The sequence below is a fragment of the Kribbella sp. NPDC051770 genome, from assembly GCF_040681455.1.
In the GTDB taxonomy this organism is placed as follows: Bacteria; Actinomycetota; Actinomycetes; order Propionibacteriales; family Kribbellaceae; genus Kribbella.
This window is the reverse complement of record NZ_JBFAYT010000002.1, coordinates 956817-1002191: the sequence shown is the minus strand read 5'-3', so window position 1 is coordinate 1002191 and position 45375 is coordinate 956817. Positions and strand designations below refer to the sequence as shown.

At 70.4% G+C, this 45375-nt stretch carries 40 protein-coding genes, 1 pseudogene and 1 riboswitch (1 of these 42 cut by a window edge); of the genes and pseudogenes, 17 read left to right on the top strand and 24 right to left on the bottom strand.

Annotation, left to right across the window (positions count from 1 at the left end; all coding sequences use genetic code 11):
* Nucleotides 1-1527: ALF repeat-containing protein (locus AB0M01_RS11420; RefSeq protein ID WP_363668085.1), on the bottom strand; the 1527-nt coding region annotated here is incomplete at its 3' end.
* On the bottom strand, nt 1527-3815 hold the full coding sequence (locus AB0M01_RS11415) for a trypsin-like serine protease (protein ID WP_363668083.1): 2289 nt from the start codon (nt 3813-3815) through the stop codon (nt 1527-1529). The genes AB0M01_RS11420 and AB0M01_RS11415, both read right to left, overlap by 1 nt.
* Nucleotides 3816-3983: 168 nt before the next feature.
* Here AB0M01_RS11415 and AB0M01_RS11410 point away from each other — a divergent pair, with 168 nt between their 5' ends.
* The 5 genes from AB0M01_RS11410 (at nt 3984) to AB0M01_RS11390 (ending at nt 9078) form a co-directional block, all read left to right on the top strand.
* Entirely contained in the window at nt 3984-4964 is a 981-nt protein-coding gene (locus tag AB0M01_RS11410; protein ID WP_363668081.1) for a hypothetical protein, read from the top strand.
* Between the two features lie 37 nt (nt 4965-5001).
* Nucleotides 5002-5191, top strand: a riboswitch (cobalamin riboswitch).
* 23 nt (nt 5192-5214) lie between these two features.
* Nucleotides 5215-6243: an ABC transporter substrate-binding protein gene (locus tag AB0M01_RS11405; RefSeq protein WP_363668079.1), complete on the top strand. Its 1029-nt coding sequence runs from the start codon at nt 5215-5217 to the stop codon at nt 6241-6243.
* A complete protein-coding gene (locus AB0M01_RS11400) occupies nt 6240-7247 on the top strand; it encodes an iron chelate uptake ABC transporter family permease subunit (RefSeq protein WP_363668077.1) in 1008 nt (335 codons plus the stop codon). The genes AB0M01_RS11405 and AB0M01_RS11400 overlap by 4 nt, the downstream gene beginning before the upstream one ends.
* Entirely contained in the window at nt 7244-8281 is a 1038-nt protein-coding gene (locus AB0M01_RS11395; RefSeq protein WP_363668075.1) for an iron chelate uptake ABC transporter family permease subunit, read from the top strand. Before AB0M01_RS11400 ends, AB0M01_RS11395 begins: the two co-directional genes overlap by 4 nt.
* A gap of 2 nt (nt 8282-8283) precedes the next feature.
* A complete protein-coding gene (locus AB0M01_RS11390) occupies nt 8284-9078 on the top strand; it encodes an ABC transporter ATP-binding protein (RefSeq protein ID WP_363668073.1) in 795 nt (264 codons plus the stop codon).
* A gap of 15 nt (nt 9079-9093) precedes the next feature.
* On the opposite strand, the gene AB0M01_RS11385 is transcribed toward AB0M01_RS11390, so the two are convergent.
* Nucleotides 9094-10572, bottom strand: coding sequence for a PLP-dependent aminotransferase family protein (locus tag AB0M01_RS11385; RefSeq protein WP_363668071.1), 1479 nt, complete (start codon nt 10570-10572; stop codon nt 9094-9096).
* Between the two features lie 28 nt (nt 10573-10600).
* On the opposite strand from AB0M01_RS11385, the gene AB0M01_RS11380 reads away from it, so the two are divergent.
* Genes AB0M01_RS11380 through AB0M01_RS11370 form a run of 3 tightly spaced genes read left to right on the top strand, consistent with a single transcriptional unit; the run spans nt 10601 to nt 13161 of the window.
* A complete protein-coding gene (locus AB0M01_RS11380) occupies nt 10601-11401 on the top strand; it encodes a methyltransferase (RefSeq protein ID WP_363668069.1) in 801 nt (266 codons plus the stop codon).
* Nucleotides 11398-11583, top strand: a complete 186-nt coding sequence (locus tag AB0M01_RS11375) for a hypothetical protein (protein ID WP_363668067.1) — start codon at nt 11398-11400, stop codon at nt 11581-11583. Before AB0M01_RS11380 ends, AB0M01_RS11375 begins: the two co-directional genes overlap by 4 nt.
* Before the next feature lie 9 nt (nt 11584-11592).
* Nucleotides 11593-13161 carry a CYTH and CHAD domain-containing protein gene (locus AB0M01_RS11370; protein ID WP_363668065.1) on the top strand — a complete coding sequence of 523 codons (1569 nt, stop codon included), beginning with the start codon at nt 11593-11595 and terminating at the stop codon, nt 13159-13161.
* Between the two features lie 6 nt (nt 13162-13167).
* Here AB0M01_RS11370 and AB0M01_RS11365 read toward each other — a convergent pair whose 3' ends face one another.
* Nucleotides 13168-13518: a cupin domain-containing protein gene (locus AB0M01_RS11365; protein WP_363668110.1), complete on the bottom strand. Its 351-nt coding sequence runs from the start codon at nt 13516-13518 to the stop codon at nt 13168-13170.
* Nucleotides 13519-13593: 75 nt separating this feature from the next.
* Between AB0M01_RS11365 and AB0M01_RS11360 the strand changes: the two genes are divergently transcribed.
* Complete coding sequence (locus AB0M01_RS11360) at nt 13594-14058, top strand: MarR family transcriptional regulator (RefSeq protein ID WP_363668063.1); 465 nt, start codon at nt 13594-13596, stop codon at nt 14056-14058.
* A 276-nt stretch (nt 14059-14334) separates the two neighbouring features.
* Here the strand turns inward: AB0M01_RS11360 and AB0M01_RS11355 are convergent.
* The 10 genes and pseudogenes from AB0M01_RS11355 to AB0M01_RS11310 all read right to left on the bottom strand — a co-directional run.
* Nucleotides 14335-14589, bottom strand: a pseudogene (locus tag AB0M01_RS11355) (flavoprotein); the annotation flags it as partial.
* Between the two features lie 166 nt (nt 14590-14755).
* A complete protein-coding gene (locus AB0M01_RS11350; protein WP_363668106.1) occupies nt 14756-16375 on the bottom strand; it encodes a cation acetate symporter in 1620 nt (539 codons plus the stop codon).
* 20 nt (nt 16376-16395) lie between these two features.
* The gene (locus AB0M01_RS11345; RefSeq protein WP_363668061.1) at nt 16396-16737 is read right to left on the bottom strand and encodes a DUF485 domain-containing protein; all 342 of its coding nucleotides are present in this window, start codon (nt 16735-16737) and stop codon (nt 16396-16398) included.
* 187 nt (nt 16738-16924) lie between these two features.
* On the bottom strand, nt 16925-18460 hold the full coding sequence (locus AB0M01_RS11340; RefSeq protein ID WP_363668059.1) for a cation acetate symporter: 1536 nt from the start codon (nt 18458-18460) through the stop codon (nt 16925-16927).
* A 12-nt stretch (nt 18461-18472) separates the two neighbouring features.
* Complete coding sequence (locus AB0M01_RS11335; RefSeq protein ID WP_363668057.1) at nt 18473-18892, bottom strand: hypothetical protein; 420 nt, start codon at nt 18890-18892, stop codon at nt 18473-18475.
* A 1-nt stretch (nt 18893) separates the two neighbouring features.
* Nucleotides 18894-19640, bottom strand: coding sequence for a LytTR family DNA-binding domain-containing protein (locus tag AB0M01_RS11330; protein ID WP_363668055.1), 747 nt, complete (start codon nt 19638-19640; stop codon nt 18894-18896).
* A gap of 9 nt (nt 19641-19649) precedes the next feature.
* On the bottom strand, nt 19650-20780 hold the full coding sequence (locus AB0M01_RS11325) for a histidine kinase (RefSeq protein ID WP_363668053.1): 1131 nt from the start codon (nt 20778-20780) through the stop codon (nt 19650-19652).
* 17 nt (nt 20781-20797) lie between these two features.
* Entirely contained in the window at nt 20798-21532 is a 735-nt protein-coding gene (locus tag AB0M01_RS11320; protein ID WP_363668051.1) for a metallophosphoesterase family protein, read from the bottom strand.
* A gap of 56 nt (nt 21533-21588) precedes the next feature.
* Nucleotides 21589-22689: a hypothetical protein gene (locus AB0M01_RS11315; protein ID WP_363668049.1), complete on the bottom strand. Its 1101-nt coding sequence runs from the start codon at nt 22687-22689 to the stop codon at nt 21589-21591.
* Nucleotides 22690-22718: 29 nt separating this feature from the next.
* Entirely contained in the window at nt 22719-23891 is a 1173-nt protein-coding gene (locus AB0M01_RS11310; RefSeq protein ID WP_363668047.1) for a hypothetical protein, read from the bottom strand.
* A 171-nt stretch (nt 23892-24062) separates the two neighbouring features.
* Between AB0M01_RS11310 and AB0M01_RS11305 the strand changes: the two genes are divergently transcribed.
* Nucleotides 24063-25529: a serine/threonine-protein kinase gene (locus AB0M01_RS11305; RefSeq protein WP_363668045.1), complete on the top strand. Its 1467-nt coding sequence runs from the start codon at nt 24063-24065 to the stop codon at nt 25527-25529.
* A gap of 12 nt (nt 25530-25541) precedes the next feature.
* On the opposite strand, the gene AB0M01_RS11300 is transcribed toward AB0M01_RS11305, so the two are convergent.
* Nucleotides 25542-26489, bottom strand: a complete 948-nt coding sequence (locus AB0M01_RS11300; protein ID WP_363668043.1) for a hypothetical protein — start codon at nt 26487-26489, stop codon at nt 25542-25544.
* 82 nt (nt 26490-26571) lie between these two features.
* Here AB0M01_RS11300 and AB0M01_RS11295 point away from each other — a divergent pair, with 82 nt between their 5' ends.
* Genes AB0M01_RS11295 through AB0M01_RS11280 form a run of 4 tightly spaced genes read left to right on the top strand, consistent with a single transcriptional unit; the run spans nt 26572 to nt 30743 of the window.
* Nucleotides 26572-27900 carry a dipeptidase gene (locus tag AB0M01_RS11295; RefSeq protein ID WP_363668041.1) on the top strand — a complete coding sequence of 443 codons (1329 nt, stop codon included), beginning with the start codon at nt 26572-26574 and terminating at the stop codon, nt 27898-27900.
* Nucleotides 27901-27949: 49 nt separating this feature from the next.
* Entirely contained in the window at nt 27950-29071 is a 1122-nt protein-coding gene (locus AB0M01_RS11290; protein WP_363668039.1) for an NAD(P) transhydrogenase subunit alpha, read from the top strand.
* Nucleotides 29071-29376: an NAD(P) transhydrogenase subunit alpha gene (locus AB0M01_RS11285; protein ID WP_363668037.1), complete on the top strand. Its 306-nt coding sequence runs from the start codon at nt 29071-29073 to the stop codon at nt 29374-29376. Before AB0M01_RS11290 ends, AB0M01_RS11285 begins: the two co-directional genes overlap by 1 nt.
* Nucleotides 29373-30743 (top strand): NAD(P)(+) transhydrogenase (Re/Si-specific) subunit beta, encoded by a 1371-nt coding sequence (locus tag AB0M01_RS11280; protein WP_363668035.1) that lies wholly within the window; start codon nt 29373-29375, stop codon nt 30741-30743. The genes AB0M01_RS11285 and AB0M01_RS11280 overlap by 4 nt, the downstream gene beginning before the upstream one ends.
* Here the strand turns inward: AB0M01_RS11280 and AB0M01_RS11275 are convergent.
* From AB0M01_RS11275 to AB0M01_RS11255, 5 genes are read right to left on the bottom strand one after another with little or no spacing between them, the layout of a single operon-like run.
* On the bottom strand, nt 30662-32542 hold the full coding sequence (locus AB0M01_RS11275) for an ABC transporter ATP-binding protein (RefSeq protein ID WP_363668034.1): 1881 nt from the start codon (nt 32540-32542) through the stop codon (nt 30662-30664). The two genes, AB0M01_RS11280 and AB0M01_RS11275, sit on opposite strands and share 82 nt — an antisense overlap.
* A gap of 1 nt (nt 32543) precedes the next feature.
* Nucleotides 32544-33428 carry an ABC transporter permease gene (locus tag AB0M01_RS11270; protein WP_363668032.1) on the bottom strand — a complete coding sequence of 295 codons (885 nt, stop codon included), beginning with the start codon at nt 33426-33428 and terminating at the stop codon, nt 32544-32546.
* Nucleotides 33425-34420, bottom strand: a complete 996-nt coding sequence (locus AB0M01_RS11265) for an ABC transporter permease (RefSeq protein WP_363668030.1) — start codon at nt 34418-34420, stop codon at nt 33425-33427. The genes AB0M01_RS11270 and AB0M01_RS11265 overlap by 4 nt, the downstream gene beginning before the upstream one ends.
* A gap of 1 nt (nt 34421) precedes the next feature.
* On the bottom strand, nt 34422-36101 hold the full coding sequence (locus tag AB0M01_RS11260) for an ABC transporter substrate-binding protein (protein WP_363668028.1): 1680 nt from the start codon (nt 36099-36101) through the stop codon (nt 34422-34424).
* A 43-nt stretch (nt 36102-36144) separates the two neighbouring features.
* Nucleotides 36145-37137, bottom strand: a complete 993-nt coding sequence (locus tag AB0M01_RS11255) for a LacI family DNA-binding transcriptional regulator (protein ID WP_363668026.1) — start codon at nt 37135-37137, stop codon at nt 36145-36147.
* Nucleotides 37138-37278: 141 nt separating this feature from the next.
* On the opposite strand from AB0M01_RS11255, the gene AB0M01_RS11250 reads away from it, so the two are divergent.
* Entirely contained in the window at nt 37279-39366 is a 2088-nt protein-coding gene (locus AB0M01_RS11250) for a beta-galactosidase (protein ID WP_363668024.1), read from the top strand.
* Between the two features lie 258 nt (nt 39367-39624).
* On the opposite strand, the gene AB0M01_RS11245 is transcribed toward AB0M01_RS11250, so the two are convergent.
* On the bottom strand, nt 39625-40608 hold the full coding sequence (locus AB0M01_RS11245) for a LuxR C-terminal-related transcriptional regulator (RefSeq protein WP_363668022.1): 984 nt from the start codon (nt 40606-40608) through the stop codon (nt 39625-39627).
* Between the two features lie 258 nt (nt 40609-40866).
* Here AB0M01_RS11245 and purF point away from each other — a divergent pair, with 258 nt between their 5' ends.
* Together purF and purM are read left to right on the top strand one after the other, a co-directional pair.
* The gene (gene purF, locus AB0M01_RS11240) at nt 40867-42429 is read left to right on the top strand and encodes an amidophosphoribosyltransferase (protein ID WP_363668020.1); all 1563 of its coding nucleotides are present in this window, start codon (nt 40867-40869) and stop codon (nt 42427-42429) included.
* Between the two features lie 113 nt (nt 42430-42542).
* Nucleotides 42543-43613 carry a phosphoribosylformylglycinamidine cyclo-ligase gene (gene purM / locus AB0M01_RS11235; RefSeq protein WP_363668019.1) on the top strand — a complete coding sequence of 357 codons (1071 nt, stop codon included), beginning with the start codon at nt 42543-42545 and terminating at the stop codon, nt 43611-43613.
* A gap of 215 nt (nt 43614-43828) precedes the next feature.
* On the opposite strand, the gene AB0M01_RS11230 is transcribed toward purM, so the two are convergent.
* The 3 genes from AB0M01_RS11230 to AB0M01_RS11220 all read right to left on the bottom strand — a co-directional run.
* Nucleotides 43829-44020, bottom strand: a complete 192-nt coding sequence (locus AB0M01_RS11230; protein WP_363668017.1) for a DUF3073 domain-containing protein — start codon at nt 44018-44020, stop codon at nt 43829-43831.
* Between the two features lie 217 nt (nt 44021-44237).
* Nucleotides 44238-45053 (bottom strand): ABC transporter permease, encoded by an 816-nt coding sequence (locus tag AB0M01_RS11225; RefSeq protein ID WP_363668015.1) that lies wholly within the window; start codon nt 45051-45053, stop codon nt 44238-44240.
* A 26-nt stretch (nt 45054-45079) separates the two neighbouring features.
* A protein-coding gene (locus AB0M01_RS11220) for an ABC transporter ATP-binding protein (protein ID WP_363668013.1) crosses the window boundary here: on the bottom strand, nt 45080-45375 show its 3' portion. 592 nt of this gene lie beyond the right edge of the window; the window shows 296 of its 888 coding nt (coding positions 593-888); its start codon lies off the right edge, out of view — the gene reads right to left on this strand; the stop codon is at nt 45080-45082.

Below are 45375 nucleotides of genomic sequence, written 5' to 3'. Positions count from 1 at the left end.
CAAAACCATCTGCTGAGCGCGCTTAATCGACGCACCCTGTATATGGTCGGTTCCAAACGGGCGTTGGAAGGGTGTGGAAAGTGCTGGAACCGCGGTGTCGGCGTACGCGATCGCGGCCGCGGCGGCTCGCGCGGCGCGCAGACTGGCGTTGCGGGCGCGCTGTGCGGCTGCCTCGACCTGGGATGCGTCGGCTCCCGCCTTCTTGGCCGCGGCAGCCGCCTCCCGCGCGGCAGTCTCGGCCGCGGTGGCGTTCGTCCCCGCCGAGCTCGCGGCACTGGCCGCCGCCCGGACCTGGTTCAATGCCTCGACAGCCCCCTGGATCGCCGCGCTCGCGGTGTTCGCGCCCTCGGCGGCGACCCGGGCGGCCCGCGCGGCGTCTCGCGCGGCGCCCGCGGCGTTCTTGTCCAGGCGGGCCGCTGCCGCGGCCTTCGATGCCTCGGCGGCCTTGTTCTGGGCGAGGGACGCTGCCAGCGCCACGCGGACCGCGGCCCGGGACGCCTCGCGCGCCGCCGCCGCGGCCGCGTTCGCTGCCCCGACTGCCTGTTGCGCGGCAGCAGCCGCTTGTTGGGCGGCGCGAGCCGCGTTGCCCGCCGCGATCTCGGCATCCCGCTGGTTACCGGCCGCAGCGTTCGCCGCGTCGCGGGCCGTGATCGCCGCCCGCCGGGCGGCATCTGCCTCGGCCACCGCGCGGTCGGCCTGTTCCTTGGCCGCCAGCGTCTCCGCTTTGGCCTCGGCGCCGGCTTCCTTGGCCGCCCTCAGCAAGTCGGTCAGGCTGTCTCGCTCGTGGTCCCGGGCCGCGGCCACACCCCAGTCCACGTCGATGAACCTGTTCAATGCCTGGACAGTTCCCGCGTCGAGCGCACGCTGCGCTCCCTGCTTCACCAAGGGGCCACCGGTGGCGTGGATCTGATTGACCCGCATCTCCAGATCCGCGTGGTGCGGGTCCTCCCAGCCGGACTCGAGGAACTGTCGCAGGACCTCGACGGAACCCGAATCGATCGCCCGGGTGGCGGCCGCCCGCAACTGCGGACCACCGGTCTGGACCATCTGGTTGATGCGGATCTCCTGATCCGCGTGCCACGGGTCGCGCCAGCCCGACTCGAGGAACGTGCGCAGGACCTCTGGGTCGTTCGCGTCCAGCGCCTGCGTCACCGCGGCCTTGGTCGACGGCCCGCCGTCGGCGTGCATCTGGTTCGCGAGGATGCTGCGGTCCGCGTCCTCCAGCTCGGCCCAACGCTCGTTCACGAAGGCGCAGACCGCGGCTTCGTCGCCGAGCAGAGCGGTTCGGGCCGCTGCCTTGACCTGAGGCCCGCCGGACTCCCACGCCGCGACGACCGCGGCTCGAACACACTCACGCGGTTCGGCCGTGGTGCTCGCCGCCGCGGGTTGCGTGGGCGACACCAGGTACGACGCGCTCAGCGCGCCGATCACCGCCGCCGCGATCGCCCTCCGCACCCGGTGGCTGCGCGGCCGCCACGCCCCGGCCCGCCGGCTCTCACCGGAGGCCTTCCTGCTCCACCGGGCCATCAGGGCACCCGGATCTGCAGCAGTGTGGTGGGCTCCGACTCGGGGTCAGCACCGATACCCACCGGGTTGTACGTGTCCGACTCGCCCTCGATCTCCACCACAGGGCCGGTCGGCGTGTCGATGCGGGCGACGAAGTCGTGGCCGGTGTTCGACTCGTACCCGTCGCCGCGGATCGAGTAGACGTTCGGAATCATCAGGTCGATGTGCCCGGTGTCCCCGAGAACGGTCAGGCACAGCGTGCGGCGTCCACCGGACTCGATCGTGTACATGACCCGCATGGAGCCGACGCCGGTCTCGTCGGGTTGGACCAGGCAGCCCTCGTCGAGAACGATGTGCCCGTCTCCCGAGATCAACTTGACTCCCAGCTGATCGAGAATCCGCGCGGCGCCCGGGTACGCGAACTCCTCCACCAGCGACTGCTCGCCCCGGGGCCGCAGCACCCACGCCGTACTCGGCAGCGCCGGGTCGAGCCGATCCATAACCCACGCGATGCCGGAGCCGGGGCGGTGGGTCAACAGGTTCTTGCGGCTGCCGGTGTGTTCGGCGTCGAAGGCGAGGATGCGGTCTGTGCTGCCGCGGAGGTCGTAGCCGCCGATACCGCCGGTTGTGAGTGGCACCTTGTCCTCGAAGGCCGCGCCTGGGCCCTTGGAGATGATCGAGTACTGGCCGGTCTCGCCGTAGCGGTAGGCCAGGATGTCGTCGGAGCGGCCGTCGTGGTCGTAGTCGTAGGCGATGGCGTCGGTGTTCTTCCCGAGGATCGGCCAGGAGGTGCTGTGGGCCTTGGTGAAGGTGTTGCCGGTGCCGCGGGTGTAGATCGTCAGCGTCGACGCTCCGACGCGCTGGACGAACAGGTCGTCGGCCTTGCCGGTGTGGTCGTAGTCGAAGGCCACGAGGCGGTCGGCGGCGGTCAGCGTGTAGCCGGGCAGGGCGCCTGAGGTGATCGGCAGCTTGTCGGTGAAAGCGGCGCCGGTGCCCTTCGTGATCACCGAGACCTGGTTGGAGCCGACCCGGTAGGCCATCAGGTCGTCGGACTTGCCGTCGCGGTCGTAGTCGTAGGCCAGGAGCCGGGCGTCGGCGCTCAGGATCGACCAGGGAGTGGAGTACGCCGTACTGAACGACGACCCCTGGCCGTGCGTGATCACCGTCAGCTGCGCGCCGCCCGGCCGGTAGACGGCCAGCTCGTCGAGCTGGCCGTCGTGGTCGTAGTCGAACGGGACGATCCGGTCCGCGGTGTTGGTCAGCGCGGTTCCGCCGATGCCGGTCGTGCTCACGAACACGGCCACGTACTTGTCGTCCGCGGGGTCCAGCGGGTTCTTGAAGTCCAGCTTCGAGATGATGACGATGTTGCTGCCGGGCCGGTACATCAGCAGGTGGTCCTCGCGGCCCGAGTGGTCGAAGTCGAACGCCACCACCTGGTCCTGGGCGACGTGGAAGTCGAACCCGCCGATTCCTCCTTGTTTCCCGGGAACCGTGGGGCTGGCCGCACTCAGGTACGTCGCGTGGAACCCGCTCCGGAATCCGGGAGTGTTGGTGCCGATCCAGTCCCGCAGCGCGTCCAGCCGGATCACCGTGGCACCGGTGCCCGCCGCGGAGGGTTCCTCCAGGCAGCCGTCGTGGGCCGAGCCGATCAGCAGGCCGACGACCTCCGGCTGCCCACCTGAGGCTCCCGCTCGGGTGACGGGCCCGCCGGCATCGCCCTGGCAGGCAGCCACCGGTGGCTCGTCCGCCGGGGTCGCCGGGTCCTCGTACCCGAGTACGCCGAACGTCGTGCTCGCGACGGTGCCGACCTCGACCTTGGCGGCCTCCACCTCGTTCGGCACCCAGGTGTCATCCGTACGGCCGTAGCCGCTGACCGCCAGGAGCTCGCCGGCCGACGGCGCCGTCGCGCTCACCGAGATCGGCGTACCGGTCGTCGCCACCAGCGCCAGCCGCAGCAGCGCGACGTCCTGGCTCGGATGGGGCACGATTCGGTCGACCGGCAGCACCTGTCCGGCCGCGGCCGTGAGGTTCGGACGCCCGACGGTCGCCGTCGTCGGACTGGCCGGACGGCCCGGTTTGACCACGCCCCCGGCGTCGGCGAAGCAGCTCGCGGCCGTCACCACCCACTGCCGGTCGACCAGCGCGCCCGTACAGGCCCGCGGGTGGTCGCCCCCGATGTCGATCTTGACCAGGAACCCGACCCAGCTCGGGTTCACCGGGCCACCACCTGAGATCGCCTGCGCCGGAACCACCGACGCCGCGGCGCCGATCACCCCCACCAGCAACGCGACCAGAACTCTCCGCACCATGCGTCCCCTCCGACGATCGTTCGCACCCCTGATTTGCGGACGAGTATGGGACGGCCGCCCGACCGGCCAGAAGGAGTTTCGGCCGGTGCCGAATGCCCGGCGGCGACGTCGATCTCGCCCTGATCGAAAGGGTGTCGCCGGGTGGGCTCGGCTAGAGTCGGGGTCACCATGCGTACCCGCCCAGTGACTTCGATCGCCGCCGTTGCCGGTCTGTTGGTGCTGACTGCTTGCGGTGGTGGGTCCAACGAGACGGCGCCGGACGTGCCGCCGCTGGTTTCGGTGAGTACGACGCCGACCGAGACGCCTTCGGAGACTCCCTCGGAGACGCCGGGCGTGCCGCCGACGGCGAAGGTCGCGGACACGTTGTGCGTGCGGATGGACCAGGCGCTGGTTCAGGCCACGCTGGCGGTACCGGTGGTGACGATCGAGCCGAAGGCGGTGCCGGCGGAGATCGGGCTGCCGAGCTACGACATCTGTCAGCTCGCGTTGAGTGCTGCCCCGAGCGGCCCGGCGCTGCGGCTGGGCGTGTCGGTGCTGACGGCGACGAAGTCGGACCTGGCCGCGGCGCAGGCGGCGTACGCGGCGACCAAGGGCGAGCCGGCGCGGCCGATCGCGGTCGGGCAGGGCGGGTTCGGGACGAGCAAGCTCGCGGTGTTCCTGCTCGGGAACCGGTTGTTCAAGGTCGAGGGACCGGCGGCGACGCCGACCAAGTACGTCGTACTGGCGCAGGAGGCCGCGCGGCAGGCGGCCGGGCTGCCGGAGACCGCGCTGCTGATCGCCCGCGAGGAGTGCGAGCGGGGGACGAAGGCGGCCGAGAAGGTGCTGGGGGCCACCGCGATGGCGCGCCGGGACAGCACGACGGCGGCGGGCGACATCGTCTGCGGCTGGATCAACCCGAGCGCCGCCGTCTACGCGACCGCCCGCCGGGTCCCGGACGCGGTGGCTGCGATGGCGTCGGTGCGCAAGGCACCGACCTCGCAGTCGGTGCCGCTCGGCGACGAGGGGTACGTCGACACCGCGACCGGGCGGGGCACGATCCGGGTCGGCACGGACAAGATCGCCGACCTGGTGCCGGTCCCCGGGAACAAGGTGAAGACCGACGACATGGTGGCCTTCGCGCTGGCGATCTCGCCGCTCTACACGCGCTGACGGTGGACCTGGAGCTGCGACCCGGTCGCAGCGTGGGTTACCGTGTGGCCGTCGTGGTGTTCGGGAAGCCGGTGCGGTACCGGCGCGGCCCTCGCCACTGTGATCGGGATTGTCCGTCGCGCGTTCACCTGGTGTGAGACCACTGGCCCGGAGGGGCTGGGAAGGTCAGCGCGGCGGATGCGGTCGTCCCGTCAGCCAGGAGACCGGCCACGACGCGTCCCGTCCACGAGGTGTTGGAGGAACGGTCGCCATGGCCGTCGTACCCAAGGCAGTGCTTGCTGCCGTTTTCCTGTCCCTGGTCGCCGGCTGCGGAAGCGCCGGCGCGAGCGAAGGTCCGAGCGCGAGCGCGACGACCGTCAAGAACTGCGGGCTCGACGTCACCGTCGACGGCCCGCCGCAGCGGATCTTCGCGGCGTACCAGCCGGCCATCGAGCTGGCGCACGCGCTGGGCGTCTCCGACCGGCTGGTCGGGACCGCGTTCCTGGACTCCGAACCGCTGCCCGAGTACGCCGCGGCACAGAAGGATCGCAAGTACTACAAGAACATGCCGAGCCGCGAGGAGCTGCTCAGCCTGAACCCGGACTTCGTGCTGTCCGGCTTCAACGACATCTTCAACGCCGCCGGGAGCGACGGCAGCTTCGGCAGCCGTAAGTCGCTGTCCGACCTCGGCGTCCAGACCTGGATCTTCAGCCCGCTCTGCCCGACCGCCGACGGCAAGGGCGACGAGGCGATCGACCCGTCGACGGTCTCGATGACCAACGTGTACGCCGATCTGCACGACCTGGGCAAGCTGTTCGGCGCGAGCGACAAGGCCGAGCAGGTGATCGCCGACCAGCAGAGGCGGATCGCCGCGGTCGAGAGCGCGGTGAAGGACGCCGACCGGCCTACGGTCGCGATCGTGCGGCCCGGGCTCGAAGGCGGCGGGATGACGGTCTCCGGCGGGCCGGACTTCGGCACGGTGCTGATCAAGCAGGCCGGTGGGGTGAACGCGTTCGCCAGGCTGACCGCGAAGCGGAACGTGAAGATCAGCGTCGAGGAGTTCATCAAGGCCGACCCGGACTACGTGCTGATCAGCGCCTGCTGCGACGCGACGCTGACCGAGGCGCAGGGGCAGCCGGATGTCGACAAGCTGATGAAGAATCCCGCGTTCGCGAATCTGAAGGCGGTGAAGAACAAGCGGGTGATCCCGTGGCTGTTCGCGCATCATTCCGCTGGGGTGCGTGGGGCGAACTCGACGGAGCTGATCGCGAAGATCATCCATCCTGACCTGGTGAAGTGATCCTCCGTGGTGGGTTGACGAAGGCCGGTGGGCTCGCCATCGCCTTCGTCGTACTGCTGGGTGCTGTTCTGCTCTCTCTGCTCGCCGGCACCCAGTGGTTCGGGCCGCGGGACGTCTATCTCGCGGCCGCCGACTTCACCGGCTCGGACACCGATCGGGTCATCCGGTACCTCCGGCTGCCCCGTACGGCGACCGGCCTGATGGCGGGAGCGGCACTCGGGATGGCCGGCGCCCTGATGCAGGGCGTCACGCGCAACGCGCTCGCCGACCCCGGGATCCTCGGCGTGAACGCAGGCGCCGCGGTCGCGGTCGTCGGGGCGATCGGGGTCTTCGGCGTGACGAGCCTGACCGGGTACGTGTGGTTCGCGATGGGCGGCGCGCTGGTGGCGACCGTCGTGGTCTACGTCGTCGGCACGCTCGGTCGCGGTGGGGCGACGCCGGTCAAGCTCGCGCTGGCCGGTGCCGCGTTGTCCGCGATGCTCGGGTCCGTCACCTCGGCGGCAACGCTGCTCGATCTCTCGACGCTGAACGAGTTCCGCTTCTGGGTGGTCGGTTCGCTCACGATGGCGACCGGCCCGATCGTCGGGCAGGCGCTGCCATTCATTGCCGTCGGCATCGTTCTGTCGCTGGTGCTGGGGCGGTCGCTCAACCAGCTCGCGCTGGGGGAGGAGCTGGCGACGACGCTCGGCACGCGGGTCGCTGTGGTGCGCATCCTCGCCGGTCTGGCGATCATGCTCCTGGCCGGTACGGCGACCGCGATGGCCGGCCCGATCGGGTTCGTCGGGCTCGCCGTACCGCACGTCGCGCGAGCTCTCGTCGGCGCGGACTACCGCTGGATCCTGCCGTACTCGCTCGTCCTCGCCCCGACGCTGCTGCTGCTCGCCGACGTGCTCGGCCGCTTGGTCGTCCGCCCCGACGAACTCCAGGTCGGCATCATCACCGCCCTGGTCGGAGCGCCGCTCTTCATCGCCCTCGTACGCCGCCAACGCCTGGCGGAGCTGTGAAGCGCACGGCGGCGTACCGGGTGGGGCCGGTCTCCGGCCGGATCGACCTCGGCAGCGTGCTCGTCACCATCGCCGGGCTGCTCACTGCCGTTGCCGTCGGCGCCTACTCGCTGACGATCGGCGACTACGAGATCCCGCTCGCCCAGGTCCTCAACACCCTGGCCGGCAACGGTTCCCTGATCCTCACCGACATCGTCGTCGACAACCGCCTCCCGCGCGTCCTGGTCGGTCTCGGCGTCGGGTTCGCGTTCGCCGTGTCCGGCGCGATCTTCCAGCGCCTGGCCCGCAACCCGCTGGTCAGCCCCGACCTGATCGGGATCAACGCCGGAGCCGCCCTCGCGGCCGTCGTGGTGATCACGATCATCGGCGCGAGCCCGTTCTGGCTGCCGGCCGGCGCCCTCGGCGGGTCGTTGCTGACGGCAATCACCATCTACCTGTTCGCCTTCAAGCGCGGCGTCGCCGGCTATCGGCTGGTGCTGGTCGGGATCGGCGTCACCGCGATCATCGGCTCGCTCACGGCGTACCTGTTGACGCTGGCCGACATCTACACCGCGAAGAGCGCGCTGATGTGGCTGTCCGGCAGCCTCGCCGGGCGGTCCTGGGCGGAGGTGTGGATGATCGGGCTCACGCTGCTCGTCCTGCTCCCCGCCGCGGTGATCGCCTCCCGGCAGCTCCGCCTCCTGGAGCTCGGCGACGACCTCGCCCGGACGCTCGCCGGCCGGGTCGAACTCGCCCGCGGTCTGCTGATCGCGATCGGCGTCGCCCTCGCCGCCCTGGCGACCGCGGCCGCCGGGCCGATCGGTTTCGTCGCACTGGTCGCGCCGCAGATCACCCGCCGCCTGCTCGCCGAACGCGCCGCCGGTCTGCTCGCCTCCGGTGCGGTCGGCGCGTTGCTGGTCGTCGCGGCCGACCTCGTCGCGCGCCAGCTGTTCGCCCCCGTCCCACTGCCCGTCGGCGTCGTCACGGCGTTCCTCGGCGCACCGTACCTGCTGCTGCTGATGGCCCGAGCCAACCGCGTCGGCCGAGGAGGATGACCATGCTGCGTTCGGAGAACCTCACCCTCGCGTACGACGGGACGCCGGTCGTGCACGACCTCTCGGTCGAGATCCCGCCCGGGAAGATCACCGTGATCGTCGGCGCCAACGCCTGCGGCAAGTCGACGCTGCTGCGCGGGCTCGCCCGGTTGCTGGTGCCGCGGGGCGGCGCGGTCTACCTCGACGACGTCGACGTACGCCGCGTTCCCGGCGGCGAGCTCGCCACGAAGCTCGGCCTGCTCCCGCAGCAACCGGTCGCCCCCGAGGGCATCACCGTCGCCGACCTGGTCGGCCGCGGGCGGCACCCGCACCAGCGCTGGTTCCGCCAGTGGACGCCGGAGGACGAACAGGTCGTCACCGAGGCGCTGGCCGCCACCGGCACCGCGGATCTCGCGAACCGTTGCCTCGACCAACTGTCCGGTGGCCAGCGGCAACGGGTCTGGATCGCGCTGGCCCTCGCCCAGGACGCCCACACGATGCTCCTCGACGAGCCGACGACGTTCCTCGATCTCGCCCACCAGCTGGAGATCCTCGACCTCGTCCAGGACCTGAACCACCAGCACCACAAGACGATCGTCCTCGTCCTGCACGACCTCAACCTGGCCAGCCGCTACGCCGACCACCTGATCGCACTGAAGTCCGGCCGGATCGTCGCAACGGGCCCGCCTGCTGAGGTGATCACCTCGGAGACCGTCGAGGAGGTCTTCGGCCTGTCCTGCGAGGTCATCCCGGACCCACTGACCGGCACGCCGCTGGTCCTGCCTCGCCCTCGCCGGCCAGTCGCGCAAGCCACCTGACGGGAGGAGGGGGAGTCAGCTGCCGGCGACGAGGCTGCCCAGGATCTCCACCGCTTCTGTCAGCGCCGTCGGGGTGCGGGCCGCGTAGCCGAGGACCAGGCCGGGTGGGTGTTCGGTCTGGGTGTGCCAGCTCAGCGGGTGGGTCTTCACGCCCTCGGCGAGTGCTCTCGTGGCCAGGTTCACATCGTCCAGGGCGCCGTCCGGGAAGGTGATCGTGAGGTGCAGCCCGGCGGCGGCGCCGTGGACGGTCGCCGTGGGGAGGTGGTTGCTGATGGCATCGATCATGGTGTCGCGGCGGCGCCGGTGCCGGCGGCGGGCGTATCGGAGCTGGCGTTCGAGGTCACCTGAGTCCATCAGGTGCGCCAGCACGAGCTGGGGGAGCGCCGCGTTGCCGAGGTCGGCGAGGCGCTTCGCGGCGATCAGGCGGTCCCGGTATGCCGGGGGCGGGACCATCCAGCCGATCCGGAGCGCCGGGGCGAGGAGTTTGGAGACGCTGCCGGCGTAGATCACGTGATCGGCGAGCATCGCGCGCAGCGCGGGGACGGGCGGACGGTCGTAGCGGTGCTCGGCGTCGTAGTCGTCCTCGACGATCAGGCCGCCGGTCTCGGTCGCCCACTGGATCAGTTCGCGGCGGCGCTCGCCGTCCAGCACGACGCCGGTCGGGAACTGGTGCGCGGGAGTCAGCAGTACGGCGCGGGCGCCGCTGCTGTGGAGTTCGTCGACCCGTACGCCGTCGGCATCGACGGGAATGGGCGGAGTGCGCAGCCCGAGGCTCTCCAGGTGCTGGCGGGAGCCGAGCGATCCGGGGTCCTCGACGGCGAGCGTGTCGATGCCGTCGGCGTGGAGGAGCTGGGTGATCAGGCTGAGCGCTTGGGCGACGCCCGCGACGATGATCACCTCGCTGGGGTCGACCTGGACGCCGCGGTAGCGGGCCAGCCAGCGCGCTACTGCCAGCCGCAGCTCGGGAGTCCCCGCTGGGTCGCCGTAGCCGAAGGACGACGCGGACAGGCGGTCGAGGACGGCGCGCTCGGCCTTCAACCACGCGGCGCGGGGAAAGGCGGTCAGATCAGGCACGCCTGGCGTGAGATCGATTCGAGCCGGCGCTGCGCGCAGCAGGTCGAAGACGTCGACACCAGGCTCTTCTACAACCAAAGGAGGAACGGTCACCGAAGAAACTGAGGTGTTCGTTGTGAACGGCGCCGCGACGACCGTCGTACCTGCTCTGCCGCGAGCTTTGGTGTGCCCGTCCTCGGTCAGCCGCTGGTACGCCTCCGTGACCACACCCCGCGACACCTGCAGCTCACCCGCCAGCACCCGCGTCGGCGGCAGCCGCGTACCGACCGGTAACCGCCCGTCCGCGATCGCACCGCGCAGCTGATCAGCCAGCCACGTCGACAACCCGCCCGCGGGCACGTCCGCCGTACTGAGCTGGAGGAAGTCGGACCCCGCGGCAGTTATGGACCTGCCAATCTCGCCCGGATTGGATCTACTCACCGGACCATTGTCGCCGCACCGTGGAGTCATGGGAACCGACTACGTCCACGGCTACACCGACTCCGAGACCCGCCGCCTCGGCGACCAGGCGGGCACGCTCGCCGACCTCCTGCACGGCGGTACGCAGTACGCGCCCGGCAGCCGCGTCCTCGAGGTCGGCTGCGGCGTCGGCGCGCAGACCGTCCAGCTGCTCACCCGCAGCCCCGGCATCGACCTGACCGCGATCGACATCTCCGAAGCCTCGCTCGCCCAGGCCAAACAACGCGTCGCCACCACAGCGCCGTACGCCGAAGTGCGCTGGCGCCACGGCGACCTGCACGACCTCCCGGCGGGCGAGTACGACCACCTGTTCGTCTGCTTCGTCCTCGAACACCTTCCGGACCCGGTCGAAGCCCTCCGCACCCTGCGCGGCCAGCTTCGCCCCGGCGGCACGATCACGGTCGTCGAAGGTGACCACGGCACGGCCGTCTACCACCCGCGCAGCGCCGCCGCGCAGGCCGTCATCGAGTGCCTCAACCGCAGCCAGGCCGACGCCGGCGGCGACGCGCTGATCGGCCGACGTGTGCAGCCGCTGCTCGCCGACGCGGGCTTCCTGGACGTCCGCACCGAGCCGCGGACCGTGTACGCCGACCAGACGCTGCCGCACCTCGTCGACGGTTTCACCCGCCGCACGTTCATCGCGATGGTCGGCTCGGTCCGCGACCGCTCGATCGCCGCCGGGCTCAGTACGCCGGACGCCTGGGCGCGCGGCATCCGCGACCTGGAACGCACCGCCGAGCCCGGCGGGACGTTCCACTACACGTTCTTCAAGGGGGTCGGGGTGCGATGATCGCGCTGCTCGTCCTGGTCGCGATGGTGCTCGCCGGGCTGGAGCTGAATCGCCGCCGGCAGGCTGACCCCGGTGGGTTCGACTCGTCTGGCGACAGGCGGTCCGGCGTCCCTGATCGAGATCGTGCTCGCCTGCTGGACGATCTCCGCGCAGCCGCCGCGAGGGCTTGCGCGGACTGGTAAAACTTGGGGATGACGCCGACCGAGCAGCTCGAGATCGAGACCAAGTACGACGTCGACGAGCACGCCATCCTGCCGGCGCTGCACGAGCTGCCCGGGGTGGACCGGGTCGAGCAACCGGTCGAGCTCGCGCTCGAGGCGGTCTACTTCGACACCGCCGAGCTGCACCTCGCCCGCAACAAGGTGACCTTGCGCCGGCGTACCGGTGGCGAGGACGACGGCTGGCACATCAAGCTCCCGGCCGCCCGCGGCCGGATGGAGATCCAGCACCCGCTCGGTCGCGCGGTCCGCAAGGTCCCGATCCAGGTCGTCCGGGCGGTTCGCGTGCACGTCCGCGACCACGAGCTGCTCCCGGTGGTGACGCTGGCGACGCGCCGGATCGTGCACCGTCTGGTCGACGCCGAGGGCGAGGTGCTCGCCGAGGTCGCCGACGACCACGTGACCGCGACCATTCACGCGCCCTCGGCCGCCGCTGCTCCCGCGGCCGCCGCCACCCCCGATGGTGCTGCAGCGGCGGACGCTTCCGACGCAGCGGGCGGGGTCTCGTCGGTGAGCTGGCGCGAGTGGGAGGTCGAGCTCGTCAACGGGCCGCCCGAGCTGCTCGAGGCCGCCGAGCCGGTACTGCGGGAGGCCGGCGCCAAGCCGGCGTCCGGGCCGAGCAAGCTGGCTCGCGCGCTGGGCGACCGGGTGCCGAAGCAGGAGACCTGGGAGCTGCCGGCCAAGCCGACGACCGCGGACCTGTTCCGCGCGTACGCCTCGGCCCAGGTCGAGGCGATTCACCTGCGCGACCCGGAGGTCCGGCGCGACCTGCCGGACTCGGTGCACAAGATGCGGGTGGCGACCCGCAGGCTGCGGTCGGCGCTGGCGACGTACCGGCCGGTGGTGGATCGCGAGGTCGGCGACGCGATCCGCGACGAGCTGAAGTGGTTCGCCGGTGAGCTCGGCGGCGCGCGGGACGCGGAGGTGCTGCGCGAGCACTTCCTGGTCGCCGTGTCGGAGCAGCCGCAGGAGCTGGTGATGGGCCGCGTCGCGGGGTACATCGACGACCACCTGCGCGGCGTCTACAAGCAGGCCCGCCTGCAGGCGCTGGAGGCGCTGGAGAGCGAGCGGTACTTCCGGCTGCTCGACACCCTCGACCAGCTGGTCGCCGCGCCGCCGCTGCTGGACGCGGAGACGAAGGCGAAGAAGCAGGCGCCGAGCCTGCTGAAGAGCGACCTGAAGCGGATGAGCAAGTGCGTCAAACGCGCCGAGAAGGCCGAGACGCTCGCCGAGCAGGACCACGAGCTGCACGAGACCCGCAAGGCCTCCAAGCGACTCCGGTACGCCGCCGAGTCGGCGGTGCCGGTGCTCGGTCAGGCGGCGACGGACCTGGCGACTCGTGCCGAGCAGGTGCAGGAGGTCCTCGGCGACCACCAGGACAGCGTCGTCGCGCGAGACCTCCTGCGTCAGCTCGCGGTGCAGCAGCACCTGGATGGCGGGAATCCGTTCACGCTTGGCCGGCTGCACGCCGCGGAGGAGTACCGCGGTGCGCGCTCGCGCGAGGCGTTCCTGGAGCTGTGGCCGACGATCGACTTCAGCTGAGGTCGATCAGCTCATCCACGGCGGAGTGCCGCGGTCAGCGTCCTCTCCAGGGACGCTGACCTTGGCGTGCCCGTACCCACTGACGATCGCCGTGAAGTCGCCCGTCGCCGTCACCTGACGCTCGACCCCCTCGGGCACCACCACCGCCGTACCCTCCAGCAACTCCCGCTCCACCCCACCGACGCTGATCGTCGCCCGCCCGCTCAGCCCGGTCCACACCTGCTCACTGTCGACGACATGCACCGGCCCCTGCGCAGTCGCCTTCATCTCCACCCGCCACACACTCAGCCGCGCACTCCCCAGCGTCGGCGACGCGTACGTCGTCATCACAGCGTTCGGCGTCTCGGTCACTCGCATCCGCACTCCTCCATCTTCGTCAACCTGGTTGTCCAAAACAGTACACCGGGTTGTCGATCTGGAACAATGCCTTTCATGGACCGCCACGGCTACGAACTCCCCCTCCAACTCGCCGCAGCCTTCCGCCGCATCATCGACGAGCTCCACCACCGCCTCGCCGCCGAAGGGCACCCGAACCTGCGCCCGGCGTACGGCTTCGCCCTCCAGGCGGTAGGCAACGACGGCTGCACGGTCTCCGACCTCGGCCGCCGCCTGGGCGTCTCCAAACAGGCCGCCACCAAAACCGCCACCAAACTCGCCGACCTGAACTACGTCACCCGAACCCCGTCCCCCACCGACGCCCGAGCCGTCCTCCTCACCCTCACCCCCCACGGCCACAACGCCCTCACCCGCTCCGCCCAGATCTTCGAAACCCTCCATGCGGAATGGAAGACAGCCCTGGGCCCCACCCGCCTGGCCGCCCTCGAAGACGCCCTCCCCAAACTCACCCCCAGCAGCCGCCCCACCCCGCTGTCCGACCTCCCCGGCTGGTTCCACTAGCCAACGGCTTCCCGAATCGCTGCCCAAGGCAACGAGCGCGACTCGGCGCGCGGCTCGACCAGCGGCCAGACGTCCTCGCCGTACACGAGCTGTACGCCGGCCCGCCGCAACGCGGCGAGATGCCCTTCCCAGGCGGGATGTCGAGCATGCCCCGCGTTCACCCGCGGGAAAACCCACCGTCGGCACCGACCCGAGGCCCTCGGACAACGTGCTCAAGGCCTGGCTGTCTCCGATGCCCACCGCCAGCTTCGCGACGCTGCTCGCCGAGGCCGGTGCCAGCACGTGCTGATCCGCGCGTGGGTGCGGCCGAGGCTCGCCCGGCAGACGAGGCGCCGAGCGGACGGGCAGACCGGTGATTGCCTCCAGCAAGGAGATCTCGCCGAGCGGCGCCAGCCAGCTCGCGGCGGTGGGAGTGAGGGTGACCGCCACGGTGTGCCCGGCGGCGACCCACGGCTCGACAAGTTCCGCGCGGACGTGCTCCAGACCTCCGGCGGCGCTGCAGAACAAGGCGATCGTGCGAGGCGTCGTCATCCCCCGAGTATCCCGGCATGCAGCGAGGGGCCCAGCTGGGTGCTGGGCCCCTCGGGGCGGGTGGGGCTGTCAGGCAGGTTCGCGACGGGTCAGCAGGACCTGCCTGACAGGGTTGGCGGGCGAGGGCGCCGGGCTGTCACCCGTGATGGGACCGGCGCCCTCGCGGTCAGTGGTGGACGGCTTTCTCGGCGCCGGCGCCGGTCAGGGAGCGGACCTCCATCTCGGCGAAGCGGTCGACGTCGGTGGCTTCCTTGCTGGTCAGGGTGCCGACGATGCCGAGCACGAAGGCCAGCGGGATCGACACGATGCCGGGGTTGTCCAGCGGGAACCAGTGGAAGTCGATGCCGGTGTCGGTGATCATCGACAGGCTGGCGCCGGTCTTGGCGTCGACCTTGCCGGAGACGACCGGGCTGAAGACGATCAGGATGATCGCCGAGCCGAGACCGCCGTAGATGCTCCACAGGGCGCCGCGGGTGTTGAACCGCCGCCAGAACAGCGAGTACAGGATCGTCGGCAGGTTCGCCGACGCGGCGATGGCGAAGGCCAGCGCGACCAGGAACGCGATGTTCTGGCCGTTGGCGAAGATGCCGCCGACGATCGCGACCGCGCCGATCACCAGCACGGTGATCCGGGCGATCCGTACTTCGCCGTCGCCGCTGACCTGGCCCTTCTTGATCACCTGGCCGTAGATGTCGTGCGCGAACGACGCGCTGGCGGTGATCGTCAGCCCCGCCACCACGGCGAGGATCGTCGCGAACGCGACCGCCGAGATCACGCCCAGCAGGATCTCCCCACCCAGTTCGTACGCCAGCAGCGGCGCGGCCGAGTTCGCCTTGCCGGGTGCGGCCCGGATCGCGTCCGGCCCGACCAGCGCGGCAGCGCCGTACCCGAGGACCAGGGTGAACAGGTAGAAGATGCCGATGATCCAGATCGCCCAGCTGACGCTGCGGCGCGCCTCACGCGAGTTCGGCACCGTGTAGAAGCGCATCAGCACGTGCGGCAGGCCCGCCGTACCGAGCACCAGGGCCAGGCCGAGCGAGATGAAGTCGAGCTTGCTGATCCCCGTTGCGCCGTACTGCAGGCCGGGGTTGAGCAGTTTCTCCCCGGCGGCAGGGCTGTTCTCGACAGCGGCGCCCAGCAGGCCGGACAGGTTGAAGGTGTACTTCGCGAGCACCCACAGCGTCATGATCCCGGCGCCGATCACCAGCAGCACGGCCTTGACGATCTGCACCCAGGTGGTGCCCTTCATGCCACCGACGAGCACGTAGGTGATCATGATCGCGCCGACCACGGCGATGACGATGTTCTGGCCGGCCTTGCCGTCGATGCCGAGCAGCAGCGCGACCAGGCCGCCCGCGCCGGCCATCTGGGCGAGCAGGTAGAAGAAGCAGACGCCGAGGGTCGAGATGGCCGCGGCCATCCGGACCGGGCGCTGCTTGAGCCGGAACGACAGTACGTCGGCCATGGTGAAGCGCCCGGTGTTGCGGAGCAGCTCGGCGACCAGCAGCAGCGCGACCAGCCAGGCGACCAGGAAGCCGATCGAGTACAGGAAGCCGTCGTACCCGTTCAGCGCGATCGCTCCGGCGATCCCGAGGAACGACGCGGCGGACAGGTAGTCGCCCGCGATCGCGACGCCGTTCTGCGGGCCGGTGAAGGAGCGGCCGCCGGCGTAGAAGTCGGCCGCGCTCTTGTTGTTGCGCGAGGCCTTGATCACGATCGCCAGGGTGGCCACCACGAACAGCGCGAAGATCGCGATGTTCACCTTCGGGTCGCCAACGGTTGCCATCGGCAACATCAACGGTGCGGTCACGAGTGGTCTCCCTCGATCTGGTCGCGCAGGTGCTTGGCGTCGGGGTCGAACTTCCGGTCGGCCCAGCGGACGTAGAGCAGCGTGATCGCGAACGTGGAGACGAACTGGCCCAGCCCGAACAGCAGCCCGACGGTGATGTTCCCGCCGACCTTCTGGGACATGAAGTCGTGCGCGTAGTCGGCGAGCAGGACGTAGAGGAAGTACCAGGCCAGGAACAGGCCGGTCATCGGGAACACGAAACGCCGGAACCGGCGACGCAGCTCGGAGAAGTCCGGTGACAGCTGGACGTCTCGGTACGTCGTGAGCTCCGGATCGCCCGCACGACGCGTTTCACTCATCGCGGGACCTCCAGACGTGATCGGGCCGGGCGGAGTCCGGCGTACGGGTTGCTGCTCCGTACTGTGGTCCAGCTCACCCGCCCGAGACAGCACCGCGAGGCGTCGAGCGCTCAGCGGCGCACACCTCTCGACCGGCGGGGAACGGCAGTGCGACGAGCGGTCGCATCCGTACGACGAACGGCGCGGGTCAGCCGCCGGTGAAGCCGCGGTCGACGTCGACGGCTTCGGGGGTGTGCAGGCGGACCATGCTGCGCGCCGTGCCGGCCGGGATGCGGGTCGGGGTGAGGCGAGAGACGACGACCACCGTGGCGAAGGCGAGCGGCATCGTCCAGGCGGCGGGCTGGGCGATCAGGGCGCCGAGCCAGCCGCCTTGCGGCGGTCCGATCACGTTCACCAGGACGGCGGAGATCGCGGCGATGCCGCCGACCAGCAGCCCGGCCGCGGCGCCGACGGTCGACATGCGGCGCCACCAGATGCCGAGCACGAGCAGCGGGCAGAACGTCGAGGCGGCGACGGCGAAGGCCAGGCCGACGGTGTCGGCGAGGCTGAGGGAGCCGGTGAAGTTCCAGGCCAGGTAGGGGACGGCGATTGCCAGAACGGCGGCGATGCGGAAGCTGTTGACGGCCAGGTAGTCGCCGCCGGTCAAGCGGTGCAGGCGGTTGCGGAGCAGGTCCTGGTCGATCACGCCGGCGATCGCGACGGTCAGGCCGGACGACGTGGACAGGAAGGCAGCAAAGGCGCCTGCGGCAACCAACGCGCCGAGCAGGTCGCCGACCGTGCCGGGGAAGATCCGACCGGGTAGCTCGAGGACGACGGTGTCCGCGGCGGTCGCGACCAGGTCGGGGGCGAAGGTTCGCCCGAGTACGGCGTACACGGGCGGGAAGAGGTAGAACGCACCGAGCAGCGCGAGCACCACGACCGTCGTACGGCGCGCCGCCCGTCCGTCCGGGTTGGTGTAGAAGCGGACCAGCACGTGCGGAAGGCCCATCGTCCCGAAACAAAGGGCCAGGAGCAACGAGTACGTCGCGTACAGCGGATGGTCGCGGCCGCCGGCGCGCGACAGCGGCTCGGCCCACTCCGACCCGGCGCCCTGCAGCGAGTCGAGGACGCCGACCGGGTGGTCCATCGAGCGCCAGGCGATCAGGATCACGAACACCGGCGCGGCCAGCGCGGTCAGCTTCAGCCAGTACTGGAAGGCCTGCACGAACGTGATCGAGCGCATCCCACCGGCCGCGACGTTGATCACCACGATGATCGCGACCAGCGCGGCCCCGACCGCGGGCGGTGCGCCGGTCACGGTCTGGACCGTCAGCCCGGCGCCGCGCAGCTGCGGGAGCAGGTAGAGGGTGCCGATCCCGGCCACCAGGAACGAGCAGATCCGGCGTACGACGGCCGACTCGAAGCGGGTCTCGGCGAAGTCGGGCAGCGTGTAGGCGCCGGAGCGGCGCAGCGGGGCGGCGATCAGGACGAGCAGCATCAGGTACCCGACGGTGTAGCCGACGGAGAACCAGAGCATGTCCGCGCCGTTGACCACGACCAGACCGGCGACGCCGAGGAAAGATGCCGCCGACAAGTACTCGCCGCTGATCGCGGAGGCGTTCCAGCGCGGGGTGACCGCGCGGCTGGCGACGTAGAAGTCGCTGGTCGTTCGGGAGATCCGCAGGCCGAACAGCCCGATCCCGATCGTCGCCACGATCACCAGGGCGATCGCGGTCAGACTCATCGCCGGTGACATCTACTGCCGCCCGACGAACTCGGTGAACTCGGCCTCGATCCGTTCGGCGTTGCGGACGTAGATCCGGGCGGCGACGTAGACGACCGGGTAGACGACGACGCCGAGCAGCAGCCAGGGCAGCGGGATGCCGAAGACGCCGAGGGTGCGGGTCGCGGGGACGAGGAAGAACAGCAGCGGGAGGCTGCCGAGGACGACCGCCGTCCCGGCGATCACCAGCAGGGCGAGCCGCAGCTGCGACTGGATGAGCGATTGCATGTAGACCTCGCCGACGCGGGTCTGTTCGTCGATCTCCCGCGTCCCGGTGTGTCCGGTCGTCCGCCGGGCAGCGCTCGCGCGCGGACTGGTCACGCGCACCCGCCGGGGCGCGACCTCGGCGGAGCCGCGGCGCGGTCCGTCCGGGGACTCGTCCGGCGTGTTCATCTCACCCGCGCAGCGACGTCGAGCGGACCAGCAGGTCGCGGAGCTCCCGGGTGTGCCGCCGGCTCACCGGCAGCCAGTCGTCACCGACCCGTACGGCGCACCGCCCGCCGTCGACGCGCATCTCGTCGACGTGCGCCAGCGCGACCAGTGTGCTGCGGTGGATCCGCGTGAACCCGGCGTCGCGCCAGCGCTCCTCGAGCGTGCTCAGCGGGACCCGGACGAGATGCGAGTTCTGCCCGGTGTGCAGCCGCGCGTAGTCGCCCTGCGCCTCGACGTACCGGACCGTGGAGCGCTGCACGAAGCGGGTGACCCCGGCGAGCTCGACCGGGATCGTCTCGTCGTCGGTCTCCTCCGGCGACTGCACGACCGTCGGTGCGCCGGCGCTGACCACCCGCCGGATCGCCTCGGCCAGCCGCTCGGCCCGGACCGGCTTCATCACGTAGTCGGTGGCGTCCAGGTCGAAGGCGTCCACGGCGTGCTCGTCGTACGCCGTGACGAAGACGATCCGCGGCGGCTTGGCGAACTTCGACAGGACGCGGGCCAGGTCGATCCCGTCCAGGCCCGGCATCTTGATGTCGCAGAACACCACGTCGATGTCGGCACCCTGCAGCAGTTTGAGGGCCTCGGGCCCGTTCGACGCGGTGCGGATCGGCCCGATCCGCTCGTCGCGCTGCAGCAGGTAGACCAGCTCGGCCAGCGCCGGCTCCTCGTCGTCGGCGACCAGCGCACGCAGGGGAGTGTCGGCCATAGCCACACACTAAGCGGACGCGTGCACTCCTGAGGAGTATTTGGGCACCCGGAAGCTGACCTTGGTCCCGGCGTCGACGGCGGTCTCGACGACCAGGCCGTAGGCGTCGCCGTACACCTGCCGCAGCCGGGCGTCGACGTTGCCGAGACCGATCGAGTCGCTGCCGGACTGGCCGGACAGGGCGGCCCGGATCACCTCGGGCTCGCTGCCGGAGCCGTCGTCCTCGACGCTGATCTCCGCCTCCGAGCCGCGGTCCATCGCCCGGATGGTGATCTGCCCGACCCCGGTCGTGCCCTCCAGGCCGTGCCGGACGGCGTTCTCGACCAGCGGCTGCACGACCAGGAACGGGATCGCCACCGACAGCACCTCGGGCGCGATCAGCAGCGACACCGTGAGCCGCTCACCGAAGCGGGCCTGCTCCAGGACGAGGTACCGCTCGACGTTGCGCAGCTCGTCCGACAGCGTCGTGAACTCGCCACCGCGGCGCAGCGCGTACCGCGAGAAGTCCGCGAACTCGAGCAGCAGCTCGCGCGCCCGCTCCGGGTCGGTCCGCACGAACGACGCGATCGCCGCCAGCGCGTTGTAGATGAAGTGCGGGCTGATCTGCGCCCGCAGCGCCCGCAGCTCGGCCTCCATCGCCCGCGTCCGCTCCTTGTTGAGCTCGGCCAGCTCGACCTGGCCCGACACCCAGCGCGCGACCTCCTCGGTCGCCCGCACCAGCGCGGCCGACGACCGCGGGCTGTACGCGACCAGTACGGCGACCACCCGGTCCTCGGTGACGATCGGCGCGACCACCGCCGTCCGCAGCGGGCACTGCGGGTCCGAGCACGCCACGTCGTGCGCCCCCAGGACGGCGGTCCGCCCGCTGCGCAGGGTCATCGCCGCGATCGCCTTCGCGTCGACCCGATGGTTGCTCTCGTATGGCCCGCCGACCCCGTCCCAGGCCAGTACGCCGGAGGAGTCGCAGATCGCGATCGCCGCTGTCCCGAGCAGGTCGCGCAGGTGCTTGCTGGCCCGCCCGGCCGCGACCGGCGTCAGCCCCTCGCGCAGGTGCGGCGAGGCCAGCGAGGCGGTATGCAGCGTCGCATACGTCGCCTTGTCAGCCGGAGTCCCGAAATGCTTCCGCCGCCGCGCGAACATGTCCTGACGGTAGCCGGTCAGTCCTTCGCGCGGGGTGAGAACGCGGCCAGGGCCTCGGTGTCGGAGTAGTTGGTGCGCAGGTACTCGTCGGCCCAGGCCGCTGCGTCGGGGTAGCTGGACTCGGCCGTCACGCGGTCGGCCAGAGCGGCCAGGTCGAGGGTGGTGCGGCGCAGCTGGACGTCAGGGCCGGTCAGCAGCGCCCAGCTCGGCAGCGGTGCGCCGTACGGCATGCCGACGCTGCCGGCGTTCACCACGAGCCGCCGGTCGACCTGCCGGGCGAACGGCATGTGGGTGTGGCCGCAGACGACCGTGCGGACCTCCTCCGGTACGCCGCTGAGGACCGAGGCCCAGCGGGTCAGCGGGCTGTCGACCAGCACCATCTCCTCGTCGTCCCGGGGAGTCGCGTGGCAGAACAAGGCATCGCCGATCGTCACACTGGTCGGCAGCGTGGCCAGCAGCTCAACCTGGTCGGGTCGGAGCTGTGCAGCGGCCCACGGGCTCACCTGGTCCGGCGGGTCGAGCTGCTCACCGCCTGCCATCGCCACCAGCTCCCGGTCGGCGTTGCCGCGCACCCAGACCGCCCGAGATCCCAACGACAGCAGGAGATCCAGCGTCTCCACCGGCTGCGGCCCGGACGCCAGGTCACCAGCCAGCACGACGGCGTCGGCGCTGAGCACGTCCGGCTCGGCCAGCACGGCCTCCAGCGCGGGGAGCACCCCGTGGATGTCAGCAAGCACCGCGATGCGTTCCATGCCGACCAGTCTGGCCCCGCAGTACGCCGTACAGCCGCAACTCTGCTGACGGCAGACTAGTTGCCCAGCCCGATCCGGATCGGGCCCAGCGGGATCGCGTTCTCGCAACCGCCGTTGACGATGTTGCAGCGCAGCACACCGCGCGGCATCGACTCGCGGTCGTCGATCAGCAGCAGCACGTGCTGGTCGTCCTCGGCGACGCTGCTGACGAAGAACGCTCCGGTCCACTGGCGCAGCAGCGTCCCGTCCCTGGCGTCGAGCGCGGTTGCGGACGCCGCTGCCCAGCCGTCGTCGTACGGCGGTGTGGCGATCGCGGTCCGGCCGTCGGGGGTGAAGCTCTGGACCTCGAATTCGCAGGTCCGCCACAGGCTGCGGCCGGTGGCCAGCTCGTTCACGGTCGAGCAGGCGCGGTGCTCGCCGGGCGCCGTCCGCAGCGCGACCAGCTTGCCGTCGCGGCTGATCGCGGTCGCCGAGCCGGGCGTCGGGACCACCTTGGCGGTGGGCTCCCCGGGCTTCCAGGCGTACAGCTTCCAGCTCACCGCTTCGTCGGTCGGGCTGGCCCGGTAGTACACGAGCCCGTTGACGTAGGCGAGCACCCGGACGCTCCACAGATCGCGGACGACGAGCTTGTCGACCTTGCCACTGGAGTCCTCGGAGTAGACCGTCGAGCCGGCCGCGTTCAGCTCGTCCTTGCCCCGCGGCTGGGTCGAGTAAGCGACCGCCGACTGGTCGTCGGTCCCCCGGACGGTGATCACGTCCGGCACCTGCTCCCGGGTGCCGTCGATCTTCAGCTTCAGCAGCACGCTGGTGCTCTGGTCCGTCGACATCACCGCGAACGCCTCTTCACCCATCCGGGTGAACTCCAGCACCGACGCGCTCCCCGGGACCCGCACCGGCCCGCCCGCGCCACCACGGATCTCGCGCCCGACGCTGTACGGCACCTGCGGTTCGCGGGCCGCCTTCAGCTGCGCCAACGGCACCTTGATCTTCACCGGCCCGCTGTACGTCGGCTCGGCGGTCGGACCGGTCGACGCCGATCCGGTTCGAACCGCCAATGGCGAAGCCGTCCCGGGATCGTCCTCGGTGTCCGGGCCTTGCCGGGTCGCGACCACGCCGCCGATCGCGACGGCGGCCACGGCAACGGTCGTGACGAGCACGACCAGTCGCGTGTTGCCGCCGCCGGGCATCAGCTACCGAGCCCGAACTGGTCGCCGGGGGTGATCGGCGTGGCCCGCTCGCACTCGCCGGTGGTGATGGCGCAGCGGATGATCGCGCCCTTGGTGTCGGGCCCGTCGTCGACCTCCATCAGCAGGTGCTGGTCGTCCTCGGCGCGGACGTGGCGGAAGGACAGGCCGGTCCACTCGCGCAGCAAGTTGCCATTCCTGCCGTCCAGCAACCACGAGCTCTGCGGTGCGTAGCCGTCTCCGTACGCCGGCGTGGCGATCACGGCCGACTTGTCCGGGGTGAACCCCGCCACCATGTACTCGCAAGTGCGCCAGAGCTTCTTTCCGGTGGCGAGCTCGGTGACGTTCGAACAGCTGCCCGCGCCGCCGATGGTCTCGGCCCAGGCCACCAGTTCACCGTCGGAGGACACCGCGGTCGGCGAGGTGATGCCCTTCACGGCCGTGGCCGAGGACCGGCCGGGCACCCAGCTGTAGAGCTTGGGCACACCGGACTCCGTCGGGGTGGCCGCATAGAACACCTTGCCACCGGCGACGGCGATCACCTGGATGTTCCAGGACTCCGGCAAGGTGAGTTTGTCGCGCTGGTAACTGCCGGCCTCGGCGTACACCGTGCTGCCGGCGAGCTGTTCGCCGGTCGACTTCTGCTTCTGGCTGGCGAACGCCGCGTAACTCCCGTCGATCGCGCCGACCAGGCTCGTCACGTCGGAGACCTCGCTGCTCTCGCCGCTGTTGCTGGTGCGAACCAGGACCAGGTCGGGCTCCCTGGCCTCCAGCACGTACGTCGTCTCCTGGGACTGGGCCGCCGCGATGATCCGGTCCTTGCCGGGCGCCGTGAAGGCCTGGTCGGCACCTCCACTGATCTTGCGGCCCAGTGAGTGGATCAACTGCGGAGCGCGGCCTTCCGACAGTTTGGCCAGGCTGATCGCGATCGTCTTGGGTCCGGTGACCCCCGGCTTGCTCACGCTCGGCTTCGTCGGTGTCGCGCTCGGTGTCTTCGTCGGCGTCCCCGAAGGCTTCGGCGTCGGGGTCGGAGTGGTCGGTTGTCCACCAAGTGGACTCGCTCCGGCGGTGCTCGTCTGCGGGCCCTGCCGGTACGCGAACACCCCACCACCGGCCACCGCGGCGACCGCGACGGCTGCGACCACGACGGTCAGCCGGGCGTTCAGCTGCCTCATGAGCAGGCTCCTTCACAAACAGTCGTGGATCTCAGCAGTGTGCTGCATCTCGCACCGGACGGCCGGGCGGGGCGGCCGACCGGGGTGGTCGATCCCCGGTGTGACGTCACAACTGAGTGTTTTGTTCGCTCCGGCGACGCGGTCGCAGGAGGGATCGAGCATAATGCGGGCATGGACCAGCCACCCCGGATCGGCCGGTACTCCCTGGTCCGCCGGGTGGGTGCCGGTGGTTTCGCCACGGTCTGGCTGGCCCGGGACGAGCAGCTGGACGCCGAGGTCGCGGTCAAGATCCTGTCCGACAACTGGATCGACGAGGACGACGTCCGGCGCCGTTTTCTGGCCGAGGGCCGGTTCCTGCGCCGGGTCGACTCCCCGCACGTGGTCGGTGTGCACGACGTCGGCGAGACCGACGACGGCCGCCCGTACCTGGTCCTGACCTACGCCGACGGCGGTTCGCTGGCCGACCGGATCAAGGCCGGCCCGCTGCCGGTCGCCGGCGTGGTCGACGTGGTGACGCAGGTCGGCAGCGGCCTCAAGCAGCTGCACGCGCGGGGTGTTCTGCACCGCGACGTGAAGCCCGCGAACGTGCTGTTCCGCAGCGACCCGTCCGGCGACCGCGCGATGCTCGGCGACCTCGGTCTGGGCAAGTCGCTGGAGACCGTGTCCCAGTTGACGATGCCGGGCGGTACGCCGGCCTACGTCGCGCCGGAGCAGGTGATGGGCGACCGGCTCGACCACCGCGCCGACCTGTACTCGCTGGGCGCGGTCGCGTACGCCGCCTTCACCGGCCAGGCGCCGCACGGGGTGATCAGCCTCGGCGCGGTGATGCGGATCGACGCGCCGCCGCCGTCGATGAGCACGCTGCGCGAGGACGTCCCGGACGCGATCGACGCCGTCGTACGGCGGGCGCTGGAGCCCGACCGCGAGAAGCGCTGGCCCGATCTGGACAGCTTCCTGAACGCGCTGGACGAGGCGCACCGGACCGGCAGGATCCCGGCCGGGCTCGTCCCGGCCGACGAGCTGCCGGTCCCGGCGGGACCGGGTGGTCTCGACCAGGAGACCCAGCTGGCGGCGGCCCCGGCCGACGCGAAGACCGAGGGCGGCCCGGACGCCGAGGCGACGGTCGCGACCCCGGCCGCGCCACGCAGGAACCGGCGGGCGGGCTGGATCGCTGCCCTGCTGGCGATCGTGCTGGCCGGAGGCGGCGGGTACGCGGGCTACGAGCTGGTGATGAGCCGGCCGGTCGACGTCGCGGAGAACCCGGTGTCGGTCGAGGTACCGCGCAGCTGGGACGAGAAGTCGGCGCAGAAGAGCCCGCTGGCGTTGCTGGTCAGCGAGAACACAGCAAACTGGCAGACCGACCCGAACACCGAAGGCGTGTTCATCGGGGTGCTCGCCCAGAACGCGCTGCCGACGACCGGTACGCCGCCCAGCGGGTGCAAGCAGACCGGCTCGGACACACCGACCGCCGAGCAGCCGCGGGTGACGTTCCGCTACGCGTGCGACTCCGGCGCCGACGTCTACGAGCAGTACCGCAAGCTCCCCGGCGACAACCAGCTGCTGCGGATCCAGGTCCGTGGGGACGACCCGCAGCAGCTGACCGACGTACTGAACTCCGTGACCTACAACGGTTCCTAGTTAGGGCGTGCCCTAGCTGACCAGCGAGGTCAGCGACGAGACCGTCGCCTTGTGCATCCTCGGGATGACGTTGAGGGTGGCCGAGTCGCCGCTGTAGAGGTGGCTGCCCGACTCGTAGACCAGGTACGCCGTGCCGTTGTACTCGGTGACGCCCTCGGTCATGCTCGGCGCGCGGAAGCAGCTCAGCGGGGCCGCGTCGAGGTCCTTGTTGCCCCGCTTGACGACGTACAGGTTGCTGCGGTTCCCACGCCCGTACGACGTGCTGTAGACGAAGTGGTTGGCGGTGATCATCAGGCCCTGGGTCTTGGTCGGGACCTCCCAGGCGCCCGCGACGGTGGTCAGCGTGCCGTCGTCGGCGATCTTGTACTCGTACATCGTGCCGCGGCCGGTCTCGTTGAAGCTGCCGGAGAACAGCGAGTCGCCGTAGCTGCTCAGGAACGACGCCCCGGCGACGTCCCGGGCGGTGCCGACCTGTGTCAGGTACGGCGTACCGGCGGCCTTCATCGCGGTGCGCAGCTCGGTCAGCCGGTACTTGCGGATCGAGCTGCCGGCGCCGGAGACGAACGCCCAGCCCTTGCTGGTGGTGATGCCGCCGACGTGCGACTCGGCGATCGCGACCACGCCGACGGTCGACCCGGTCGCCGGGTCGATGCCGTAGATCTGCGAGTCGGCGCCGGACCGGTACGACGCGACCAGCAGCAGGTTCTTGCCGGCGCCGTCCCAGTTGTACCAAGTGCCGGCGCCTTGAGGCGTGTGCGTGCTGAGGTTGGGGATGCCGAGGCTGTTGCTGAACCGGGCGTCGTACTTCTTCGACGCCGACGGTCCGTCGTAGAAGGTGCTGCCGCCGGTGGTGGCGGTGTCGCAGCTGATCGCGGCGGTCGCGATCGTCGGTGCCTCGACGGCGGTCAGGGCGGCCGCGGTGGTGAACACGGCGGCCAGAATGGCGACGGGGCGGGCCATGGTGATCCTCTCGGGTTGGGCGATAACCTTCGATCCACAGACAGTAGCCCGTGAAAATGTGACCCGCAGTACCGTAGGGCGCATGACCGACCTGCCCGCGGCGATCGACCGCGTTCTGCCCTCCGTCCGTGCCGACCTCGAGGACCTCATCCGGATTCCCTCGGTCAGCGCGGACCCGGCCCGTGCGGCCGACGTCCAGCGGTCCGCCGAGGCGACTGCCGCGCTCTTCGAGGCCGAGGGTTTCGAGGTGAAGATCGTCCGCGCCGGCGAGGGTGCGCCCGCGGTGATCGCCAAGAAGCCGGCGCCGGAGGGCAAGCCGACCGTGCTGCTGTACGCGCACCACGACGTCCAGCCGACCGGCAACGTCGAGGAGTGGACCTCGGAGCCGTTCGAGCCGACCGAGCGCGGCGACCGGCTGTACGCGCGCGGCGCGGCCGACGACAAGGCCGGCATCGCCGCGCACCTGGCCGCCGTACGGGCCTTTGGCAACGATCTGCCGGTCGGTGTGACGGTCTTCGTCGAGGGCGAGGAGGAGATCGGCTCGCCGACCCTGCTACAGCTGCTCGACGAGTACGCCGACGAGCTCACCTCGGACGCGATCGTGATCGCCGACTCCGGCAACTGGGCGATCGGCCAGCCGGCGTTGACGGTCTCGCTGCGCGGCCTGGTCGACTGCTACGTCGAGGTCCGGACGCTGAACCACGCCGTCCACTCGGGTCTGTTCGGTGGCGCTGTCCCGGACGCGCTGACCGCGCTCTGCCGGCTGCTGTCGACGCTGCACGACGACAACGGCGACGTCGCCGTCGACGGGCTGCACGCGAGCCGCGCGGCCGACCTGGAGTACCCGGAGGACCGGTTCCGCGCCGAGTCCAGCGTGCTCGACCAGGTGAAGCTGATCGGCTCCGGCACGCTGGTCGACCGGCTGTGGACCCGGCCGGCGATCGCCGTCCTGGCCATCGACGCGCCGCGGGTCGCCGACGCCAGCAACACCCTCGTCCCGGTCGCACGGGCCAAGGTCAGCCTGCGGGTCGCTCCCGGTGACGACGCGAACAAGGCGATGCAGGCCCTGCGCAACCATCTGGAGCAGAACGCGCCGTGGGGTGCGCAGGTGACGGTGACCGACGGCGACATCGGCCAGCCCTGCTCGATCAACGCCCGCGGTGCGGCGTACGACGCGGCCCGCTCGGCGTTCGCCACGGCGTGGGGAGTCGAGCCCGTCGACACCGGCATGGGCGGCTCGATCCCGTTCATCGCGGAGTTCCAGCAGACCTTCCCCAACGCGGCCGTTCTGGTCACCGGGGTTGAGGATCCGGACACCCGGGCCCACGGCATCGACGAGGGTCTGCACCTCGAGGAGTTCGCGAAGGTGTGTCTCGCTGAGGCAACACTTCTTCAGAACTTGGCCTCGTAGGTAGGACCGGGCTTTCCGGCGACCCAGAGTTTGGCATAGGTTTCGGCGAGTGAAGATCGCAGTCGTGCGAGAGACCCGTCCGGCCGAGCGCCGGGTGGCGCTGGTGCCCGAACAAGTCGTCAAGCTCGTCCAGCTCGGGTACCAGGTCGCGGTCGAACCCGCGGCCGGCGAGCGGGCGCTGTTCTCCGACGACGCCTACCGCGAGGCCGGTGCGGAGGTCGCCTGGGGAGCCGACCACGCCGCGACGGTGGTGGCCTCGGTCCAGCCGCTGGAGCGCGAACGCCTGCAGCGGCTGCACGCCGGGACGGCGCTGATGTCGTTCCTGCCGACCAACCCGCCGGACGTGGTCCGGGCCGCGACCCGGGCCAAGCTGACCGCGTTCGCGATGGAACTGGTGCCGCGGATCTCCCGGGCGCAGGCGATGGACGCGCTGTCCTCGCAGGCGCTGGTCGCCGGGTACCGGGCCGCGATCGTCGCGGCCGAGCGGCTGCCCCGGTTCTTCCCGCTGAACATGACCGCCGCCGGGACGGTGCCGCCGGCCCAGGTGCTCGTCCTGGGCGCCGGCGTCGCCGGCCTGCAGGCGATCGCGACCGCGAAGCGCCTCGGTGCGGTGGTCAAGGCGTACGACGTCCGGACCGCCGCGGCCGAGGAGATCGCCTCGATGGGCGCCCAGCCGATCGAGCTCGAGCTCGGCACCCTGGACGGCCCGGGCGGGTACGCCCGCGAGATGACCGAGGAGCGCGCCCAGCTGCAGCGCGAGCTGCTGGCGCCGTACGTGGCCGGCGCGGACGCGCTGATCACGACGGCCGCCGTACCGGGCCGGACCGCGCCGATGCTGGTCACCCGCGAGATGGTCGAGCAGATGAAACCCGGCTCGGTCGTCGTCGACCTGGCCTCCGAGCAGGGCGGCAACGTCGAGGGCTCGGTGGCCGGCACCGAACTGACCATCGGCAACGCGCTGGTCTGGGGCGGCTCGAACGTGCCCAGCCAGATGGCCGGCCCGGCCAGCCGCCTGTACGGGCAGAACGTGGCCAACCTGATCACGCTGATGACCCGCAACGCCGCCTTCGACCCGGACTTCAGCGACGAGATCGTGGCCGGCTGCTGCGTCACCCACGACGGCGAAGTGCTGCACGAGCCGACCCGCGAGCTCCTGGAAGGACAGGGCTGATGACCGAGTCCATTGCGTTGCTGACGATCTTCGTGCTCGCGGCGTTCGTCGGGGTCGAGGTGATCAGCAAGGTGTCGGCGACGCTGCACACGCCGCTGATGTCCGGTGCGAACGCGATCCACGGCGTCATCCTGGTCGGCGCGATCATCGTCACCGGGCAGGCCGAGTCGGTGCCGGTGGTGATCGTCGGGCTGCTGGCCGTCGTGCTGGCCACCGTCAACATGGTCGGCGGGTTCGTGGTCACCGACCGGATGCTGGAGATGTTCCGCGGTCCGGCCGGGCGCAAGAAGGAGCTGCACAAGTGATCCCCACCTGGGCCCAGATCGGCTACCTGGTCGCGGCCGTCTGCTTCATCGTCGCGCTGAAGGCGCTGTCCTCGCCGAAGACCGCGCGGACCGGTAACGCGCTCGGCGCGGCCGGCGCCGTGCTCGCCGTGATCATCACCTTCGCGGCGTACAAGCCGGACAACCTGGTGCCGATCCTGATCGCGCTGGCGATCGGCACCGTCGGCGGTGTGGTCGGATCGCGGCGGGTGCAGATGACGCACATGCCGCAGCTGGTCGCGCTGTTCAACGGCGTCGGCGGTGGCGCCGCCTCGCTGGTCGCGCTGATGGAGCTCGGCGAGGTGCACGACGGCGAGACCGTCGCCGCGATCGCCACCGCGTTCACGATCCTGGTCGGAGCGATCTCGTTCTCCGGCTCGATCGTCACCTTCGCGAAGCTGCAGGAGCTGATGACCACCCGCCCGGTCACCTTCCCGGGCCTGCCGGTGCTGTTCGTCGCCGGGCTGCTCGGCGGCATCGCGGTGTCGGTCTGGCTGGTCTCCGAGCCGCGCGTGCTGGTCGGCGTGCTGCTGTGCCTGCTCGGTCTGGCCGTCGGCGTGATGCTGGTGCTGCCGGTCGGCGGTGCCGACGTACCGATCGTCATCTCGCTGCTGAACGCGTTCACGGGTCTGACCGTCGCGGCCGGTGGGTACGTGCTCGGCAACACGCTGCTGCTCGTCGCCGGAACGCTCGTCGGTGCCGCCGGTACGTTGCTGACCAAGCTGATGGCCGACGCGATGGGCCGGTCGGTCTTCAACATCCTCTTCGGCGCGGTGAAGGGCGGATCGACGCTCGGCGGCGGCGAGGCGTCCGAGCGCCCGGTGATCTCCGGCAGCGCCGAGGACGTCGCGATCCTGCTCGGCTACGCGCAGCGCGTGATCATCGTCCCCGGCTACGGCCTGGCCGTCGCGCAGGCCCAGCACACGCTGCGCGACCTGGTCGAGGAGCTGCAGGGCCGCGGCGTCAAGGTCGACTACGCGATCCACCCGGTCGCGGGCCGGATGCCCGGCCACATGAACGTCCTGCTCGCCGAGGCCCAGGTCCCGTACGAGCAGCTCCGCGAGATGGACGAGATCAACGGCGACTTCAAGCAGGCCGACGTGGTCCTGGTCGTCGGCGCCAACGACGTCGTCAACCCCGCCGCCCGGACGACGCCGAGCGCCCCGATCTACGGCATGCCGATCCTCAACGCCGACGAGGCCCAGCGCGTCATCTTCCTGAAGCGCTCGATGCGCCCCGGCTTCGCCGGCATCGAGAACGAGCTCCTCTACGACCCCCGCACGACGCTGCTGTTCGGCGACGCGAGGGAGTCGCTCGGCAAGCTGTTGGCGTCGGTCAAGACGGTCTGACCGGGCGTGGGGATCGCGTCCAGCAGGAGTTGGGTGTAGGGGTCCTGGGCGTACTGGATGACGTCCAGGGTCCGGCCGGACTCGACGACCTTGCCCTCGTTGAGGACCAGTACGTCGTCAGCCAGGAGGCGGGCGCTGAGCAGGTCGTGGGTGATGTAGAGCATCGCGATGCTCCGGTCCTTCACCAGCCGGTCGAGCAGGGCGAGGATCTCGGCCCGGATGGAGACGTCGAGCATCGAGATCGGCTCGTCGGCGACCAGGATGGTGGGCTCGGGGGCGAGGGCTCTCGCGATCACCACGCGTTGGCGTTGGCCGCCGGAGAGCTGGTGGGGGAGTTTGTCGAGGTACTGCGCGGCTGGGGAGAGGCCTACGGTTTCCAGAAGCTCGGAGGCTCTCGTGCGGGCTTCGGCCTTCGAGAGTTTCAGGTGGTTACGGAGGGGACGCGAGAGGGCGTAGGCGACCGTGCGGGTGGGGTTGAGGGCGGCGAAGGGGTCTTGGAAGACGAGCTGGGTGTGGCAGCGGTAGAACCGAAGCCTCCGGCCCCGGAGCTTGCCGACGTCTACCGCCTCTTCTCCCGCTCCGCCCCGCGCTTCCGCGCGGGAGCGCGGAGCGGCGAAGGTGATGGCGCCTGACGTTGGGCGCTCCACGCCTGTGACCAGGCGGGCGAGAGTGGTTTTGCCGGACCCGCTTTGGCCGACCAACGCAGTGACTTGGCCTGGTTTGAGGTCGAAGGAGACGTTGTCGACGGCTCGGGTGTTCTTGTACTGCTTCACCGCTTCGCGAACAGTGAGGACCGGGTCCGCGGCGACGCTGGTGCGTTCGGCGACGAAGGTTCGGGCCCGGCGGGCGTCGACCTCGGTCCCGGACTCGACCAGCAGGCAGCGGGCCGTGCCCTCGCCCGCCGGGAGGAGCGCGGGGTGTTGCGTCGCGCAGGACTCGACGGCGACCGGGCAGCGCGGAGTGAAGCGGCAGCCGGTCTGGGGCTCCGCGAGGTTCGGTGGGCGACCGGGGATGAAGTCGACCGAGATCTGGCGAGCGCGCGGATCGGCGTACGAGCCGAGCAGGCCTTGCGTGTACGGATGCAACTGGTGCCGCATCATCGCCGCGGCCGGCTGGTCCTCGACGAGCTCGCCGGCGTACATGACCATGACCCGGTCGGCCATCTCCATCACTGTGCCGAGGTCGTGGCTGATGAACAGGACGGCGAAGCCGAGCTCCTTCTGCAGCTCCCGGAGCCGGTCGAGGATGTTGCGCTGGACAACGACATCGAGACCGGTGGTCGGCTCGTCGAGCAGCACGAAGCGCGGTTCCAGGGCGAGTGCGAGGGCCAGGGCGACACGTTGCTTCATCCCGCCCGACAACTCGTGCGGATAGCGCTGCAGCACGTCGGCGTCGAGCGACACCAGCTCCAGCAGGTGCCGGGCATCGCCTTCGCGCCCGTGCGCGGCGAACGTGTCGGCGAACTGGGCGCCGACCGTGATCACCGGGTTCAGCGAGTTCATGCTGCTCTGGAAGACCGTCGAGATCTTGGCCCAGCGCAACGGGCGCAGCGACTCTTCGGAGGCGCCGCTCACCGTCGTACCGTCGAAGACCACCGATCCGCCGCTCACGGCGGCAGGCTTGTCGAGCAGCGCCAGGATCGCGTTGCCGAGCGTCGACTTTCCGCTGCCGGACTCGCCGAGCAGCCCGACGAACTCGCCGTCGGCGACGTCGAACGAGACGCCGTCGACCGCGCGGACCGGCGTACTGTCGCGCGGGCTGTAGGTGACCGACAGGTCGCGGACCTCGAGCAGGGCCATCTCAGTCCTCCCTCAGGTGCGGGTTGCTTAGGGCGTCGACCCCGAAGTTGATCAGCGTCAGCGCGGTCATCAGCCCGGCGAACGCAAGTCCGGGCGCGACCAGCCAGGCCCACTGGCCGGTCAGCATCGCGCCGCCGGTGTTGGCCTGGTTGAGCATCGTGCCCCAGCTGGTGGTGGTCGGGTCGCCGAGGCCGAGGAACGCCAGCCCGGCCTCGCCGCCGATCGCGCCCAGGCAGGCGCCCATGAAGCCGACGACGACCAGCGACGTCATGTTCGGCAGGATCTCCCGGACGATGATCCGCGCCGTCGAGTCGCCCGCGAACTTCGCCGCGGTGATGTAGTCGCGGGTCCGCAGCGTGATGATCTGCGAGCGCTTCAGCCGCGCGCCGTACGCCCAGCCGGTGATGCTGATCACGAACACGATCAGCCACAACCCCTTCACCGGCGCGTACGCCGCCAGCGTGATCATCAGCGGCAGCACCGGGACGACCAGCGCCAAGTTGATGAAGAACGACAGCACCTCGTCGACCGTGCCGCGCAGGTAGCCCGCGGTCAGCCCGACCGCGAGCCCGATCGCCGTCGACAGCGTGCCGGCGGCGAGGCCGACGATCAGCGACGTGCGCGCGCCGTACACGAGCTGGCTGAACACGTCCTCGCCTTGCGCGGTGGTGCCGAGCCAGTTGCTGCCGGACGGGCCGATCGACGGGGTGAACGTGTTCGCGCGCGGTTCGTACGGCGCGATCAGCGGCGCGAGCACCGCGACCAGCACGAACGCGGCGAGCATCAGCAGCCCGATCCGGCACTTGCGGTTGCGCCACAGGATGACGAGCCAGCCGGGGACCCGGGAGCCGCGCGAGGCCTCGACTGCTTGCGCTTCGAGCGTCATACCGCCTCCTCCCGCCGGACGCGCGGATCCAGTACGCCGTACAGCAGGTCGGCGAGGAAGTTCGCGATCAGGACGCCGATCGTGATGAACAGGAACAGCGCCTGCATCAGTGGGTAGTCGCGGTTCGAGACGGCCTCGAGCATCATCCGGCCGAGCCCGGGGTAGTTGAAGATCGACTCCACCAGCACGGTGCCGCCGAGGATGCCGCCGAGGGCGATCGCGAACCCGGTGACGTTCGGCAGCACCGCGATCCGGGCGCCGTAGGTGAGCGCGATCCGCCGCCGGGACAGGCCCTTGGCCCGGGCCAGCCGGGCGTAGTCCTCGCCGAGGGTCTGGACCATGTTGTTGCGCATGCCGATGATCCAGCCGATCGGGCCGACGATCAGCAGCGACACCGCCGGCAGCACGCTGTGCTGGAAGGCGTCGGAGAAGAACAGCCAGGTCCAGCTCGGGTTGCTGCCGCCGCCGTACCCGCCGCCGCTGGGGAACCAGTTCAGCGTGATCGCGAAGACGTAGATCAGCACCAGCGCGAGCCAGAAGAACGGCAGCGTGCCGACGAACGTCGAACCGAGCGTGATCACCGAGTCGACCCGGCTGTTCCTCCGGTACGCCGCCCAGGCGCCGAGCAGGGTGCCGACCACGAACGACACGATCTGGGTGACGCCGACCAGGATCAGCGTCCAGGGCAGTCCCTGGGCGATCATGTGCGTCACCGTGTACGGGAAGTACGTGTACGAGATGCCGAAGTCGCCGCGCAGGACGGCGCCGAGGTAGTCGCCGTACTGGGTGAGCAGGTTGCCGTCCGGGGTGCCGAGCATCTTGCGGACCGCCTCGACCTGGGCCGGGTCGATCGCCTGGCTCTGCCCGCCCAGCCGGGACACGATCGCCTCGGCCGGGTCGCCCGGTTGCAGCCGGGGGATCAGGAAGTTCAAGGTGATCGCGGCCCAGAGCGTGGCCAGGAAGAAGCCGGCGCGACGCAGGAAGTAGCGCATGTCAGCTGCCGGCGGGCTTGAGGTTGGTCAGGACGAGCACGTTGTCGCCGGGGGCGGCGTACGGGTTCTTCTCGTCGGGCCAGCCGACCGCCTTGTCGGTCTGGTACTGGAACCACTTGGCGCCGTACCAGAGCGGGATCATCGGGACCTGGTCGGTCATGATCTTGGCCAGCCCCGCGACGGCCTGCTTCTGCTTCGCCTCGTCGGTGGCCAGCCGGAGCTCGTCGAGCAGCTTGTCGGTCGCCGGGTCGTTCCAGCGGACGAAGTTGCTCGCGGCCTTCTTGCCGATCGGCGCGGACTGGTCGCTGCCCAGCGGCTCGGAGAAGTTGCGGAACATGTTGCAGGACCCGCCGTGGACGCCGAACAGCATGTCGTACCGGCCGACCGCGCGGTCGCTCTCGTACGTCGGTGGGTTGGGCGTCTCCAGCGCGACGTCGAAGCCGAGCGCCTTCAGGTTCTGCACGATGATCTGCGCGGCCGAGACCCAGTCGGTGTAGCTGCCCGGGACCTTGAAGGTGAACTTGACCTGCTTCCCGTCCTTGCCCATTCGCTTGCCCTGGGCATCCTTCGGGTAACCGGCCGCGGTCAGCGCGCTGTCGGTCTTCGCGGCGTCGAAGCCGATCCGGCCCTGGTCGGTGAGCCCCTCGGGCAACCACTTGTCCTGGCCGGGCACGACCAGCCCGGTCTGGCTCGCGGCCTTCACGTAGCCCAGCTGCGCCTTGGCGATGATCTGGTCGCGGTCGAAGGCGGTGGTCAGCGCCTTGCGGAAGGCGAGGTCGCTGAACGGCGCCTCGGTCAGATTCATGTACGCCGAGATCGAGCCGCCCGGCGGGTACCAGTAGTGGTTGGTGTCCGGGGCGCGGTCGACGAACGCCTTCTTGATGTCCGGGACGAACATCGCGTTGGTGTCGTACTCGCCTCGGCTCAGCTTCAGCTGCTCGACCGCGCCGCCGGCGTCGGCCTTGTGGAAGCGGATCTCCTGCACCTTGACCTTGTCGGCCTGCCAGTAGTCGGCGTTCCGCTCGATGGTGAGCTGCTGGGGGTTGAACGACTTCACCTTCATCGGGCCGGTGCCGACCGGGTTCTGCGCGTTGACGAACTTCACCGGGTCGGACTGCTGCGACCAGACGTGCTCGGGCACGATGTAGATCTCGGTGAGCAGCGTGAACGTCGAGGCGCCGGGGTCCTTGAACTTGATCCTGACCGTCTTGGCGTCCGGCATCTCGACCGCGGCCAGGTAGCGCCAGATGCCCTTGACGTCGAGCGCCTGGTGTTTCTTCAGCAGGTCGAAGGTGAAGCCGACATCCTTGCTGGAGAAGGGCTTTCCGTCGTTCCACTTGACGCCGTCGCGCAGCGTGAAGGTCAGCGTCTTCGGGTCGTCCCACTTGAACGCGGTGGCCAGCCACGGCTTCGGCGTACAGGAGAAGCTGTCGTAGACCATCAGCTTCTCGAAGACGTAGTCGACGGCGCCGAGGCGGATGGCCTCGAGGTACGGGTTGTAGTTGGCCTGCGGTGCGGTGCCGCCGCCGAAGTCGCCGTAGTCGAGGAAGTCGACCAAGCCGTTCGCGGCCGTCCCGCTGCCGCCGCTGCCGTTGGTGCCGCTGGTGCCGGTGCAACCGACCAGGGCGAGGGTGGTCGCGACGGCGACTGCCGCCGTACGGAGGAATGTCGGGCGGTTCATCTGCCTGCTCCTGTCGATCGGGGCGGCCTCCTGGGCGGAGGGACTACGGGCAGCCGCAGCTGCCCCGCAGTACGAGCTCGGTGGTGAGGACGGTGTCCATCACCGCGCCCGGACCGCCGACGCCGGCGATCAGCAGACGCGCGGTGACGGCTCCGAGCTCACGGACGGGCTGCCGGATCGTGGTCAGCCCGGGTCGGACCAGCGAGGACATCGCGACGTCGTCGAAGCCGGTGATGGCGACGTCCTCGGGGACCTTGAGGCCGCGGCCGAGGGCGCCGATCAGGACGCCGAGCGCGGTCTCGTCGTTGGCGCAGACGATCGCGCCGGGCGGTCGGCGTCCGGTCAGCAGCTCACCGGCGGCGATCACGCCGTCGGACTGCTGCATGCCGACCTTGAGCGGGCTCTTCGGCGCGGCGACCTTGGCCTCGCGATGCCCTTGTTTGAAGGCCTCCCAGCGCTCGGTGACGTCGGGAGAGCCGTCGGGGTTGCCGACGAACGCGAGCCGCCGGTACCCGTGGTCGAGCAGCAGGTGCCTGGTCAGCTCCGCCACTCTGGAGTTGTCGGCCCGGACGGCGGGGATGCCGTCGAGCGGCCGCCCGGCCAGTACGACGACCGGTACCTCGGCCGCCAGCCGGTGCAACGTGCGGTCCTGGATCGTGCCGCCGTGCACGGCGATGCCGTCGACCCGGCCGGAGATCGCCAGTACGTCGTCGTCGGCGGCCGCACGGTGGTGCGTCCCGACGATGTGCACGCTGGCGCCGGCCTCCATCGCCTCGTACTCGAAGCCCTGGATCAGCTCGGAGAAGTACGGGCCGGACAACCCGGGGAAGACCATCGCGACCGCGCCGTGCTTGCGCTCGGCCAGGGCCTTGCCGAGCTGGCTCGGGCGGTAGCCGTGCTCCTCGATCACCTGCTCGACGCGGGCCCGCATCTCCGGGCTGACCTGGCCGATCCCGCGCGACACCCGGGACACGGTGGCGATCGAAACCCCTGCCAGCTCGGCGATCTCGCGCACCGTCAGCCGCTGGTTGCCCATCCGCGACCTCCCGCCGTAACGTTGCAGTAACCGGTTTCAGCGACCATAGGTGAGGAATCGGACCCGCGGCAAGAGGTGGCGCGTCGCCGGCCCGGTGGAGAGGTCACGATGAGGACAGTCCAGCTCAGCAGGCGCCGTCTGATGATCGACGGGGAACCGACCCTGATGCTGTCGGGGGAGGTGCACTACTTCCGGCTCGCCCGGGACGACTGGGCGTCGCGGCTGGATCTCCTGGTCGCGGCGGGGTGCGACACGGTGGCGACGTACATCCCGTGGTTGGTGCACGAGCTGCCGGACGGGTCGTTCGACCTGGACGGACGGACTTCGCCTTACCGGGATCTGGCCGGGTTCCTGGAGCTGGCGGCCTCGAAGGGATTGTCGGTGATCGCCCGGCCCGGGCCGTTCGTGATGGCGGAGCTGAAGAACGAGGGGTTGCCGTACTCGGTCTACACGCCGGGTGTCGCGTCGATCGGGTGGGACTCGACGCCGGCTCCGACGCGGGATGTCGACTACCTGTCGGCCGACTACCTGGAGGCTGTACGGCGCTGGTACGGCGCAGTGATGCCCTTGCTGGCTGGGCAGCTGGCGCCGGTCGGTGGTCCGGTCGTCGCGGTGCAGCTGGACAACGAGGTCGGGATGTTGTCGTGGGTGACGAACACGCCGGATCTCAACGACGTGGACTCCTTCCTCGCCTGGGCGGGGTCGCGCGTCGAGGTGGCCGACGTACGGTCTCCTGAGGCTGGTGCGTTGGGGCTGCATCACGAGCTGTCGGTGTTCCAGCGCGAGCGGTACGCGCGGTACTTCGGGTTCCTGCGTGCGGAGGCTGAGTCGCACGGCGTGCGCGGCGTACCGTTCCTGATCAACCTGCACGGCACCGGCGAGGGCCGCGGCCGGACGTACCCGATCGGCATCAGCCAGCTGTACGAGAGCTACGCCGGGCAGCCCGGCATGACCTCGGGCTCCGACCACTACCTCGGCGACCTCACGGTCGAGAACGTCGCCGACCTGTACGTCATGAACGCGTTCATGGCCGCGGTCCACTCGGCTGACCAGCCGCTCACGTCGCTGGAGTTCGAAGCCGGCCTGGGCGACTACGGCGAGGACCTGAGTCGCCAGGTCCCGCCCTCCGCCGTCGCACTGAAGACCCGGCTCTGTGTTGCCCAGGGCAATCGTCTCCTGAACTACTACCTGTTCGCCGGCGGCCACAACCCACCGCTCGACGTACCGGTCGGTGACGGCAACGACCGGATCGCCTTCACCGGCGAACGCCACGGTTTCACGGCACCCGTCGGCCCGGAGGGACAGCTCAACCCGTCGTACTCCGCCCTCGCGGACGTCGTCGCCGAGCTCCGCCGCTTCCCCGCGCTCGCCGACAGCGACGAGGAGTACGACGACGTCGTGCTCGGCTTCGTCCCCGACCACTACCTCACCGAGTACTGCCACCCCGGCGACCACGTCCGCCGCGCTCAGATCGCCGAGCTGGAGCGCTTCCGGGGCATGGGGACCCGCGACATCCTCGCCCGTGCACTGCTGCTGGCGGGCTTCTCGTTCCCGGCGGTCAACCTCCAGGCCCACTTCTCCACCTCGCGCGTCCTCTGCCTGGCCTCCACCCCATGGCTCTCCGCCGACGTCCAGCAACGCCTCGCCGACTTCGTCCACGGCGGCGGTCGCCTCCTCCTCACCGGCGCGCTCCCCACCCGCACCTACGACGGCACCCCCTGCACCGTCCTCGCCGACGCCCTGGGGCTGACCCCCGGCGAGCTGGTCAACGGCACTCCGCACTACTTCCCGTCGGTTCGCGCGGCCGGCGCCCCGGCTGAGGTCCGAGTGGGCGTTCTCCAGCCGTTGAGCCCCACCTCCACCCACCAACCCTTCGCCACCGACGTCGCCACAGGCTCTGTGGTTGGCACCGAGGTCCGCCCGGGCGGCGGCCGGGCGATCGTCCTCACCTGCGACTACCCGGCCCACCTCCCGTTCTGGACCACCCTGCTAGCGACCCTCGGCGCCACTCCGCGTCACACTCACAACGCCACGACTCCCGGCATCGTCCTGACCTCGACCGTCACTCCCGACGGGACGCGCCTGCTCCACGCGCTGAATGTCAGTCCGGTGGACCAGTCTTTGGTCATCTCCCACCGGAGTACGCCGTTGTTCAATGGCGCGGAAGTCGCGCTGCCCGCGCGGAGCGGCGCAATCCTTCCGATTACCGGTCCAGACCAATTGCATTAACGGTACTCGGAGCGCTCACTCCGCCCGATAGACCCATTTCCGGGCCGAGCGCAAGTCATTGGCACAAAGACGCCACGGCCTGGTCGTCTGACCTCGCCGGGGCGTCCGGCCCTGCAGGTGGGCGCGATCCGCGATCCGCGAGCATCACTGGACGTGCGTCCAGTCAACCCAGAACAATTGCCCTCACGGCGTCCGCTGAAATGCACAGACCGAACTGCCGACGTAGCCGATCAATTCACGCGAGAAACTATCGGTGAATTAGACCCAACCGCGTTTCGCCGCGGCTACTCCCAGTTCGAAACGGGAAGTGGCATCCAGACGGTCGGAGAGGTTTGCCGTGATCCGGCGGGCGGTGCGCAACGAGATACCCAGCAGGCGGGCGACCTGCTCGTCCTTGGCGCCGCCGGCCAGCAGACGCAGGACCTCGGCCTCGTGCGGCGTGAGTGGTGACTCGTTGTCGCGGTCCTCGGGGGCGAAGAGGTCGGTGGCCCGCGACCAGTACGAGTCGAAGAGGGCCAGCGCGACCGCCAGTACGGCGGGGCTGCGGTGGATCACGGCGCCGGCGCTCTCGACCGCCGGGTCCAGCGGCATGATCGCGATCTCCTGGTCGATGATCAGCAGCCGCAGCGGCAGGGTCGGGGTGGCGCGGACCTCGTTACCGCGCTTGTGCATGTACGCGGCGTACTCGAGGCCGAGCTTGGAGACCGTCATGCTCTGCAGGTAGACGCTGCGCATCTTGATCCCGCGCTCCAGCAGCGGCAGGTCCGGCGACTCCTCCGGCGGGGCGACGATGTCGTCCACGTGCGCGGGGATCAGGCCCCAGAAGGTGTCCCGGGTCTTCGCGCCAAGCTCCTCGATCCGGCGCGACGCGTTCGCGCGGCCCTTCAGGACCTCGACGTCGCCGCTGGTCCGGGAGGTGAGCAGCTCGTTGTACTGCTCGGCCATCACCTCGGCCTTGGACGACGCCTCGTTCAGCTCGCCGAGCATCCGGTTCAGCTCGCTGCGGCGGCGCTCGACCAGCCCGGCCAGGCCGACCCGCGGGTGGACGGCGTGCTCGACGTCCGGGTTGGTCCAGGTCGGGACCAGCAGGTCGAGTTTGCGCAGCTCGTCCATTAGCTGGAGAACCTCGGGCAATGGCTTATTCACTCGCGCGGCAATCTGCTCCGGCGTACTGTCCGGAGCGCGGAGGAGGGCGTGGTAGACCGCCGAGGTCGCCTCGTCCAGACCCAGCGGTTCCAGCACTTTCCACACCCTTCCAACGCCCGTTTGGAACCGACCATATACAGGGTGCGTCGATTAAGCGCGCTCAGCAGATGGTTTTGGATTATTTCGGAGGGGACTCACTGTGATCAAGAGGTTTCTGGTGGTGGCCGTATCGGTCGGCCTGGTGGGGGCGGCGGCGTGGTTGACGTCGGTCGGAGGGGACGGCTCTCCGGCGGCGAGCGACCCAGGGAACGTGTGCGCGGTTTGCTGGTGACAGCCGTCCCGTAGACTGCTGCCGTGGCTCGTGGCGATGGTCGGCTCACTCATGATCTCGACCCGCAGGATCTGGGTCCGCAGGACGCCTGTGGCGTCTTCGGAGTCTGGGCTCCTGGGGAAGAGGTCGCCAAACTCTCCTATTTCGGGCTCTACGCTCTGCAGCACAGAGGGCAGGAGTCGGCCGGGATCGCGGTCGGCAACGGGAGCCAGATCCTGGTCTACAAGGACATGGGCCTGGTCAGCCAGGTCTTCGACGAGGCGACCCTCGCGTCACTGCGCGGGCACATCGCCGTCGGGCACTGCCGGTACTCGACCACCGGGTCGAGCGTCTGGGCGAACGCGCAGCCGACCTTCCGGTCCACCGCGACCGGGTCGGTGGCGCTCGCGCACAACGGCAACCTGACCAACACCGGTGACCTCGCGGCGACGCTGGACGGCAGCGACGACCTCGACCTCGGGCTGGACCTGGAGGTCGAGCACGCGAAGGCGAACGCCAAGCACGGCGCGTCCTCCGACACCGACATCCTGACCTCGATGCTGGCGGCGTACCCCGACCTGACCATCGAGCAGGCCGCCGCGCGCGTCCTGCCGAAGGTCAAGGGTGCGTTCAGCCTCGTCTTCATGGACGAGTCCACCCTGTACGCCGCCCGCGACCCGCAGGGCATCCGCCCGCTGGTGCTCGGCCGGCTCGAGCGCGGCTGGGTGGTCGCCAGCGAGACCGCGGCGCTGGACATCGTCGGCGCCAGCTTCGTCCGCGAGATCGACCCGGGCGAGATCGTGGCGATCGACGAGAACGGGCTGCGCTCGACCAAGTTCGCCGAGCCGGACCCGAAGGGCTGCCTGTTCGAGTTCGTCTACCTGGCCCGCCCGGACACCCAGATCTCCGGCCAGCGGATCCACTCGACCCGCGTCGAGATCGGCCGCCGGCTGGCCCGCGAGCACCCGGCCGACGCCGACCTGGTGATCGCGACGCCGGAGTCCGGCGTACCGGGGGCGATCGGGTACGCCGAGGAGTCCGGGATCCCGTACGGCGCCGGCCTGGTCAAGAACGCCTACGTCGGCCGGACCTTCATCCAGCCCAGCCAGACCATCCGCCAGCTCGGCATCCGGCTCAAGCTGAACCCGCTGCGCGAGGTGATCGAGGGCAAGCGGCTGGTCGTCGTCGACGACACCATCGTCCGCGGCAACACCCAGCGCGCGGTGATCAAGATGCTCCGCGAGGCGGGCGCCAAGGAGATCCACGTCCGGATCACCGCGCCGCCGGTGAAGTGGCCGTGCTTCTACGGCATCGACTTCGCCAGCCGGGCCGAGCTGATCGCCAACGGGCTGAACACCGAGGAGATCTGCCGCTCGCTCGGCGCCGACTCGCTCGGCTACATCGACCTGGACACGCTGGTCGAGGCGACCACGCTGCCGAAGGACAAGCTCTGCCGGGCCTGCTTCGACGGGGTCTACCCGGTCGAGCTGCCGAAGCCGGAGCACCTCGGCAAGCACCTGCTGGAGATCCCGGTCAGCACCGACGCCGACGGCCTGGCCACCGTTTCCGGTGGTGCCGGCGCCGCGGACGCCCTGTCCCGCCCGTAAGGCAGTCCGATGACCCAGCACCCGACCGACGCTCCCGCGAGGACCGGCCGGGCGCTGGCGACTGCCGTACGACGTACTTCCGGGACGCCGTCCCGCCGACGAAGGAGAACACCGTGAGCCAGGGCGCGAGCTACGCCGCCGCCGGGGTCGACATCGAGGCCGGGGACCGGGCCGTCGAGCTGATGAAGGAATGGGTGTCCAAGGCGACCCGGCCCGAGGTGGTCGGGGGGCTCGGCGGGTTCGCCGGGCTGTTCGACGCGTCCGCGCTGACGGCGTACCGGCGGCCGCTGCTGGCCACGTCGACCGACGGCGTCGGGACCAAGGTCGCGATCGCGCAGAAGCTGGACCGGCACGACACGATCGGGTTCGACCTGGTCGGCATGGTCGTCGACGACCTGGTGGTCTGCGGTGCCGAGCCGCTGTTCATGACCGACTACATCTGCACCGGCAAGGTGGTCCCGGAGACGATCGCGCAGATCGTGAAGGGCATCGCCGAGGCGTGCGTCGAGGCCGGTACGGCGCTGGTCGGCGGCGAGACCGCCGAGCACCCGGGCCTGCTGAAGGCCGACGAGTACGACGTGGCCGGCGCCTCCACGGGCGTCGTCGAGGCCGACGAGCTGCTCGGCGCCGAGCGGGTCGAGGCCGGTGACGTGGTCGTCGCGATGGCGTCGTCCGGGCTGCACTCGAACGGGTACTCCCTGGTCCGGCACGTGTTCTTCGACCGGGCCGGCTGGGCCCTCGACCGCGAGGTGCCGGAACTCGGTGGCACGCTCGGTGACACTCTGATCACGCCGACCCGGGTCTACGCCAAGCACTGCCTGGAGCTGATCCGGGCGCTGAACGCCGACGGCGACCGCCCGCTGCACGCGATGTCGCACATCACTGGCGGCGGGTTCGCGGCGAACCTGGCCCGGGTGATCCCGGACGAGCTCGCGGTCCGGATCGACCGCTCGACCTGGACGCCGGCGCCGGTCTTCGGCCTGGTCGGTCAGCTCGGCGACGTCCCGCAGTTGGAGCTGGAGAAGACGCTGAACATGGGCGTCGGCATGGTCGCGGTCCTGGACCCGGCCGCCGCGGACCGCGCGATCGCCGTCCTGGCCGAGCGTGACATCCCCGCCTGGGTCTGCGGCGAGGTCAGCACCGGCAGCACCGGCGTCGAGCTCCAAGGCGACTACGCGAACTGATTCCGTCGGGGGTCGTTGAAGCGCCCCCGGTGCAGGAACAGCTCAGGTGGCGTTCACCGTGCGGTGAACGCCACCTCGAGAAGCACAGCTCACACCGAAAAACGGCAGGCCGACATCACCTGCGGTGCTGGTGTGGACGAACTCCGTCGGTCGAGCACAGCTGACTGGTCCAGGCGCCTCAGACGCGTGGACCAGTCAACGGAGCTGCTGTCGCTTTACCGACGGGGGTGGTAGTCGTCGGCGTCATCGCCGGCGTCTGCGTCGTAGTCACCGTTCGCAGAACCGGTACCGCCCTCGTTCCCGCCGGCCAGCTCTCGTTTGAGCTGGTCCAGGTCGGTGTCCCAGGTGCGGTACTTCAGGTCGCGAGCGACCTTCGTCTGCTTGGCCTTTGCACGGCCGCGCCCCATAGCGTCGACCCCCTCGCACAAGTCAACCGGGTACGCAGCGTGGCGTCCACGGATCAGTCGTCAGTAATCGTGGTTCTAGGTTACCCGGAGCCGGGGATCGACACACGCACCGCCCCCTGCTCGGACGCTCCCAGACCTCCGATGACAGTCCGGTGGGCCTGCCCGGTCCCCTCAAACCGGTCAGGCCCACCGCGTCTTTTGCGCTCAGTCGCGCTGGTTACTTCACCTCACGACGTGAGCTTGACCACAGTCCGACCACGGTCGGCAGCAGGACCCAGACCGCGACGGCGGTGAGCGTCTCGGGCAGCATCCCGTGCAGGTCACGCTCCGCGATCCGGCCGAAGGCGCCGAACACGTCCAGCCAGTTCGCGTTGTCCTTGAACAGCGCCGGCCCGGCCAGCGCCCAGGCGGTCGGGGCGACGAAGAAGACCAGCACGGCCGCCGCGGTCTGCGCGATCACGGCCCCGAAGGCGGCGCCCATCACGACGTTCAGCGCGGTGCTCAGGTAGGCACCGGCCAGCGCGCCACCCATCCCGGCGTACGTCGTACCGTTGCCGCTGATCGCGCCGCCGATCGCGGTCGCGGCCAGCGCCATCGCCGCCGTGACCGTCAGGACGACGGCGCTCAGCAGCACCGCGGAGACGAACTTGGCCAGCTGGACCCGGATCCGGCGCGGCGACAGCGTGAACGTGGTCAGCGCGGTCCGCTGGGTCCACTCGCTCGTCATCGCCATCACGCCGATCACCGGCAGGATCAGCAGCACACCGGTCGACGCGGCGCCGAGGAACCCGTCGAAGCGGGCCGGCCCGTTGCCGAGGTGGGTGAGCTCCCAGACCAGCGCCGCGACGGCGAGGGCCAGGATGGCCAGGATCAGGACCCGGCCGCTGCGGGTGTTCACGGACTTGCGCAGCTCGATGCCGGTCAGCTTGGCGAACGACTGGCGGCGCGCGGGCGGCAGGCTGGTGGAGACCGCCTCGGCCCGGTGCTTACCGGTGGCCGCCGGGGCCGGGGTGGTCATTTCGGTGACAGTCATGTCAGAAGCTCCTGTGGAAGACGTGGTCAGGCCGCGGCGGCGGTCGGGGTGGTCAGCTGGAAGAACAGCTCCTCGAGACCGGCGCTGTCGCTCTCGCGCAGCTCGATCAGGATCTGGCCCGCGGCGGCGGCCGCACGGCCGACCTGCTCGGCGGTGGCGTCGACGCGCAGGGCGCCGTCCTGCAGCGGCTCCAGGCTCAGCCCGGCCGCGGTGAGGGCCTGGTTCAGTCCGATCGGGTCCAGGCCGCGGACCAGCGTGCCGCTGCCGGCCAGCAGTTCGTCGAGCGAGCCGTCGGCGACGATCCGGCCGCCACCGATGACGA

What these genes read in the sequence shown, in the direction of transcription:
- AB0M01_RS11325 (WP_363668053.1), bottom strand. Translation starts at nt 20,780, where the DNA reads ATGTTCGCGCGGCGGCGGAAGCATTTCGGGACTCCGGCTGACAAGGCG.
- AB0M01_RS11375 (WP_363668067.1), top strand. Translation starts at nt 11,398, where the DNA reads ATGATCGCGCTGCTCGTCCTGGTCGCGATGGTGCTCGCCGGGCTGGAG.
- AB0M01_RS11305 (WP_363668045.1), top strand. Translation starts at nt 24,063, where the DNA reads ATGGACCAGCCACCCCGGATCGGCCGGTACTCCCTGGTCCGCCGGGTG.
- AB0M01_RS11380 (WP_363668069.1), top strand. Translation starts at nt 10,601, where the DNA reads ATGGGAACCGACTACGTCCACGGCTACACCGACTCCGAGACCCGCCGC.
- AB0M01_RS11310 (WP_363668047.1), bottom strand. Translation starts at nt 23,891, where the DNA reads ATGAGGCAGCTGAACGCCCGGCTGACCGTCGTGGTCGCAGCCGTCGCG.
- AB0M01_RS11300 (WP_363668043.1), bottom strand. Translation starts at nt 26,489, where the DNA reads ATGGCCCGCCCCGTCGCCATTCTGGCCGCCGTGTTCACCACCGCGGCC.
- AB0M01_RS11295 (WP_363668041.1), top strand. Translation starts at nt 26,572, where the DNA reads ATGACCGACCTGCCCGCGGCGATCGACCGCGTTCTGCCCTCCGTCCGT.
- AB0M01_RS11270 (WP_363668032.1), bottom strand. Translation starts at nt 33,428, where the DNA reads ATGACGCTCGAAGCGCAAGCAGTCGAGGCCTCGCGCGGCTCCCGGGTC.
- AB0M01_RS11250 (WP_363668024.1), top strand. Translation starts at nt 37,279, where the DNA reads ATGATCGACGGGGAACCGACCCTGATGCTGTCGGGGGAGGTGCACTAC.
- AB0M01_RS11345 (WP_363668061.1), bottom strand. Translation starts at nt 16,737, where the DNA reads ATGAGTGAAACGCGTCGTGCGGGCGATCCGGAGCTCACGACGTACCGA.
- AB0M01_RS11350 (WP_363668106.1), bottom strand. Translation starts at nt 16,375, where the DNA reads ATGGCAACCGTTGGCGACCCGAAGGTGAACATCGCGATCTTCGCGCTG.
- AB0M01_RS11360 (WP_363668063.1), top strand. Translation starts at nt 13,594, where the DNA reads ATGGACCGCCACGGCTACGAACTCCCCCTCCAACTCGCCGCAGCCTTC.
- AB0M01_RS11330 (WP_363668055.1), bottom strand. Translation starts at nt 19,640, where the DNA reads ATGGCCGACACTCCCCTGCGTGCGCTGGTCGCCGACGACGAGGAGCCG.
- AB0M01_RS11260 (WP_363668028.1), bottom strand. Translation starts at nt 36,101, where the DNA reads ATGAACCGCCCGACATTCCTCCGTACGGCGGCAGTCGCCGTCGCGACC.
- AB0M01_RS11285 (WP_363668037.1), top strand. Translation starts at nt 29,071, where the DNA reads ATGACCGAGTCCATTGCGTTGCTGACGATCTTCGTGCTCGCGGCGTTC.
- AB0M01_RS11415 (WP_363668083.1), bottom strand. Translation starts at nt 3,815, where the DNA reads ATGGTGCGGAGAGTTCTGGTCGCGTTGCTGGTGGGGGTGATCGGCGCC.
- AB0M01_RS11225 (WP_363668015.1), bottom strand. Translation starts at nt 45,053, where the DNA reads ATGACTGTCACCGAAATGACCACCCCGGCCCCGGCGGCCACCGGTAAG.
- AB0M01_RS11335 (WP_363668057.1), bottom strand. Translation starts at nt 18,892, where the DNA reads ATGAACACGCCGGACGAGTCCCCGGACGGACCGCGCCGCGGCTCCGCC.
- AB0M01_RS11320 (WP_363668051.1), bottom strand. Translation starts at nt 21,532, where the DNA reads ATGGAACGCATCGCGGTGCTTGCTGACATCCACGGGGTGCTCCCCGCG.
- AB0M01_RS11410 (WP_363668081.1), top strand. Translation starts at nt 3,984, where the DNA reads ATGCGTACCCGCCCAGTGACTTCGATCGCCGCCGTTGCCGGTCTGTTG.
- AB0M01_RS11370 (WP_363668065.1), top strand. Translation starts at nt 11,593, where the DNA reads ATGACGCCGACCGAGCAGCTCGAGATCGAGACCAAGTACGACGTCGAC.
- AB0M01_RS11390 (WP_363668073.1), top strand. Translation starts at nt 8,284, where the DNA reads ATGCTGCGTTCGGAGAACCTCACCCTCGCGTACGACGGGACGCCGGTC.
- AB0M01_RS11255 (WP_363668026.1), bottom strand. Translation starts at nt 37,137, where the DNA reads ATGGGCAACCAGCGGCTGACGGTGCGCGAGATCGCCGAGCTGGCAGGG.
- AB0M01_RS11365 (WP_363668110.1), bottom strand. Translation starts at nt 13,518, where the DNA reads ATGCGAGTGACCGAGACGCCGAACGCTGTGATGACGACGTACGCGTCG.
- AB0M01_RS11265 (WP_363668030.1), bottom strand. Translation starts at nt 34,420, where the DNA reads ATGCGCTACTTCCTGCGTCGCGCCGGCTTCTTCCTGGCCACGCTCTGG.
- AB0M01_RS11230 (WP_363668017.1), bottom strand. Translation starts at nt 44,020, where the DNA reads ATGGGGCGCGGCCGTGCAAAGGCCAAGCAGACGAAGGTCGCTCGCGAC.
- AB0M01_RS11405 (WP_363668079.1), top strand. Translation starts at nt 5,215, where the DNA reads ATGGCCGTCGTACCCAAGGCAGTGCTTGCTGCCGTTTTCCTGTCCCTG.
- AB0M01_RS11275 (WP_363668034.1), bottom strand. Translation starts at nt 32,542, where the DNA reads ATGGCCCTGCTCGAGGTCCGCGACCTGTCGGTCACCTACAGCCCGCGC.
- AB0M01_RS11340 (WP_363668059.1), bottom strand. Translation starts at nt 18,460, where the DNA reads ATGAGTCTGACCGCGATCGCCCTGGTGATCGTGGCGACGATCGGGATC.